Source organism: Pseudomonas sp. NFACC43, assembly GCF_900119645.1.
Classification (GTDB): Bacteria; Pseudomonadota; Gammaproteobacteria; order Pseudomonadales; family Pseudomonadaceae; genus Aquipseudomonas.
Genome location: NZ_FPKK01000016.1, coordinates 57,672 through 105,826 on the forward strand (window position 1 = coordinate 57,672; position 48,155 = coordinate 105,826).

Annotated in this window: 45 protein-coding genes (1 of these 45 only partly in view); 22 read left to right on the plus strand and 23 right to left on the minus strand. The window is 60.1% G+C overall.

What is annotated here, in order from left to right; all coding sequences use genetic code 11:
• Window positions 1-245: the 3' portion of a 2-amino-4-hydroxy-6-hydroxymethyldihydropteridine diphosphokinase gene (gene folK / locus BT179_RS22675; RefSeq protein WP_072389736.1), read on the plus strand. It extends 274 nt beyond the left edge of the window; only the last 245 of its 519 coding nucleotides appear in the window; its start codon lies off the left edge, out of view; it ends in the stop codon at window positions 243-245.
• Between the two features lie 148 nt (window positions 246-393).
• On the opposite strand, the gene BT179_RS22680 is transcribed toward folK, so the two are convergent.
• The 11 genes from BT179_RS22680 to BT179_RS22730 all read right to left on the minus strand — a co-directional run bounded on the left by BT179_RS22680 (window position 394) and on the right by BT179_RS22730 (window position 14,598).
• The gene (locus BT179_RS22680; RefSeq protein ID WP_072431957.1) at window positions 394-1,620 is read right to left on the minus strand and encodes a multifunctional CCA addition/repair protein; all 1,227 of its coding nucleotides are present in this window, start codon (window positions 1,618-1,620) and stop codon (window positions 394-396) included.
• 64 nt (window positions 1,621-1,684) lie between these two features.
• Window positions 1,685-3,250: a SpoVR family protein gene (locus BT179_RS22685; protein ID WP_072431958.1), complete on the minus strand. Its 1,566-nt coding sequence runs from the start codon at window positions 3,248-3,250 to the stop codon at window positions 1,685-1,687.
• Window positions 3,247-4,518, minus strand: a complete 1,272-nt coding sequence (locus BT179_RS22690; protein WP_072389725.1) for a YeaH/YhbH family protein — start codon at window positions 4,516-4,518, stop codon at window positions 3,247-3,249. Before BT179_RS22690 ends, BT179_RS22685 begins: the two co-directional genes overlap by 4 nt.
• Window positions 4,519-4,631: 113 nt before the next feature.
• Window positions 4,632-6,554 (minus strand): PrkA family serine protein kinase, encoded by a 1,923-nt coding sequence (locus BT179_RS22695; RefSeq protein ID WP_072389720.1) that lies wholly within the window; start codon window positions 6,552-6,554, stop codon window positions 4,632-4,634.
• A 299-nt stretch (window positions 6,555-6,853) separates the two neighbouring features.
• Window positions 6,854-7,183, minus strand: coding sequence for a thiosulfate sulfurtransferase GlpE (gene glpE / locus BT179_RS22700; protein WP_072431959.1), 330 nt, complete (start codon window positions 7,181-7,183; stop codon window positions 6,854-6,856).
• 33 nt (window positions 7,184-7,216) lie between these two features.
• Window positions 7,217-8,092, minus strand: a complete 876-nt coding sequence (locus BT179_RS22705; protein WP_072431960.1) for a symmetrical bis(5'-nucleosyl)-tetraphosphatase — start codon at window positions 8,090-8,092, stop codon at window positions 7,217-7,219.
• Window positions 8,092-8,472 (minus strand): Co2+/Mg2+ efflux protein ApaG, encoded by a 381-nt coding sequence (apaG, locus tag BT179_RS22710; protein WP_072389711.1) that lies wholly within the window; start codon window positions 8,470-8,472, stop codon window positions 8,092-8,094. Before apaG ends, BT179_RS22705 begins: the two co-directional genes overlap by 1 nt.
• A 259-nt stretch (window positions 8,473-8,731) precedes the next feature.
• A complete protein-coding gene (gene rsmA / locus BT179_RS22715; RefSeq protein WP_072389708.1) occupies window positions 8,732-9,550 on the minus strand; it encodes a 16S rRNA (adenine(1518)-N(6)/adenine(1519)-N(6))-dimethyltransferase RsmA in 819 nt (272 codons plus the stop codon).
• The gene (pdxA, locus tag BT179_RS22720; RefSeq protein WP_072389705.1) at window positions 9,547-10,536 is read right to left on the minus strand and encodes a 4-hydroxythreonine-4-phosphate dehydrogenase PdxA; all 990 of its coding nucleotides are present in this window, start codon (window positions 10,534-10,536) and stop codon (window positions 9,547-9,549) included. The genes rsmA and pdxA overlap by 4 nt, the downstream gene beginning before the upstream one ends.
• Window positions 10,533-11,849, minus strand: coding sequence for a peptidylprolyl isomerase SurA (surA, locus tag BT179_RS22725; protein ID WP_143007929.1), 1,317 nt, complete (start codon window positions 11,847-11,849; stop codon window positions 10,533-10,535). Before surA ends, pdxA begins: the two co-directional genes overlap by 4 nt.
• On the minus strand, window positions 11,830-14,598 hold the full coding sequence (locus BT179_RS22730; protein WP_072431962.1) for an LPS-assembly protein LptD: 2,769 nt from the start codon (window positions 14,596-14,598) through the stop codon (window positions 11,830-11,832). Before BT179_RS22730 ends, surA begins: the two co-directional genes overlap by 20 nt.
• Before the next feature lie 130 nt (window positions 14,599-14,728).
• On the opposite strand from BT179_RS22730, the gene BT179_RS22735 reads away from it, so the two are divergent.
• Genes BT179_RS22735 through BT179_RS22745 form a run of 3 tightly spaced genes read left to right on the plus strand, consistent with a single transcriptional unit; the run spans window position 14,729 to window position 17,191 of the window.
• The gene (locus BT179_RS22735; protein ID WP_072389695.1) at window positions 14,729-15,754 is read left to right on the plus strand and encodes an aminoglycoside phosphotransferase family protein; all 1,026 of its coding nucleotides are present in this window, start codon (window positions 14,729-14,731) and stop codon (window positions 15,752-15,754) included.
• Window positions 15,751-16,422: an N-acetylmuramate alpha-1-phosphate uridylyltransferase MurU gene (gene murU, locus BT179_RS22740; RefSeq protein ID WP_072389692.1), complete on the plus strand. Its 672-nt coding sequence runs from the start codon at window positions 15,751-15,753 to the stop codon at window positions 16,420-16,422. Before BT179_RS22735 ends, murU begins: the two co-directional genes overlap by 4 nt.
• A gap of 1 nt (window position 16,423) precedes the next feature.
• A complete protein-coding gene (locus BT179_RS22745; protein ID WP_072389689.1) occupies window positions 16,424-17,191 on the plus strand; it encodes a TerB family tellurite resistance protein in 768 nt (255 codons plus the stop codon).
• A gap of 15 nt (window positions 17,192-17,206) precedes the next feature.
• On the opposite strand, the gene BT179_RS22750 is transcribed toward BT179_RS22745, so the two are convergent.
• Window positions 17,207-18,199: an alpha/beta hydrolase family protein gene (locus BT179_RS22750; protein WP_072431963.1), complete on the minus strand. Its 993-nt coding sequence runs from the start codon at window positions 18,197-18,199 to the stop codon at window positions 17,207-17,209.
• A 74-nt stretch (window positions 18,200-18,273) separates the two neighbouring features.
• Here BT179_RS22750 and BT179_RS22755 point away from each other — a divergent pair, with 74 nt between their 5' ends.
• The 10 genes from BT179_RS22755 to trpE all read left to right on the plus strand — a co-directional run bounded on the left by BT179_RS22755 (window position 18,274) and on the right by trpE (window position 30,733).
• Complete coding sequence (locus BT179_RS22755; protein WP_072431964.1) at window positions 18,274-20,670, plus strand: PAS domain-containing sensor histidine kinase; 2,397 nt, start codon at window positions 18,274-18,276, stop codon at window positions 20,668-20,670.
• A 115-nt stretch (window positions 20,671-20,785) separates the two neighbouring features.
• A complete protein-coding gene (locus BT179_RS22760; RefSeq protein ID WP_072389670.1) occupies window positions 20,786-21,415 on the plus strand; it encodes a response regulator in 630 nt (209 codons plus the stop codon).
• Window positions 21,416-21,756: 341 nt separating this feature from the next.
• Entirely contained in the window at window positions 21,757-22,881 is a 1,125-nt protein-coding gene (locus BT179_RS22770; RefSeq protein WP_072389664.1) for an ABC transporter ATP-binding protein, read from the plus strand.
• 49 nt (window positions 22,882-22,930) lie between these two features.
• Window positions 22,931-23,974 carry an ABC transporter substrate-binding protein gene (locus tag BT179_RS22775; RefSeq protein ID WP_072431965.1) on the plus strand — a complete coding sequence of 348 codons (1,044 nt, stop codon included), beginning with the start codon at window positions 22,931-22,933 and terminating at the stop codon, window positions 23,972-23,974.
• Window positions 23,975-24,176: 202 nt separating this feature from the next.
• On the plus strand, window positions 24,177-25,424 hold the full coding sequence (locus BT179_RS22780; RefSeq protein WP_072389660.1) for an ABC transporter permease: 1,248 nt from the start codon (window positions 24,177-24,179) through the stop codon (window positions 25,422-25,424).
• Window positions 25,425-25,436: 12 nt separating this feature from the next.
• Window positions 25,437-26,261 (plus strand): ABC transporter permease, encoded by an 825-nt coding sequence (locus tag BT179_RS22785; protein WP_072389658.1) that lies wholly within the window; start codon window positions 25,437-25,439, stop codon window positions 26,259-26,261.
• Between the two features lie 202 nt (window positions 26,262-26,463).
• On the plus strand, window positions 26,464-27,612 hold the full coding sequence (locus tag BT179_RS22790; RefSeq protein ID WP_072431966.1) for an iron-containing alcohol dehydrogenase: 1,149 nt from the start codon (window positions 26,464-26,466) through the stop codon (window positions 27,610-27,612).
• A gap of 78 nt (window positions 27,613-27,690) precedes the next feature.
• Window positions 27,691-28,365, plus strand: a complete 675-nt coding sequence (gene rpe, locus BT179_RS22795; RefSeq protein ID WP_053156412.1) for a ribulose-phosphate 3-epimerase — start codon at window positions 27,691-27,693, stop codon at window positions 28,363-28,365.
• Entirely contained in the window at window positions 28,362-29,180 is an 819-nt protein-coding gene (locus BT179_RS22800; protein WP_072389653.1) for a phosphoglycolate phosphatase, read from the plus strand. The genes rpe and BT179_RS22800 overlap by 4 nt, the downstream gene beginning before the upstream one ends.
• 71 nt (window positions 29,181-29,251) lie before the next feature.
• Window positions 29,252-30,733, plus strand: a complete 1,482-nt coding sequence (gene trpE, locus BT179_RS22805; RefSeq protein ID WP_072431967.1) for an anthranilate synthase component I — start codon at window positions 29,252-29,254, stop codon at window positions 30,731-30,733.
• Window positions 30,734-30,796: 63 nt separating this feature from the next.
• Here trpE and estP read toward each other — a convergent pair whose 3' ends face one another.
• Window positions 30,797-32,701: an esterase EstP gene (gene estP, locus BT179_RS22810; RefSeq protein WP_072431968.1), complete on the minus strand. Its 1,905-nt coding sequence runs from the start codon at window positions 32,699-32,701 to the stop codon at window positions 30,797-30,799.
• A 409-nt stretch (window positions 32,702-33,110) separates the two neighbouring features.
• Here estP and BT179_RS22815 point away from each other — a divergent pair, with 409 nt between their 5' ends.
• From BT179_RS22815 to BT179_RS22830, 4 genes are read left to right on the plus strand one after another with little or no spacing between them, the layout of a single operon-like run.
• Entirely contained in the window at window positions 33,111-33,704 is a 594-nt protein-coding gene (locus BT179_RS22815; protein WP_072431969.1) for an aminodeoxychorismate/anthranilate synthase component II, read from the plus strand.
• 9 nt (window positions 33,705-33,713) lie between these two features.
• Window positions 33,714-34,763: an anthranilate phosphoribosyltransferase gene (gene trpD, locus BT179_RS22820; protein WP_072389643.1), complete on the plus strand. Its 1,050-nt coding sequence runs from the start codon at window positions 33,714-33,716 to the stop codon at window positions 34,761-34,763.
• Window positions 34,760-35,596 (plus strand): indole-3-glycerol phosphate synthase TrpC, encoded by an 837-nt coding sequence (gene trpC, locus BT179_RS22825; protein ID WP_072389641.1) that lies wholly within the window; start codon window positions 34,760-34,762, stop codon window positions 35,594-35,596. The genes trpD and trpC overlap by 4 nt, the downstream gene beginning before the upstream one ends.
• A gap of 4 nt (window positions 35,597-35,600) precedes the next feature.
• The gene (locus BT179_RS22830; protein WP_072431970.1) at window positions 35,601-36,296 is read left to right on the plus strand and encodes a lipoate--protein ligase family protein; all 696 of its coding nucleotides are present in this window, start codon (window positions 35,601-35,603) and stop codon (window positions 36,294-36,296) included.
• On the opposite strand, the gene crp is transcribed toward BT179_RS22830, so the two are convergent.
• Window positions 36,293-36,937 (minus strand): cAMP-activated global transcriptional regulator CRP, encoded by a 645-nt coding sequence (gene crp / locus BT179_RS22835; RefSeq protein ID WP_072389637.1) that lies wholly within the window; start codon window positions 36,935-36,937, stop codon window positions 36,293-36,295. The two genes, BT179_RS22830 and crp, sit on opposite strands and share 4 nt — an antisense overlap.
• Window positions 36,938-37,182: 245 nt before the next feature.
• Here crp and BT179_RS22840 point away from each other — a divergent pair, with 245 nt between their 5' ends.
• Window positions 37,183-37,605 carry an OsmC family protein gene (locus BT179_RS22840; protein ID WP_042730268.1) on the plus strand — a complete coding sequence of 141 codons (423 nt, stop codon included), beginning with the start codon at window positions 37,183-37,185 and terminating at the stop codon, window positions 37,603-37,605.
• Window positions 37,606-37,714: 109 nt separating this feature from the next.
• On the opposite strand, the gene coq7 is transcribed toward BT179_RS22840, so the two are convergent.
• From coq7 to hemJ, 6 genes are all read right to left on the minus strand, one after another.
• Window positions 37,715-38,362 (minus strand): 2-polyprenyl-3-methyl-6-methoxy-1,4-benzoquinone monooxygenase, encoded by a 648-nt coding sequence (coq7, locus tag BT179_RS22845; protein ID WP_072431971.1) that lies wholly within the window; start codon window positions 38,360-38,362, stop codon window positions 37,715-37,717.
• Between the two features lie 73 nt (window positions 38,363-38,435).
• Window positions 38,436-38,774 carry a histidine triad nucleotide-binding protein gene (locus BT179_RS22850; RefSeq protein WP_072389633.1) on the minus strand — a complete coding sequence of 113 codons (339 nt, stop codon included), beginning with the start codon at window positions 38,772-38,774 and terminating at the stop codon, window positions 38,436-38,438.
• Between the two features lie 79 nt (window positions 38,775-38,853).
• Window positions 38,854-39,642 (minus strand): SDR family NAD(P)-dependent oxidoreductase, encoded by a 789-nt coding sequence (locus tag BT179_RS22855; protein WP_072389631.1) that lies wholly within the window; start codon window positions 39,640-39,642, stop codon window positions 38,854-38,856.
• A gap of 62 nt (window positions 39,643-39,704) precedes the next feature.
• Window positions 39,705-40,649 (minus strand): DUF805 domain-containing protein, encoded by a 945-nt coding sequence (locus BT179_RS22860; RefSeq protein WP_072431972.1) that lies wholly within the window; start codon window positions 40,647-40,649, stop codon window positions 39,705-39,707.
• A gap of 54 nt (window positions 40,650-40,703) precedes the next feature.
• Window positions 40,704-41,672 (minus strand): NAD(P)H-dependent flavin oxidoreductase, encoded by a 969-nt coding sequence (locus tag BT179_RS22865; RefSeq protein ID WP_072431973.1) that lies wholly within the window; start codon window positions 41,670-41,672, stop codon window positions 40,704-40,706.
• A 36-nt stretch (window positions 41,673-41,708) separates the two neighbouring features.
• Window positions 41,709-42,140 carry a protoporphyrinogen oxidase HemJ gene (gene hemJ, locus BT179_RS22870; RefSeq protein WP_072389625.1) on the minus strand — a complete coding sequence of 144 codons (432 nt, stop codon included), beginning with the start codon at window positions 42,138-42,140 and terminating at the stop codon, window positions 41,709-41,711.
• 132 nt (window positions 42,141-42,272) lie between these two features.
• On the opposite strand from hemJ, the gene argC reads away from it, so the two are divergent.
• Both argC and erpA read left to right on the plus strand, forming a co-directional pair.
• Window positions 42,273-43,307, plus strand: coding sequence for an N-acetyl-gamma-glutamyl-phosphate reductase (gene argC / locus BT179_RS22875; RefSeq protein WP_072431974.1), 1,035 nt, complete (start codon window positions 42,273-42,275; stop codon window positions 43,305-43,307).
• A gap of 158 nt (window positions 43,308-43,465) precedes the next feature.
• Window positions 43,466-43,816 carry an iron-sulfur cluster insertion protein ErpA gene (gene erpA / locus BT179_RS22880; protein WP_053156455.1) on the plus strand — a complete coding sequence of 117 codons (351 nt, stop codon included), beginning with the start codon at window positions 43,466-43,468 and terminating at the stop codon, window positions 43,814-43,816.
• A 76-nt stretch (window positions 43,817-43,892) separates the two neighbouring features.
• On the opposite strand, the gene BT179_RS22885 is transcribed toward erpA, so the two are convergent.
• A complete protein-coding gene (locus tag BT179_RS22885; RefSeq protein WP_072431975.1) occupies window positions 43,893-44,984 on the minus strand; it encodes an anhydro-N-acetylmuramic acid kinase in 1,092 nt (363 codons plus the stop codon).
• Between the two features lie 3 nt (window positions 44,985-44,987).
• Window positions 44,988-46,403, minus strand: coding sequence for a peptidoglycan DD-metalloendopeptidase family protein (locus BT179_RS22890; protein WP_072431976.1), 1,416 nt, complete (start codon window positions 46,401-46,403; stop codon window positions 44,988-44,990).
• A gap of 210 nt (window positions 46,404-46,613) precedes the next feature.
• On the opposite strand from BT179_RS22890, the gene tyrS reads away from it, so the two are divergent.
• Window positions 46,614-47,813, plus strand: coding sequence for a tyrosine--tRNA ligase (tyrS, locus tag BT179_RS22895; RefSeq protein WP_072389616.1), 1,200 nt, complete (start codon window positions 46,614-46,616; stop codon window positions 47,811-47,813).
• A 122-nt stretch (window positions 47,814-47,935) separates the two neighbouring features.
• On the opposite strand, the gene BT179_RS26875 is transcribed toward tyrS, so the two are convergent.
• Window positions 47,936-48,155, minus strand: a 220-nt coding sequence (locus BT179_RS26875; RefSeq protein ID WP_256343849.1) for a hypothetical protein, incomplete at its 5' end; no start/stop codon positions are given.

The window sequence follows — 48,155 nt, forward strand, 5'->3', positions numbered from 1 at the left end:
ATATCGACGTGTTGTTGTATGGCGAGCAGGTGGGCAACTTCGACGGGCTGATCCTGCCGCGCGCGGAAATCCTCAAGAACGCCTTCGTCTTGTGGCCTTTATCGCTGATGGCGCCGGATCGGATACATCCGGGCGTAGGCAAGAGCTTCGCCGCTCTGTGGGAGGAAGCCCAGATCGATCAGGTACTGGCACCGGTGGCTTTCGAATGGCGAGGCCAGCAGCTTACGCCGTCGACCATGCTGTGAAGCGAACGTCGTTATCGTCCGCACGCTCCCACACCGATCTTCTCGGATGATATCGGTCAGGTGTTCAAGCGAGATCCACCGTGGGGAGCGCGCCTGATTGCGATAGATGGCTTATGCAGGGCCAATCCAACTTGCCATCACGCTTCCTTCAGCTCGCCGCTTCCTTGTAGGCTTTCAATGCCTTGAGACGCTCGCGCTTGATCGCCTCACCCAGCTCCGGCCCCTTGAAGCCTTTTTCCAGCAATGGTTGCACCGCCACTCCACGGGCAGCGGCTGCTGCGCCCCGCAGGTAATCCGCCTGTGGATAACTTCTGTCTTCCAGCCCTTTGCGCCCCCGCGCATCCATTTCACAGGCGGCAATGAATTCCTCGAAGCGTTGTGGTCGGCGGTAAACGTCGAAACTCTGCAACAGCTCGAGCAAGGTGGACGCTTTCAATTCAAGCGCGCGATGGCCATGGGTATGGTATTGCCCAACCAGCAGCGCCAGTTCCTGGCAATCGCGTGGCGCCTTGAAGCGCTCGTTGAGCGCTTTGATCGGCTTCAGCCCCTTGTGTTCATGGGCGATGTGTCTTGGCCATTCGTGTTCGGGCGTAAGTCCTTTTCCCAGGTCGTGTAACAGGCATGCCCAGCGGACCGTCAGTGGTTGTCGGTGCCGAGCGGCCTGCTCCAGCACGCTCAACGTGTGCGCGCCGGTATCGATTTCCGGATGATGGGCCTCAGGCTGCGGTACGCCAAACAGCGCGTCCACCTCGGGCATCAGGACCCTGAGGGCCGTGCAGTCGCGCAACACCTGGATGAATACCTGAGGCTGATGTTCCATGAGCGCGCGGGAAATTTCCTTCCAACTACGCTCGGCCGTCAATGCCTCCAACTCTCCGGATTCGCTTAGCTGGCGCATCAGCTCGAGAGTTTCGTCCGCCACTTTGAAGCCCAGCGGGGCATAGCGTGCGGCAAAGCGGGCCACTCGCAGGACTCGGAGAGGGTCCTCGGCGAATGCGGGGGAAACGTGACGGAGCACCCGAGCTTCGAGGTCGCGCTGGCCGTGGTAGGGGTCGAACACATGGCCGTTATCGTCCTCGGCCATGGCGTTGATAGTCAGGTCCCGGCGAATCAGGTCTTGCTCGAGCGTCACGTCCGGGCTGGCGTGGAACACGAAGCCGCCATAGCCGCGGCCGTTTTTGCGTTCGGTGCGGGCGAGGGCGTATTCCTCTCCCGTTTTCGGATCCAGGAAGACTGGGAAGTCAGCCCCCACGGGACGAAATCCCTTGGCGAGCATTTCCTCGGCGGTGGCTCCCACCACGACCCGGTCGATGTCCGTGACGGGAATGCCCAGCAAGCGATCGCGCACCGCGCCGCCGACTTTATAGATCTGCATAAAAAACCTCCGTTGACCCGACAGGATAACCCTTGCGCCCGGTCTTCGGAGGTGGAAAACGAAATCAAAGATGAATGACAGCCAGGTCCAGGCGGCCGTAGTCCCCCTCGGTTTGCTCGCTCCTGGGTGGTACGTGGTGGGTTTTCATTACCTGGTCACCCTGCAGGGTTTCCAGGTGGATGTCGAAGCCCCATAGGCGGTGCAGGTGCTTGAGCACTTCATCGGTCGAATCGCCCAGCGGTTTACGGTTGTGTGCCTGATGGCGCAGGGTCAGCGAGCGGTCTCCTCGACGGTCGATGCTGTAGATCTGCACGTTGGGTTCGCGATTACCCAGGTTGTACTGCGCAGCCAGGGTCTCACGGATGATCCGATAGCCACTTTCATCGTGGATGGCGGGCACCACCAGGTCATCCTTCTGATCATCATCGAGGATGCTGAACAGCTTCATGTCGCGGATCACCTTGGGCGAGAGGTATTGCAGGATGAAGCTCTCGTCCTTGAAGCTGCTCATGGCGAACTTCAGGGTGGACAGCCAGTCCGAACCGGCAATTTCAGGGAACCAGCGACGGTCCTCTTCGGTGGGGTTCTCGCACATGCGGCGGATATCGCGGTACATGGCAAAGCCCAGTGCGTAAGGGTTGATGCCGCTGTAGTAGGGGCTGTCGAAACCAGGCTGGAACACCACGCTCGTATGAGAAGTCAGGAATTCCATCATGAAGCCGTCGGTAACCAGCCCTTCGTCGTACAGGTCGTTCATCAGGGTGTAGTGCCAGAACGTGGCCCAGCCTTCGTTCATGACCTGCGTCTGGCGCTGTGGATAGAAATACTGGGCAATCTTGCGCACGATGCGCACGATTTCCCGTTGCCACGGTTCCAGCAGCGGTGCGTGCTTTTCGATGAAGTAGAGAATGTTTTCCTGGGGTTCGGCCGGGAAGCGTGCGTTGTCCTTCTCGCTGTACTTGTCGGCGCCCTTGGGAATGGTCCGCCACAGGTCGTTGATCTGCTTCTGCAGGTGTTCTTCGCGGTCCTTCTGGCGTCGACGTTCTTCTTCGGCAGAGATCGGATATGGCCTTTTGTAGCGGTCCACCCCGTAGTTCATCAAGGCATGGCAGGAGTCCAGGAGGTCCTCCACCGCGTCGATGCCATGGCGTTCCTCGCATTGCATGATGTACTGCTTGGCGAACACCAGGTAATCGATGATCGAGCTGGCATCGGTCCACGTGCGGAACAGGTAATTGCCCTTGAAGAAGCTGTTATGGCCATAGCAGGCGTGTGCCACCACCAGCGCCTGCATGCAGATAGTGTTTTCTTCCATCAGGTAGGCGATGCATGGATCGGAGTTGATCACGATCTCGTAGGCCAGCCCCATCTGGCCACGAGTGTAGGATTTCTCGGTGCTCAGAAAATGCTTGCCGTAGGACCAGTGGTGATAACCCAGCGGCATGCCGACTGACGCGTAGGCGTCCATCATCTGTTCGGCGGTGATCACCTCGATCTGGTTGGGGTAGGTGTCGAGGGCATAACGATCCGCGATACGGCTGATTTCGCGGTCGTAGGCCTGGATCAGCTCGAACGTCCATTCGGAGCCGGTGGAGATTGGCTGGCGTTTCTGCTCTTTTTTGGCGGTCATGTCACTAACCTGCGCTGGAAGAGTTCACGGAAGACCGGGTAGATATCCCCGGCCGAGACCAATTGCTGTTGGGCAAATGTGTCGGAAAAGGCTTCGGCGATGCGTTCGTATTCGTACCACAGGGCCTGGTGCTCCCGCGGGGTGATTTCCACATAGGTGTAGTACTGGACGAACGGCATGATCTGGTTGATCAGGATGTCACGGCAGATCGGCGAGTCGTCGTTCCAGTTGTCACCGTCGGACGCCTGGGCTGCGTAGATGTTCCATTCATTGGCCGGGTAGCGTTCGGCCATGATCTCCTGCATCAGCTTCAGGGCGCTGGAGACGATGGTGCCGCCGGTCTCCCTGGAATAGAAGAACTCCTCTTCATCCACTTCCCTGGCGCTGGTGTGGTGGCGGATGAACACTACATCGATCTTGTCGTAGTTCCGTTTGAGAAACAGGTACAGGAGGATGAAGAAGCGCTTGGCGATGTCCTTGGTGGCCTGGGTCATGGAGCCGGAGACGTCCATCAGGCAGAACATCACTGCCTTCGAGCTGGGATTGGGCTGCTTGACCAAGAGGTTGTATTTCAGGTCAAAGGTGTCGAGGAACGGTACGCGGTGAATGCGCGCGCTGAGTTTCTCGATTTCCGCCTCCAGTTCTTGAATATCGCCGAAGTTGTCGGGTTCTTCGCGTTTCAAGCGGGCCAGTTCTTCCTTCACCTCCCGCAGTTTCGTCCTGCTGCTGCCGGACAGCGCGATGCGCCGGGCGTGGGCCGAACGCAGGGTGCGGATGATGTTGATCCGCGATGGATTGCCCTCGTTGCTGATACCGGCGCGCACGGTCTTGAAGGTGTCCGTGCCGGTCAGGTTGCGTTTGACGAGATTCGGCAGCTCCAGGTCCTCGAACATGAATTCGAGGAATTCTTCCTGAGTGATCTGGAAGACGAACTCGTCCATGCCTTCGCCCGAGTTTCCGGCCTTGCCGGGGCCTCGGCCGCCGCCTCCACCCGGTGGACGGGGGATATGCTCGCCGCTGGTAAATTCCTTGTTGCCAGGGTGCACGACAGTCTGCTTGCCGCCGCGCCCATGATGAAGCACCGGCTCGTCGATATCGCGGCCGGGAATGCTGATCTGTTCACCGTGCTCCATGTCGGTAATGGAGCGGCGGCTGACCGCCTCTTCGACGGCCTTCTTGATATGGTCACGGTAACGTCGCAGAAACCGCTGGCGGTTCACCGTGCTCTTGTTCTTGCCATTGAGGCGTCGGTCGATCACGTAGCTCATGAGGAGCCCTCCGGGCAGCTTCAAGTTCTCAGCTTCAGGCTGCAAGCCGGGAGCGCAAGGGCGTAGAGCGCCCCTGCAGCTCGTGGCTTGAAGCCTGCCGCTGCTTCACTGCTTCACTGCGATTTCCGGACCCGCAGATACCACTCGGAGAGCAGTCGTACCTGTTTGTCTGTGTAGCCACGTTCAACCATGCGTGTGACGAAGTCGTTGTGTTTTTGCTGGTCCTCCTTGCTGGCCTTGGCATTGAAGCTGATGACCGGCAACAGATCCTCGGTGTTGGAGAACATTTTCTTCTCGATGACCACTCGCAGCTTTTCATAGCTGAGCCAGGTCGGATTCTTGCCGTTGTTGTTGGCCCGGGCGCGTAACACGAAGTTGACGATTTCGTTGCGGAAATCCTTCGGATTGCTGATGCCTGCGGGTTTCTCGATCTTTTCCAACTCCTCGTTGAGCGCAACGCGATTAAGGATTTCACCGGTTTCCGGATCGCGATATTCCTGGTCCTGGATCCAGAAGTCTGCGTACAGCACGTAGCGGTCGAAGATGTTCTGGCCGTATTCGCTGTAGGACTCCAGGTAAGCGGTCTGGATTTCCTTGCCAATGAATTCGATATAACGCGGCGCCAGGTATTCCTTGAGAAAACGCAGATAGCGTTCACGGGTTTCGGCCTGGAATTGCTCCTGCTCGATCTGCTGTTCCAGCACGTACAGCAGGTGTACCGGGTTGGCGGCAATCTCGTGGGGGTCGAAGTTGAAGACCTTGGACAGGATCTTGAACGCGAAGCGTGTGGACAGCCCGTTCATCCCTTCGTCGACACCGGCGTTGTCACGGTATTCCTGGATCGACTTGGCCTTCGGATCGGTGTCCTTGAGGTTTTCACCGTCGTACACCCGCATCTTGGAATAGATGTTGGAGTTCTCCGGCTCCTTGAGGCGCGACAGCACGGTGAACTGCGCCAGCATCTTCAGTGTGTCCGGAGCGCAATGGGCCTTGGACAGGGAGCTGTTGAACAGGAGCTTGTCGTAGATCTTCACCTCATCGGTGACACGCAGGCAGTACGGCACCTTGACGATGTAAATCCGGTCGATGAAGGCTTCGTTGTTCTTGTTGTTGCGGAAGGTATGCCATTCCGACTCGTTGGAGTGGGCAAGCAGGATGCCGCTGAACGGAATCGCTCCAAGGCCCTCGGTGCTGTTGTAGTTGCCTTCCTGGGTGGCGGTCAGCAAGGGGTGCAGCACTTTGATCGGCGCCTTGAACATCTCGACGAATTCCATCAGGCCCTGGTTGGCCCGGCACAATGCACCCGAGTAGCTGTAGGCGTCGGCGTCGTTCTGTGGGAATTCTTCCAGCTTGCGGATATCGACCTTGCCCACCAGTGCCGAAATGTCCTGGTTGTTTTCATCTCCGGGTTCGGTCTTGGCCACCGCGATCTGGTTGAGGATCGATGGGTAGAGCTTGACCACCCGGAACTGGCTGATATCGCCACCGAACTCGGCCAGGCGCTTGGTCGCCCATGGCGACATGATGGTGTTGAGGTACCGACGTGGGATGCCGAAATCCTCCTCGAGAATCGCGCCGTCCTCGGTGGCGTTGAATAGCCCCAGGGGCGATTCGAACACTGGCGAGCCCTTGATGGCATAGAAGGGCACTTTTTCGATCAGTTGCTTGAGTTTCTCGGCCAGGGACGATTTACCGCCACCCACCGGGCCGAGCAGATAGAGAATCTGCTTCTTCTCTTCCAGGCCTTGGGCGGCATGGCGGAAATAGGACACGATCTGGTCGATGCATTCTTCCATCCCGTGGAAGTCTTCGAAGGCCGGATAGCGGCGAATCACCTTGTTGGAAAAGATCCGCGAGAGCCTCGAATTGGTCGAGGTGTCCAGCAGTTCCGGTTCTCCGATGGCCAGCAACAGACGCTCCGCAGCCGATGCATAGGCGCTGCGGTCCTGCTTGCAGAGTTCGAGGTATTCCTGCAGCGAGTATTCCTCCTGCCGCGTGGACTCGAAACGTTGCTGGAAGTGGCTAAAAATACTCATGACGTCACCTCGCTCGATACGTGGAGCCGGTGTCGGATCAATCAGTCGATGCTGGCCAGCCGCTGGGAACCCAGCTGCCGTTTACCCCCCAGAATGCTTCCAGAATGCAGGCTTCTGAAAGCTTACTCCCGATGACCCGCGCGCCGGTGTACCGGCTCTCCCCTGTTTTGGATGGCCTGAGGCTAAGAATAGTTCGGAATCGGAGAGGCACAGGATGAATGCGTAATAAGTTATGGCAGACCGTTCGTCCGCCATCGCTCAAGCCCGCGGATTACGCGGGCTTGAGCGAACATAAAAAATTATTCGGAAGTGCTTTGCGACGTTTCCGCAGGATAGATCGTACGCCACAGCTCGAAACCTCCGTCCAGGCTGTAGACATCGCTGAAGCCCTGGCCGACCAGATAGGCGGCTGCGCTCTGGCTGGAATTGCCGTGATAGCAGACCACCACGAGCGGCGCATCGAGATCGGCATGGGTGATGAAGTCATGCAGTGAGTGATTGTCCAGGTGCAGGGAGCCTTTGATATGGAGAGCGGCAAAGGTCGCCGCATCGCGGACGTCGACCACGACGGCACCTTGTTCGCGCAGGGCTTGGGCTTGTTCTGGGTGGATGCGTTTGAATTCGGTCATGTAGGACTCCTGTGGCCTTGAACGCGGCGCCGCTCAGACGGCAGTGCCGACCGGCAATGGCGCCGTGGCCGGATGATGGGATTTGGCGTGGCCCCGCTCGTCGCAATCGCAACGCAGTCGCTCGCCCGTGTCGATATTCATCAAGGTCATTGCGCTGCCCCACACGCAACCAGTATCGAGGGCGAACACGCCTGGCTCGTCGCATTGTCCCTCGAGCGATGCCCAGTGACCGAAAATGATCTTAAGGTTACGGGTCTTGCGCTCTTTGTGTTTGAACCAGGGGGCGTAGCCGGGCGGCGCGGTCTCGATGCCTTCCTTGCTCTTGAGATCGAGCTTGCCGTCTTGTGTGCAGAAGCGCATGCGGGTGAAATAGTTGGTAATGACCCGGAGGCGGGCGGTGCCGGAGAGATCGTTGTTCCACTTGACCGGGTCATTGCCGTACATACCGTCCAGGAAAGGGATGAACAGGTTGTCGTCGCGCAACGCGTGTTCCACTTCGCCCGCGCATTTGAGTGCCTTGCGCAGGGACCACTGGGGCGGGATGCCGGCATGCACCAGCGCCAGGTTGCGCTGCTCGTCGTAGTGCATGAGTTTTTGCTGACGCAGCCACTCCAGCAGTTCCACGCAGTCAGGGGCGTCGAGAATTTCCTTCAGGGTATCGGATTTTTTCAGGCGCTCGATGTTCTGCCAGGCGGCCAGCAGGTGCAGGTCATGATTGCCCAGCACGCAGACCAGCGACTGGCGAATGCCATGGAGAAAGCGCAAGGTTTCCAGTGATTGCGGGCCGCGGTTGACCAGGTCCCCGACCAGCCAGAGGGTGTCACGCCCTGGGTCGAAGGCCACGCGCTCCAGCAGGCACTTGAGCGGTTCGAGGCAGCCTTGCAGATCGCCAACCGCATAGGTAGCCATCAGTGCAGCGCTCCGGGCACCGCCAGGCGGAAGGGCTTGATGATCGCGTCGAAGCGTTGGCCGTCCTCGGCCAGCATCTGATAGGAGCCTTGCATGGTGCCCACCCTGGTGGTCATCACGGTGCCGCTGGTATAGCTGTGGGTTTTACCGGCGTCGATCAGCGGTTGCTGGCCCACCACGCCTTCGCCGCGCACTTCTTCCACTTGTCCATCGCCGTCGGTAATGATCCAGTGCCTGGATAGCAGCCGGGCTGGCAGCGAGCCATTGTTGCGCACCGTAATGCTGTAGGCGAAGGCGAAGCGGTTGTGCTCGGGTTGCGATTGTTCCGCGAGAAAACGGGTGGTGACGCTGACGTCGACCTGGTAACGAGGATCGGACATGCAAAAAGGCCTTGGGCTTCGTATGGAAAATGCCTGCGCGCCGCTCACGCTGCGTTGAAAACAGGCTCGGGATGCTCGTTTGGGACGTCGAAGTCGAAAGGGACTTCCATGCCTCATGCCTGTTTTGCCTTATCGCCACTCGGTGAATCCCGGGTGAACCCTGGGAAAGGTGGGGCGCGGGCGCGGCTGACGGAGTCAGTCTAGGCCAAATATCGGGTGGTAAACCAGAGGGCATCCACCCGATGAAGTCCTTGGCCCGTCAGTTGGCGTCGGCTTTCGCTGCGGCCTGTTCGCTGAGCTTGTCGGCCAGGCGCACGAACGCCGCCAGGTCCAGCTGTTCGGGGCGCAGGCTGCCGTCGACGCCGGCAGCTTCGATATCGGCGCTGCCGAGCAATAGCTTCAGGGTGTTGCGCAGCGTCTTGCGGCGCTGGTTGAAGGCTTCGCGTACCACGCGCTCGAGCAGGCGATGATCCTTGGCCGGATGCGGCAGGACCGCGTGAGGAACCAGGCGGACAATGGCCGAATCGACTTTCGGTGGCGGATTGAAGGCCCCGGGGCCGACGTTGAACAGGTGTTCGACCCGGCAATGGTACTGGACCATGATCGACAGGCGACCCCAATCACCGCCGCCAGGACCGGCGGCAAGGCGTTCGACCACTTCTTTCTGCAGCATGAAGTGCATGTCGCGGATCAGGCCGGCATTGTTCAGCAGGTGGAAAATCAAGGGTGTGGAGATGTTGTACGGCAGGTTCCCCACGACACGCAGGCTGTTCGGCGCGGCGTTGAGGCTATTGAAGTCGAACTTCAGCGCGTCGCCCTGGTGCAGGTTGAAATTGCTCTTGCCGGCAAATTGCTGGTTGAGAATCGGAACCAGGTCCTTGTCCAGTTCCACCACGTCCAGCTGCGCGCCGCTGCCAAGCAGGCCTTCGGTCAAGGCGCCCTGGCCTGGGCCGATTTCCAGCATGCGGTCGTCGGGCTTGGCATTGATGGAGCGCAGGATGCGATCGATCACGCCGGCGTCATGCAGGAAGTTCTGGCCGAAGCGCTTGCGCGCGCGGTGTTGGTATTGCTCGGTCATAAATGGGTCTCGGCCATCTGGTAGGCGGTTTCCAGTGCGACTTGCAGGCTGCCGGTGTCGATCCGGCCGCTGCCGGCCAGGTCCAGGGCTGTACCGTGGTCCACGGAGGTGCGGATGATCGGCAGGCCCAGGGTCACGTTGACCGCAGCGCCGAAGCCCTTGTACTTCAGCACGGGCAGCCCCTGATCGTGGTACATCGCCAGCACCGCATCGCAGTGCTCCAGATATTTGGGGGTAAACAGAGTGTCGGCGGGCAGCGGGCCATGCAGGTCAATGCCTTCGCTGCGCAAGCGCTCCAATGTGGGTTCGATGATATCGATTTCTTCACGGCCCAGATGCCCGCCTTCACCGGCATGGGGGTTGAGTCCGCACACCAGGATGCGAGGATGAGCGATACCGAATTTCTCTTGCAGGTCTGCATGGAGGATTCTTGTGACACGCTCCAGGCGTTCCGGGGTGATGGCGTCGGCCACGTCCCGCAGGGGCAGGTGCGTGGTCACCAGGGCGACGCGCAGGCCACGGGTGGCGAGCATCATCACCACCTGTGGAGTATGGGTCAGGTCAGCGAGGAACTCGGTGTGTCCGGAAAAGGCGATACCTGATTCGTTGATCACGCCCTTGTGCACAGGTGCGGTGATCATGCCGGCAAACGTTCCGTCCAGGCAGCCTTGGGCGGCGCGGGTCAGGGTCTGCAGGACGAACCCGGCGTTGGCCTTGTCCAGTTGCCCGGTGACGACCGGGGCGCCCAACGGCGTATCCCAGACATACAGGCTGCCAGCCGGTGCTGGCGTGTCCGGCCAGGCGTTCGGCAGGACCTCGAGCAGCTTGATGGCCACGCCTAGCTGCGCGGCCCGTTCGAGGAGCAGGTCGCGGCTGGTAATGGCAATCAGCGGATGAGGCTGGGGATGCGCAGCGAGCAGCAGGCACAGGTCGGGACCGATGCCGGCAGGCTCGCCGGGCGTCAGCGCGAAACGCTTGGGTTTCACTGCGCTGCCTGGTCTGCACCAGGAAGTTTGATCTCGACGTAGGCTTCATCGCGGATCTGACGTAGCCAGGTCTGCAGTTCTTCGTCGTATTTGCGGTTACGCAATACCGTCATCGCCTGCTGTTCGCGAGCCTGGGTAGTGCTGTCGGTGGCGCGACGGCCAAGGACTTCCAGCACATGCCAGCCATAAGGGCTCTTGAATGGCTTGGACAGCTGGCCTTGCGGCGTTTCGGCCATGACCTGGCGGAACTCCGGCACCAGTGCGTTTGGATCGACCCAGTTCAGATCGCCACCGTTGAGGGCGGAACCCGGGTCTTCCGAAAAGCTCTTCGCCAGTTCGGCGAAGTCCTCGCCCGCTTCGATGCGGTCGTAGAGCTTCTCGGCCAGGCGCTGGGTCTCGGCTTCGCTGCGGATTTCACTTGGCTTGATCAGGATGTGGCGAACGTGCACTTCGTCGCGGACTTGGGTGCCGCCGCCGCGTTTCTCCAGCAGCTTCAGGATGATGAAGCCACCAGGGGTGCGAGCAGGCTGGGTGATATCGCCCACGGCCATGGCGCTCAGTTCGCGGTCGAACGGCGGTGGCAGTTGAGCGGCCTTGCGCCAGCCCATGTCACCACCTTCCAGGGCGTTTTCGCTACCGGAGCGGGCGACGGCCATCTGGCCGAAGTCTGCTCCTTGCTTGAGCTGCTGGTAGACATCCATGGCCTGGCGATAGGCGCTCTGGATCGCCTCGGAGTTGGCGCTTTCAGGTGTGGGAATCAGAATATTGGCCAGGTGCAGCTCTTCGGAGAGCTGCATCTTGCCCAGGTCGGAAGCGAGGAAGTTCTTCACTTCCTGCTCCGAAACCTGGATACGTTCGGCCACCCGGCGCTGACGTACGCGGCTGATGATCATCTCGCGACGGATCTGGTCCCGGGCATCCTCGTAGGAAAGGCCGTCACGAGCCAGGGCCGCACGGAACTGGTCGATGGTCATGTTGTTGCGCTGGGCAATGGTGCCGACTGCCTGGTTCAGCTCTTCATCGGTGATGCGAATGCCAGAGCGTTCGCCGATCTGCAGTTGCAGGTTCTCGACGATCAGGCGCTCGAGCACCTGCTGGTCCAGCACGCCCGGTGGCGGCAGGCCGCCGCCGCGCTTGGCGATGGTTTGCTGCACTTCATGGACGCGCTGGTCCAGCTGGCTCTGCATGACCACATCGTTATCGACAATGGCCACCACTTTATCGATGGACTGTACCGCGGCGTTGGCCGCGGTACCCAGGAACAGCGCGCCCAGCATCAGCGGGCGCAGACAATCAGAAAGCTTGGTCTTCACGTTCACGATAACCTTGGATGCCTTTGTCGAGGAAGCTCTCTACCTTGGCGCCGGTGAGGCCGCCGAGTCCCTTCAGGACAATTTGTAGGAAGACGCCGTGGTCGCCTTTTTCGTTTTCCGGGGCGGCTTGACTGAATTCTTCATAGTCGACCCAGTAACGGTTGATCAGGCGCAGTTTCCAGCAGCAATTGTCGTATTCGAAACCACCGAAGGCTTCCAGGGTACGGTTGCGGTTGTAGTCATATTGCCAGCGGCTGATGAGGTTCCATTGCGGCACGACAGGCCAGATGACGGAGAAGTCGTGCTGCTTGATCTTGTAGTAGTCCTTCACGTAGCCAGGTGTGCCCGGCGTACCGTAGTCGCCACCCCCCACTTGCCACTGACCGGTGGCCTCGTCGTAACGGACCTGGTCGTTGCGATAACGATAACCGGCGTTGATGACCTTGTTCGGGTTGTCTTCCGGCTGGTAGTGGAACATCGCACTACCCGAGCGCGGGCTGTGGGTGTCCGGGTCCCAGTTGTAGGTGGCGGTGGTGCGCCAGTCGCGGTTCCAGCGGTATTCGTATTCCAGCGCATACGGGGATACGTCCGACTTGGCGTCTTCGCGGGTCTCGAAATCAATGCCCGGCAACTGAACCTTGCGGTCCTTGAAGTAGAACGCTTGGCCAACGCTGACACGCTGGCGCTCGAAACCGTTTTCTTCGATCCAGCGGCTGGTCACGCCCAGGGACAGCTTGTTCTCGTCACCGACTCGGTCAGAGCCGGTAAAACGGTTGTCCCGGAACAGCGAGGAGTAGCTGAAGGTGGATTCGCTGGTATCGAAAACAGGAATGCCGTCCTGATCTTTTTCCGGTACATAGAGGTAAAACAGGCGAGGCTCCAATGTCTGGCGATAGTCGGAGCCAAACCATTGGGTGTCCCGGTCGAAGTACAAGCCGCTGTCGATGCTGGCGATTGGAACAGCACGGTTTGGCGTGCTGTCGTATCCATTCCCCACGACAGACCTTCCGGTGCTGTCCAGATCAAGGTCGTACTGGGTGTATTGGAACTTGAGCGCTGGCTTGATGTAGCCGTAGCTCGCTCCCATGGGCAGGCTTACGACCGGTGCGAGATTCATGCGGTTGCCATTTGCCCGGGCCAGCCCACTGATATTGGTATCCAGCCATGGCGTGGTGAAGCCTTCTTCGTCGCGGTATAGGCCATCCCTCAAGTCACGATCGAAGCGCACCAGTTCCGTCTCGTAAGCGAAGTTCAGCCCATACGGATGTTGCGGCAGGGAGCCGTTGAAAGTGATCTGAGGCAGGCGGCTATATGGTGTGATCTTCGAAATCGTCGCCATTTGATAAGCCTGGGCATTCAGCCGCGCCGTGAAGTTATCCCCACGGTAGCTGACCGCACCCTGCTGATTCACGTAGTCCCGGGATTCGACACCGATCTGGTCGGTCTGCAGATCCTGGAAGTAATACGGATCGCTGATCTTGGTGTAGTCGACTTCCGTCAGCACGCGCGAATCGAGGCCGCCCTTGTGCTGCCAGTTGTACATGTAGCGGGTCTTGCTGTAATCGGACTGCTTGGCGCGCTCGTCTTCTTCATCGTTGAGGTACGCGGCACCGAACTGACCTTCGCTGGACTTGGTCAGGTAACGGAATTCGCCTTCCATCAACAGGCCACGCTTGCTCATGTAGCGCGGGTACAACGTGGCATCGTAGTTCGGCGCCAGGTTGAAGTAGTACGGAGTGACCAACAGGAAGCCAGTATCGCTGCCGCTGCCGATGGTGGGTGGCAGGAAGCCGGACTGGCGTCGGTCGTCGATCGGGAAATAGATGTAGGGGGTGTACAGGACCGGGAAGTCCTTGACCCGCAGCGTTACGTTGGTCGCGGTACCGAAGCCGGTCGCCGGGTTCAGGGTGATGTTGTTGCCCTTCAGCGTCCAGGCGTTGCTGTTCGGTTCACAGGTTGTGTACGTACCGTCCTTGAGACGGATGATCGCGTTTTCGGCGCGCTTGGCGTACAGGGCGTTACCGCGGATACGCGACTTGTGCATCACGTATTCGGCGTTGTCGACCTTGGCTTCGCCGGTGTCCAGCTGGACATCGGCGTGGTCGCCGACGATCAGCGCGCCGTTGTCGCGAACCCGCACGTTACCGCTCAGCTCACCGCGGTTCTCCGCCTGGTACAGGCTGGCTTCGTCGGCCTCGACCTGCATGCTGCCCTGGCGCATGACCACGTCGCCGGCCAGGGTCGCCACCTGTTGTTCCTGCTCGTAGCGGGAAGCCTTGGCACCGAGGAAGGTCGGGGCATCGCTCTTGGCCGTCTTGTCGTCCATGCCGGGACGCGTCGGCTCGATATAGGCGCCCGAGCAGTAAGGACCGGTTTCGGCCAGTTGCGCAGGTGTGAGGTTCTCCCGTGGAACCCAGTCCAGGTGGCTGTAGTCTTCACTGCGGGACTTCAGGCCGCGGCCCTTGGCCTCGGTGACCAGCATCGGCTTGTCGCCGGCTTCTTCGACCGAGGTGCTCCCGGCCGGGGCTTCGCTGCTGTCGGAAACCGCACTGCCGTCGTGCACTGGACGTGGCGGCAAGGCTGCGGCCGGCGTCTTGGGCGAACAGTCCCAGGCACCCGTTGCGGAGACGGAGCAGTCATACTGCTGCGCCGCGACGACGAATGAAGAGGCCAGGGGTTGCAGGGCCAGCAGACTGCCGGTAACCAGCAACGGGAATTTTTTACGAAACGCGGGGGATTTCAATGCCATCTTATTAGTCCGGGCTTCCTGCGTGCCATCTGCCCGCGGTGTGGGCCGCACGCCTCTCGATGGTCTGAAAAAGATGCTGGATAATAAAGCATGACCCGCTTGACGGCTAGCGCCGTCGGAGACCCTTGCAATGCCCGACCAAGATGTACGCCTGCAACACCTGAAAGTTTGGCTCGATGAGCAACTCCCGATCCTTTTTGCCGCACAGGGTTGGGGCACCGTGCCCCCGGCCACATTGACCGCGGCCAGCAGCGACGCGAGTTTCCGTCGCTATTTCCGCTGGGAAGGCGAGGGCCGCAGCCTGATCGTGATGGATGCGCCGCCCCCCCAGGAAAACTGCAAACCCTTCGTGGACATTGCGTTTTTGCTGGCGAAATCCGGAATCAACGTGCCGAAAATTTATGCCGAAGACCTCGCGCGAGGCTTTCTTTTGCTCAATGACCTGGGCAACCGGACCTATCTGGACGTGATCGATGGCGAAAATGCCGACGATTTATTCCGTGACGCCCTGCAAGCCCTGCTGGCTTTTCAGCAATTGCCGATGGTGGCGCCACTGCCCTCCTACGACGTTGCACTGCTGCGTCGCGAACTCGAGTTGTTCCCCGAGTGGTACGTCAAGCGTGAACTGGGGATCGAGTTCGATCCGGCACAGCAGCAGCTCTGGCAGCAGGCCAGCGAGCTGCTGATCGACAGCGCCCTGGCCCAGCCGAAAGTGTTGGTACACCGCGACTATATGCCACGCAACCTGATGCTCAGCGAACCGAACCCGGGCGTGCTGGACTTCCAGGATGCGGTCTACGGTCCGGTGACCTACGACGTGACCTGCCTGTTCAAGGATGCGTTCCTGAGCTGGCCCGAGGAGCGCGTGCGCGGTTGGCTGGAAGACTACTGGCGCCAGGCTGCGGCACTTGGCATTGCGGTCCAGCCGGATATCGAGGATTTCCTGCGGGCCAGCGACCTGATGGGGGTTCAGCGCCATCTGAAGGTCATCGGGATCTTTGCTCGCATCTGCCATCGCGACGGCAAGCCTCGCTACCTGGGCGATGTGCCGCGCTTCTTTGCCTATATAGATGCAGTGGTCGCCCGCCGACCCGAACTGGCGCCGTTGGGTGAACTGCTTTCGAGCCTGCGACAACCGGCCGGGGCGATGGCATGAAGGCGATGATCCTGGCGGCGGGCAAGGGGGAACGCATGCGCCCGCTGACCCTGACCACCCCCAAACCGTTGGTTCGTGTCGGCGGTGTCCCCTTGATCGAATACCATCTGCGGGCGCTGGCCAGCGCCGGCTTCACCGACATCGTGATCAATCACGCCTGGCTCGGTCAGCAGATCGAGGACCACCTGGGCGACGGTTCGCGTTTTGGCGTGCGGATTCGTTATTCGCCAGAGGGTGAGCCGCTGGAGACCGGTGGTGGCATCTTCCGGGCGTTACCGCTGCTGGGGGACGAGCCGTTCGTGGTGGTCAATGGCGATATATGGACCGATTTCGATTTCAGCGCCTTGCGCCGGCCGCTTCAAGGCTTGGCGCATCTGGTGCTGGTGGACAACCCCGAGCATCATCCGGGTGGTGATTTTGTCCTGCTCCACGGAAAGATTCACGATGACGGCGCGGCTGCCGACAAACTGACTTATAGCGGCATTGCTGTCCTGCATCCCTTGCTGTTCAAGGGGTGCTCGGATGGCGCGTTCAAGCTCGCCCCGCTGTTCCGGCAGGCCATGGCCCTGGGGCAGGTCAGCGGCGAGCGCCTGCAAGGGCAGTGGGTCGATGTCGGAACTCATGAACGTTTGGCGCAAGTCGAAACCTTGATAGAAGCGAGCCGTTGATATGTGGTGGCCAGGGACTCTGATCGGAGCCGGAGCGGGCTTTGCCATAGCCAGCATTCCGGGGGCCATGCTGGGGGCATTGCTGGGGCAGGCGCTGGACAGGCGTCTGAACCTGCACGGCTGGGCGCAGTTGCGCGAGCGCCTGGGCGGGCGTCCGGCGTTACGCAACGATGAACTGTTGTTTGTCCTGCTGGGGCGTCTGGCGAAGATTGATGGCCGAGTGGTCGATGGCCATATTCAGCAGGCGCGCCAGGAAATGCGTGCGCTGGACTTGAGCGAATCGGCCCAGCGCCGAGCCATCGCCGCGTTCAATCGAGGCAAGTCCGGGAACGACCGTCTGCGTGGCTACCTGCGTCGCCTCGCTGCCCAGCCCCATGCGGCTGAAGGCGTGCTGCGAGCCTGCTGGCGAATGGTCTGGGCTGACGGTCGCGCAGGGACGAGCGAGCGCGAGTTGCTGGTTCAATGGGGCAAATGGCTGGGTTGGACACCGCAACAGGTCCAGGCACTGGCGGTTGATTACGAACCGCAGAAACCAGCCTTGCCCGGCAGTGGCGTGAGCTACCAGGAAGCGTTGCGCCTGCTGGGGGTTTCGCCCACCAGCGAGCCGTCCCAGATCAAGCGGGCTTACCGTCGTCTGCTGAGCCGACATCATCCAGACAAGATTGCCGGCAGCGGTGGGACGCCCTTGCAGGTGCGCGAAGCCACCGACAAGACCCGAGACCTGCATAACGCCTATCGGCTGATCAGGGAGCGACGGGACTTCCGCTAGGCTCCCTGACGGGGCTCAGTCGGGATTCTGTGGATTGAGCCAACCCCGAACGCGACGAAACAGCTGCTCTTGCTGTGCCGATGCATTGGGCAAGGCCTTGAGAGACACCTGACTGAACGTCGAGCCTTTCAAGCGTTTGCTCGCCTGCAAGCGTTCCAGCGCCGCGTTGCGGTCCAAGGGCTTGTCCAGATAGAAGAAGTCGGCTGTGGCCAGTTTCAGCGTCGGCGTCAGTTCGGCCAGCCCGGGTTTGGCGGTCACCGGCGTCTGCGCGGCAACCATCACGAAACGTTCTATCTGCGAAGGCTGTTTTTCGCTGAGGTAGCGCGCTGCCCAATAAGCTCCGGTGCCGTGGCCCAGTAGCACGATACTGCGAGCGCTCTGCTGCTCGGCATAGGCCAGCGCCGCATCGATGCGGGCGAAGATGCGTTCGGCGTCGACCTTGTCGTGCTCGTCGCCCGTATCGGTCATGACCGGGTCGACAGCGTCCGCCTCGCCACCCGCCACCTGTTCGATCGGGGCCGCCGTGGCGGCGTCCGGTGCGGCGGCGGCCGTATCGGCTGGTTTGGTCTCGGCTGGTGTTTCCACCGCCCGTGGTGCGATGACATCGCTTTGCAAGTCTGGCAGCGTGATACTCAGGCTGCTCCATTCGACATCCGGCAATTTCTTGCGCAAAGGGCCAATGACTTGAGGCCAGTCAGCTGTTTCGCCAGCGCCGGGGACTATGATGACTGCACCCTTGGGTTCGCTGGTGTTGGCTGGTTTCCAGAGAGCCAGGAAGGTGTCGTTGCCGGTTTGAAGCTGCTGCTGTTCCTGTGGTGGGACTTTTCGTCCAAGAGCCGCCGCTTCTTCCTGGCTACGCTCCAGCAACGGTTGGCGTTCGAGGGGTTTTTCCCCGGCGGGTTGATCCGCTGCGGCGGGCGCCGTTTCGTCAGCCTGTGCAGAAAACGCACTCGGCAGGATCAGCGACAGGCACAATGCTGGCAATGCCAGGCGGTAAACAAAGGACATTGGAGATTCCATGACCAGAAGTATTTCCGGCAGCCTAATGGGTTGGTCAGTATTTGTCAGTGCATGAGATTTCAATGATGCGTTTTTGCTGCCTGTGGGTTATCGGCTGTTTGTGGCTCCCCTTGATGGCGTGGGCTGCGCCCGCGCCATCGACGCATGGCGCGCAATTGACCCAGGAACAGCGTCAATGGCTGGCGCAACATCCGCAGTTGCGTGTCGGGCTGGTGCTGCAGGCGCCCTATGCGCAGTACGACCGGCGCCTGCAGCGTCTGTCCGGGACCAACGTCGAGCTGATGCAGTGGCTGGGCAAGGCGATGAACGTCGAACTGACCTGGCGAAACTTCCAGGACCTGGCGCAACTGGAGGCGGCAGTGCGCGACGGCCAGGTGGATATTGCCCCGGGCCTGACCCAGACGCCCGGTGGGCTCAGGCTCTGGCAGTTTTCCGACCCCTACATGCGCGTGCCGCAACTGATCGTTGGCGAACAGAAGGGAGCCGAAGGGGTGGAGCTGGAAAAGCTAGATGCCCAGGCCCGGGTCGCCGTACGCATGCCCAGTGCCACGGCTGACTATCTTCGTGGCAACTACCCGATGCTGAATCTGCAAGGCGTGCCGATGGAGCGCCAGGCCTTGCAGCTGCTGTTGAGCCAGCAGGCCCGTTACGCAGTGGTCGACGAGGCCGAGCTGGGGCGGTTGATGGTGGAGCCGGAATTCGCCGGGCTGGTGGTGGTGGGGGATATCGGCCTGCCGCAACTGCTACGGGTCGCCACGCGCCGGGATTGGCCGCAACTGGCCGGCATCGTCGACAACGTGCTGCAGGCCATTCCGGCCAGGGACCTGGAGCAGTTGCACAGTCGCTGGCTCAAGCCCAAGTATCCACGCCTGACCGAGACCCCGGGTTTCTGGCAGAACCTGACGCTGTTGATGCTGGTCATGTTGCTGAGCAGTGTGGCCATCGTGTTCTGGCAGCGTCGCCAACAACGGCAACTGGAACGCCGCCTGCGTAGCGCGCGCGAAGACATCGCCCAGCGTGCCGCCAGCGAAGAAGCCTTGCGCCTGACACAGTTTTCCATCGACCAAAGCACGGTGGGCATCCTCTGGGTCAACTGGGACAGCCACGTGCGTTATGCCAACCGCGCGGCTGAAACCATGCTCGGCTATGCGCCAGGGGCGATCATCGACCGGCCCTTGATCGATTTCGAGCCGGGCCTGCATATGGACCGCTGGCTCAATCTGTGGAAACGCGCCAGGTCCAGCGAGGAGGGGGCGCAGAGTTTCGAAACCGAATGCGTGCGGGCCGATGGCAGTATCCTGCCGGCGGACGTTTCCTTGAGCTTCCTGCGCTTTCGCGACGCCGAGTACCTGGTGGTCTACCTCACCGACGTCACCGAGCGCCGGCGTGCGCTGGCGGCGTTGCGTGAAAGCGAAGCACGCCTGCAAGGTATCGCCGCCAACGTGCCGGGCCTGGTCTTTCGCCTGGAGCGAGCGCCCGTGACCGGGCAGATCGATTTCGCCTACATCAGTGAAGGCAGCGAAAGCCTGGTGGGTTACTCCCCCGCGACCCTTGCGCGCAGTGACACCGGCTTGCGCAGCCTGGTGCACCCGCAGGACAAGGCCGATTATCACCGCACCCAGGACCAGGCCCTGGACAGTGACAGTGACTGGTCGTGGCAGGGCCGTATCCTGACCCGCGAAGGCCGTGAGCGCTGGGCCGAGATCAAGGCCATCACCCGTCGTCTCGAGGACGGCGCCTATGTCTGGGACGGCATCGTCTGGGACATCACCGAAAGCAAGCGCATCGAGTTGGAGCTGGCCAGTTCCCGGGAGCAACTGCGCGAATTGTCGGCGCACCTGGAAAGTGTGCGGGAGGAGGAGAAGGCCCGGATCGCCCGTGAAGTCCACGATGAACTGGGCCAGATGCTGACGGTATTGAAGCTCGAGACGTCCATGTGCGAGCTGGCCTATGCGCAGCTCGACCCCGGCCTGCAGGAGCGCCTCAACAGCATGAAGCGCCTGATTGCCCAGTTGTTCCAGCTGGTGCGGGATGTGGCGACGGCGCTGCGTCCGCCCATTCTAGACGCCGGCATTGCCTCTGCCATCGAATGGCAGGCGCGGCGCTTCGAAGCGCGAACCCAGATCCCTTGCCTGGTGCAGGTGCCGGACAACCTGCCGCCCCTGAGCGATGCCAAGGCCATCGGACTGTTCCGGATTCTCCAGGAAGCGCTGACCAACGTGATGCGCCATGCCCAGGCGCATACCGTGGAACTGACCCTGGCTCGGGAAGGCGATGAATTGTGCCTGACCATCAGCGATGACGGTGTAGGATTCATTGTCACTGCCGGACGAACGACCTCCTTTGGCCTGGTTGGCATGCGGGAGCGGGTGTTGATCATGGGGGGGCGGTTATCCCTGGAGAGTGAGCCGGGGGAGGGGACGACCCTGTCGGTGCGAGTGCCGTTGAATGAAACTTGATGGTTTCGGCCTGGCAGGCCTTTTGTGAGCCGGCTCGCTCCCGAATCGACGAGATGTACGCATGACCTCGCGGGAGCGAGCCTACTGGCGGTGAATCCTGAATCTGGAGAAGAACGTGATCCGTGTACTGGTAGCCGAAGACCACACCATTGTCCGTGAAGGCATCAAGCAATTGATCGGCCTGGCAAAGGACCTGGTGGTGGCCGGAGAGGCGAGCAACGGCGAGCAGTTGCTCGAGACCTTGCGGCATGTGCCCTGTGAGGTGGTACTGCTGGACATCTCCATGCCTGGGGTCAACGGCCTGGAGGCGATTCCGCGGATTCGCGCGTTGAACAATCCGCCGGCCATCCTGGTCCTGTCGATGCACGACGAGGCGCAAATGGCCGCCCGGGCCCTGAAGATCGGGGCTGCCGGCTACGCCACCAAGGACAGCGACCCGGCCTTGCTGCTCATGGCGATTCGCAAGGTGGCGGCGGGCGGGCGCTACATCGACCCGGATCTGGCCGACCGCATGGTTTTCGAAGTCGGCCTGACCAACACCCGGCCGCTGCACTCGCTGCTGTCCGAACGGGAATTCTCGGTGTTCGAGCGCCTGGCCCAGGGGGCCAACGTCAACGACATCGCCCAGCAACTGGCCCTGAGCAGCAAGACCATCAGTACCCACAAGGCGCGATTGATGCAGAAGCTCAACGTCACTTCATTGGCCGAGCTGGTGAAGTATGCGATGGAGCACAAGTTGCTCTGAGCTTCAGCACGTCCTCTGTGGGAGCTTGCTCGCGATGACGGCGGCACATTCAGGACTGATGTCGGCTGACACTTCCCTATCGCGATCAAGCTCGCTCCCACAGGTTTTTTCCTCGGCATATCCATTTGCGACACACCCCAACAGCGCTTTTTGCCCCTGCCTGCCGCTCGCCGCTTGAAACGTGCCGCTGCCCTTATCCAATCCCGCCATCCTTGTAGGGCGATCCCTACCCCGACTCTTCCATCCGGCTGAGGCGATTCTCTCCTGCGCCCCGATTTGCGTGGGATCGAGGCTCCACTAGGCTTGATTTACAAGCAGTCATCAATACAAAAGGTGCGGGTATGAGCCAGGTCGATTCAAGCGCGGGGACCAGTGATGTACTGGTCAGCTTTCGTGGTGTGCAGAAGAGCTACGATGGCGAGAACCTGATCGTCAAGGATCTCAACCTGGACATTCGCAAAGGCGAGTTCCTGACCCTGCTCGGACCGTCCGGCTCGGGCAAGACCACCAGCCTGATGATGCTCGCCGGGTTCGAAACACCGACCGCCGGCGAGATCCAGCTGGCCGGGCGCGCCATCAACAATGTGCCGCCCCATAAGCGCGACATCGGCATGGTGTTCCAGAACTATGCGCTGTTCCCCCACATGACCGTCGCCGAGAACCTGGCGTTCCCGTTGACCGTGCGTGGCTTGAACAAAAGCGACGTGAGCGATCGGGTCAAGCGGGTCTTGAGCATGGTCCAGCTGGATACGTTCGCCCAGCGTTACCCGGCGCAATTGTCCGGTGGCCAGCAGCAGCGGGTGGCCTTGGCCCGGGCCCTGGTGTTCGAGCCGCAGCTGGTGCTGATGGACGAACCCCTCGGTGCGCTGGACAAGCAATTGCGTGAGCACATGCAGATGGAAATCAAGCATCTGCACCAGCGTCTGGGCGTGACTGTGGTCTACGTGACCCATGACCAGGGCGAGGCCTTGACCATGTCCGACCGCGTGGCGGTATTCCACCAGGGCGAGATCCAGCAGATCGCGCCACCGCGCACCCTTTATGAAGAACCGAAAAATACCTTTGTCGCCAACTTCATCGGCGAAAACAACCGCCTCAGTGGCCGCTTGCACAGCCAGACCGGCGATCGTTGCCTGGTAGAGCTGGGGCGCGGGGAGAAGGTCGAGGCGCTGGCGGTGAATGTCGGCAAGCCCGGCGAACCGGTGACCCTGTCGATTCGCCCGGAGCGAGTGAGCCTCAACGGCGCAAGCGAACAATGTGTCAACCGCTTCTCAGGGAGGGTGGCGGAATTCATCTATCTGGGCGACCACGTCCGGGTTCGCCTGGAGGTCTGCGGCAAGAACGACTTCTTCGTGAAGCAACCGATCGCCGAGCTCGATCCCGAGCTGGCGGTTGGAGACGTGGTTCCGCTTGGCTGGCAGGTCGAGCACGTACGTGCGCTCGATCCTCTTCTAGAGGCGAATTGATCGCCCCCTGCTTTACCAACACCAACCCTGCACGTGGAGAGAACAATAAATGTTGAGATCCCTGAAGTTCACCGCCCTGACTCTGGGCATGATGGGTGCGGCAAACGCGATGGCGGCGGGCCCGGACCTGACCGTGGTGTCTTTTGGCGGGGCGAACAAGGCGGCTCAGGTCAAAGCCTTTTACGCACCGTGGGAAGCGGCTGGCAACGGCAAGATCGTGGCTGGCGAATACAACGGCGAGATGGCCAAGGTCAAGGCCATGGTCGATACCAAGAGCGTCTCGTGGGACCTGGTGGAAGTCGAGTCTCCAGAGCTGTCCCGTGGTTGCGACGAAGACATGTTCGAGCAACTGGACCCGGCGCTGTTCGGCAAGGCCGAAGATTACGTCAAGGGCGCCATCCAGCCTTGCGGCGTAGGTTTCTTTGTCTGGTCGACGGTACTGGCCTACAACGCCGACAAGCTGAAAACCGCGCCAACCAGCTGGGCGGATTTCTGGGATACCAAGCAGTTCCCGGGCAAGCGCGGTCTGCGCAAGGGCGCCAAATACACCCTGGAATTCGCTTTGATGGCCGACGGTGTAGCGCCCAAGGACGTCTACAAGGTGCTGGCCGGCAAAGATGGCCAGGATCGGGCGTTCAAGAAGCTCGACGAACTCAAGCCGAACATCCAGTGGTGGGAAGCCGGCGCCCAGCCGCCGCAATACCTGGCCTCCGGTGACGTGGTCATGAGCTCGGCCTACAACGGCCGGATCGCTGCGGTACAGAAAGAAAGCAACCTGAAAGTGGTGTGGAACGGCGGCATCTATGACTTCGACGCCTGGGCCATCCCGCGTGGCCTGGACAAGGCTCGGGCTGAAGCGGCGAAGAAGTTCATCGCGTTCTCGGTGGCACCGCAGCAGCAGAAGACTTACTCCGAAAACATCGCCTACGGCCCTGCCAATACCCAGGCCGTACCGTTGCTGGCCAAGGATGTCCTGAAAGACATGCCGACCACCCCGGAAAACATCGCCAACCAGGTGCAGATCGATGTCAGCTTCTGGGCTGATAACGGCGAGCAACTGGAGCAGCGTTTCAACTCCTGGGCGGCCAAGTAACCCGACTGTCTGAGGCTGAATGAGATCCATGTGGGATCGTGCTTGCTCGCGATAGCGTTTTGTCAGACACATTGATGTTGAATGTGCTGTAGCCATCGCGAGCGAGCTCACTCCCGCAGGTTCTTGCTCCAACCGGGTGTTTCAACAGAACAGAGGCGGTCCGTCGCCCCTGTAACGATCAAGAAGATTTGCGGAGTACGCCATGGCCATCGCCGTTCCACTGAACGCAGGCACCAGTCCCACCTTGAAGCAGCGGCTCAAGCACGCCGAGCGGGTCAATCGCTGGAAGGCCCAGGCCTTGATCGCGCCGCTGGTTCTGTTTCTGCTCCTGGTGTTCCTGGTACCGATCGTGGCGCTGTTGTTCAAAAGCGTCAGCAACCCGGAGGTGGTGGGCGCCATGCCGCGTACCGTGGCTGCGGTCGCGGCGTGGGATGGACGTGGTCTGCCTGGAGAACCGGTGTACAAGGCCGCCAGTGAAGACCTGGCCGAAGCCCGCAAGAATCAGACCCTGGGCGATTTGTCCAAGCGCCTGAACATGGAACTGGCCGGCTATCGCAGCCTGCTGACCAAGACCGCCCGGGCGTTGCCGTTCGCCACGGAGCCGGCTTCTTATAAAGAGGCGTTGGAAAACCTCGACGAGCGCTGGGGCGATCCGGCGTACTGGCAGGTGATCCGCCGCAACACCAGTGAAGTGACCCCTTATTATCTGCTGGCGGCCGTCGATCACCGCATCGACGACCTTGGTGAACTGGCGCCGGCCACGCCCGACCAGGCGATCTATCTCGATATCTTCGCCCGCACGTTCTGGATGGGCCTGGTGATCACTGCGATCTGCCTGGTGCTGGCCTATCCCCTTGCTTACCTGCTGGCGAACCTGCCATCGCGCCAGAGCAACCTGCTGATGATCCTCGTGCTCCTGCCGTTCTGGACTTCGATCCTGGTGCGAGTGGCGGCGTGGATCGTGCTGTTGCAATCGGGTGGCCTGATCAACAGTGCCCTGCTGGCCATGGGCATTATCGATAAGCCCCTGGAGCTGGTGTTCAACCGCACCGGTGTCTACATCTCCATGGTCCACATCCTGCTGCCGTTCATGATCCTGCCCATCTACAGCGTGATGAAAGGCATCTCGCCAACCTACATGCGGGCGGCGATTTCCCTGGGCTGCCATCCGTTCGCCAGTTTCTGGCGGGTGTATTTCCCGCAGACCTATGCCGGTGTCGGTGCTGGTTGCCTGCTGGTGTTCATCCTCGCCATCGGCTACTACATCACCCCGGCGTTGCTGGGCAGCCCGAACGACCAGATGGTCAGCTACTTCGTTGCGTTCTATACCAACACCAGCATCAACTGGGGCATGGCCACGGCGCTCGGTGGGCTGCTGTTGCTGGCGACCATCGTGCTTTATCTGATTTACAGCTGGCTGGTGGGCGCCAGTCGCCTGCGCCTGAGCTAAGGGGAGATCGAAATGCTGAGTCCTTACATGTCCCCCGTCGAACGGGTGTGGTTCTACTGCTTGCGCACGCTCTGCGGACTGATCCTTCTGTTCCTGATCCTGCCCGTGCTGGTGATCGTTCCGTTGTCGTTCAACTCCGGCAGTTTCCTGGTGTATCCGTTGCAGGGCTTTTCGCTGCAGTGGTACCACGATTTCTTCGCCTCGGCCGAATGGATGCGGGCACTGAAGAACAGCATCATCGTGGCGCCGGCCGCGACACTGCTGGCCATGGTCTTCGGCACGCTGGCAGCCATTGGCCTGACCCGCGGGGACTTCCCGGGCAAGTCGCTGGTAATGGCCCTGGTGATTTCGCCCATGGTGGTGCCGGTGGTGATCATCGGTGTCGCCAGCTATCTGTTTTTCGCACCGTTGGGGATGGGGAACAGTTTCTTCTCGCTGATCGTGGTTCACGCGGTGCTGGGCGTACCGTTCGTCATCATTACCGTCTCGGCGACCTTGCAGGGGTTCAACCATAACCTGGTGCGGGCGGCAGCCAGTCTTGGGGCTTCGCCTTTGACGGCGTTTCGTCGGGTGACGCTGCCGTTGATCGCCCCAGGCGTTATCTCCGGTGCGCTGTTCGCTTTCGCGACGTCGTTCGATGAAGTGGTGGTGACCCTGTTCCTGGCCGGCCCCGAGCAAGCGACACTGCCGCGGCAGATGTTCAGCGGCATCCGCGAAAACCTCAGCCCTACCATTGCCGCGGCGGCGACGCTGCTGATTGCCTTCTCGGTGATCCTGCTGCTGACCCTGGAATGGCTGCGCGGGCGTAGCGAGAAGCTGCGCACGACCCAGGTCTGAAGGTCAGCGTTGTTTAAATGTGGGAGCGAGCTTGCTCGCGATAGCGGTGGAACATTCAATATCGATGCTGAATGTCAGTGCGCTATCGCGAGCAAGCTCGCTCCCACAGCGACCCGAGGCGTATTCATGAGCTGAATGGCAGACAACCCTCAATACCGAGCTATCCTTGTGCCAGCCCACATTCGAACAAGAGGCCGCGCACATGAGTCTTTCCTCATTCAAGATCGCCCACAAACTGATCACCGGTGCCGCTGCCATCGAGCAACTGGCGGCCGAGCTGACACGGCTGGATGTCGACAACCCGTTGATCGTCACCGACGCCGCACTGGTCAAGTCCGGTACCGTGGAGCTGGCGCTGCAGCATCTGGGCGGGCGGGACTACGAGATTTTCGATCGGGTGCTGCCGGACCCGGAAATCGCCATTGTCAAAGACTGCATGCAGGCCTATCGCGACGGCGGCCATGACGGCTTGATCGGGCTGGGCGGCGGCAGCGCCATCGACATCGCCAAGTGCGTGGGAGTCTATGCCGGTTATCACGGCGAACTGGAGGACATGTTCGGCGTCGACCAGGTACCGCGCAAAGGCCCGCCCATGATCGCCATCCCCACCACGGCCGGTACCGGTTCGGAAGTCACCAACGTGGCGATCCTCTCCGACAAGGCCGCGCAATTGAAGAAAGGGATCGTCAGCGACTATCTGCTGCCGGACGTGGCGCTGGTCAGCCCGCAGATGACCCTCACGTGCCCGCGCAGCGTGACCGCTTCCAGTGGTGTCGATGCGCTGGTCCACGCCATCGAGTCGTATCTGTCCCTCAACGCCTCGCCGATCACCGATGCCCTGGCCATCGGAGCTATCAAGCTGATCACCCGGGCGTTGCCCAAGGCCTTCTGTCATCCTTCCCACCTGCAAGCCCGTGAAGACATGGCTACCGCCAGCCTGATGGCCGGCATGGCGTTCGGCAATGCCGGGGTCGGAGCGGTGCATGCGCTGGCCTATCCCTTGGGCGGCCGTTTCCATGTGTCCCATGGCGTCGCCAATGCCTTGCTGCTGCCGTATGTCATGGCATGGAACAAGGTGGCCTGCGTCGAGCGGATGCGGGACATCGCCCAGGCCATGGGCATCAGGACCGAACACCTGAGCGATCTCGAAGCTGCCGACGAAGCCGTGGAGGCGATGATCGCCTTGTGCGCCGCCGTGGAGATCCCCCAGGGACTCAGCGGATTGGGCGTGACCGAGGATGTGATCCCCTCGATGGCGGCGGAGGCCGCGGGCATCGAGCGGCTGATGCGAAACAACCCGCGCAGGTTGAGCGCCGCCGATATCGAGAAGATCTACCTGGCGGCGTATTGATCGTCGGCCACGGTGGGCGCGCCAAATCTTGAGGTATACAATGCGCGCCATCGTGGTTTCGCTCAAAACAGGTGCGTCATGCAGCCCTTCGCTATTGCTCCGTCGATTCTTTCTGCCGACTTCGCCCGCCTGGGCGAGGAAGTGGACAACGTGCTGGCCGCCGGGGCCGACATCGTTCACTTCGATGTCATGGATAACCACTATGTGCCTAACCTGACCATCGGTCCGATGGTCTGTTCGGCGCTGCGCAAGTACGGCATCACCGCGCCCATCGACGCGCACCTGATGGTCAGCCCGGTGGATCGCATCGTGGGCGACTTCATCGAGGCCGGCGCTACCTACATCACTTTCCACCCTGAAGCCACCCTGCATATCGACCGCTCCTTGCAGTTGATCCGTGAAGGTGGCTGCAAGGCCGGCCTGGTGTTCAACCCGGCCACGCCCCTGGACGTGCTCAAATACGTGATGGACAAGGTCGACATGATCCTGCTCATGAGCGTCAACCCAGGCTTCGGCGGGCAGAAGTTCATCCCGGCCACCCTCGACAAGCTGCGCGAAGCCCGCGCACTGATCGATGCCTCGGGCCGTGACATCCGCCTGGAAATCGATGGCGGCGTGAATGTGGGCAACATCCGCGAAATCGCCGCGGCCGGTGCCGACACCTTTGTCGCAGGATCGGCGATCTTCAATGCGCCGGACTACAAAGAGGTGATTGAAAAGATGCGTGCCGAACTGGCCCTGGCACGCCCATGAGCGGCTTCGAGCAGTTGTTTCCCGGCAGCTTGCCGCGTCTGGTGATGTTCGACCTCGATGGCACGCTGGTCGACTCGGTTCCAGACCTGGCGGCAGCCGTGGACCATATGCTGCTCAAACTGGGGCGCGCGCCAGCCGGTATCGACGCCGTGCGCCAGTGGGTCGGTAATGGCGCCCCCATGCTGGTGCGCCGGGCCCTGGCCAATCACATCGACGCCCAGGGTGTCGATGACGCCGAGGCTGAGCAGGCGCTGGAGCTGTTCAATGAAGCCTACGAGGGGAACCACGAATTGACGGTGGTCTATCCCGGCGTGCGCTCCACTCTCAAGTGGCTGCAAAAGCAGGGCGTCGAAATGGCGCTGATTACCAACAAGCCGGAACGCTTCGTTGCGCCGTTACTGGATCAGATGAAGATCGGCCGCTATTTCCGCTGGATCATTGGCGGCGATACGCTGCCGCAGAAAAAGCCTGATCCGGCCGCGCTGTTTTTCGTCATGAAGATGGCCAATATCCCGGCTTCCCAATCGCTCTTCGTCGGTGATTCGCGCAGCGATGTGCTGGCAGCGAAAGCGGCGGGGGTCAAATGCGTGGCGCTGAGCTATGGCTACAATCATGGACGGCCCATCTCCGAAGAGTTCCCCGCCCTGGTGATCGACGATTTGCGACTGCTAATTCCCGGTTGCCTGGACCCGGCCGCTGAGATAACGTTGCCCGACGCTGTTCAATCCTCTTCTGGGAACGCCATCGTGGTGGTCACTCGCAAACTCTGGATGAAAGTCATGAAGGCCCTGGCCCGTTGGCGTTGGCGCGCCTGACGTGATCCTGGCCGGTTATCCGGCGTGTTTGCATACCTGACTTCCAGCTCCTCTTGCCACGAGGCACCCTCATGATTCGCGAAGAATTCCTGCGCCTGGCTGCTGCCGGCTATAACCGCATTCCCCTTGCCTGCGAAACCCTGGCTGACTTCGACACGCCGCTGTCGATCTACCTCAAGCTGGCCGACCAGCCCAATTCCTACCTGCTCGAATCGGTACAGGGCGGGGAGAAGTGGGGCCGTTATTCCATCATCGGCCTGCCATGCCGCACAGTGCTGCGGGTGCACGACCATCGCATCAGCGTGACCCATGACGGCATCGAGATCGAAAGCCTCGAAGTCGAGGACCCGCTGGCCTTCGTCGAAACCTTCAAGGCCCGTTACAACGTACCCACCATCCCAGGGCTGCCGCGTTTCAACGGTGGCCTGGTGGGGTACTTTGGCTACGACTGCGTGCGTTACGTGGAAAAGCGCTTGGGCACCTGCCCGAACCCGGATCCATTGGGCGTGCCGGACATCCTGCTGATGGTGTCCGATGCGGTAGTGGTCTTCGATAACCTCGCAGGTAAAATGCACGCTATCGTGCTGGCCGACCCGGCCCAGGAAGATGCCTACGAGCAAGGCCTGCAAAGCTTGCAGGCGTTGTTGGAAAAACTTCGCCAGCCGATCACGCCACGCCCTGGCCTGGACTTCAGCAAGCAGGCCGCGGCCGACCCGGTATTCCGCTCCAGCTTTACCCAGGACGATTATGAAAAAGCGGTCGATACCATCAAGGAATACATCCTGGCTGGCGACTGCATGCAGGTGGTGCCGTCGCAACGAATGTCCATCGACTTCAAGGCAGCGCCTATCGATCTGTATAGAGCCCTGCGTTGCTTCAATCCGACGCCCTACATGTACTTCTTCAATTTTGGCGATTTCCATGTCGTGGGCAGTTCGCCGGAAGTATTGGTGCGGGTCGAGGACAACCTGATCACGGTTCGACCGATTGCCGGCACGCGTCCTCGTGGTGCCACGGAAGAGGCTGACCGCACCCTGGAAGAGGACCTGCTGTCGGACGCCAAGGAGATCGCCGAGCACCTGATGCTGATCGACCTGGGGCGTAACGACACCGGGCGGGTCTCGGAAGTCGGTTCGGTGAGGCTCACCGAGAAAATGGTGATCGAGCGCTATTCCAACGTCATGCACATCGTGTCCAACGTCACGGGGCAGTTGAAGGCCGGGTTGACGGCAATGGATGCCCTGCGAGCGATCCTGCCCGCAGGCACCTTGTCGGGCGCGCCGAAGATTCGGGCGATGGAAATCATCGATGAGCTGGAGCCGGTCAAGCGGGGGGTGTACGGCGGAGCCGTCGGCTATTTCGCCTGGAACGGCAACATGGACACTGCCATTGCCATTCGCACGGCAGTCATCAAGAACGGCGAACTGCATGTACAGGCCGGAGGAGGTATCGTTGCCGATTCGGTACCGGCGCTGGAATGGGAAGAAACGCTGAACAAGCGTCGGGCGATGTTCCGCGCGGTGGCGTTGGCCGAGCAGGCCCCGAACGACTGAAACCCTTCATGCCTATGGTGAGCAGACAAGCTTGCTCACCATAGGCATCTGCGGTTCATCGAATCAGAAGTCCAGGCTGACCCCGAGACTTATCCCTTGCTGGGTGAAGTCGTTATCCTTGCGCAACGTATAACCCCCTCTCAACGCCAGCTCGCTGGTCAACTTGTGGCTGACCCCCAGGCTCAGGCGATTCAGGTGGCTCTGTGGCGTATAGCCTTCCAGCGTGAAGTCATTGGCTGGCAGGCTGTTGAGGGCGATATTGACCTTTTGCATGTCGTCTTCATACTCGCGCTCGTGGGCGTATTCGCCATACACCTGGGTCTGACGGGTAAAGTTGTATTTACCTTGCAGACCGATGCCCAGGCGTTTCGAGTCGCGGGTCTGGTCGTCGAAGGTCAGGGCCGTGGAGCGGCTGCCCTGTTCCGAATAGCCGTCGACTTCCACCCTCGCATAATCGGCACTGACGAAGGGTGACAGGTGCCAGGCGCTGCCCGGCTGGGCGATGTCGTAGCCTACGCGGGTACTGAATGCCCAGAGATGCCCGTCGGTGTCGCCTTTCTCCTGGGCTTCGTTGACGCCCAGTTGGAATTTGCGCTCCAGGTTGTCGTAGTCGAGCTTGCCACCGGTCAGCGCCGCATCGGCCCACCAGCGGCTCTGCTGGAACTGGGCGAAAGCGGTGGCCAGGTAGCTGTTGAGCTTGTAGTCCGAATCGTTGTCACCAGCCTCCATGTCCTGGCGGTAGAGCCCAGCGGCGATGCCCACGCGCCAGGCCTCGTTGAGGCGATAGCTGCCACCTACGTTGAGGCTGTAGCCGCTGCCGTCGGCGCTGGCACCGCTGCCCTGGCTGTCCACGTCGAGATGCTGTCCACCGCCGTTGACGATGGCTCGCCATTGACCGACCGCTTGCCAATCTTCCCAATCCGACTGCCATTGGCTGCGCAGCTCGTCCTGGTGGGCCCGTAGAGTCGAATGGGCCATTTCCGGCAGCAGCGTCAGTTCCCACGGTGCCGCGAGTAGGGAGAAGGCGTAGTCGGCGATCAGCTTCTGCCCGGCCTCGGTGGGGTGGACGGAGTCGTTGTAGATCAGTTTGCTGGGGTCGGGTGTTGCGCTGTTGATGCCGTAGGTGGGGTTTTCCGTGCAGCCATTGCCGCTGAAGCAGGTTGCCGTGAGATTCTCGCCGGTGGCGAGGCCGAAACGCGCGGGATCGGCGAAGCTTTCTCGAAGCAGCAAAGGAATGTTCAGCGGAATGACCTCGGCGTCGATACCTTGCAGTCGCGCGACGAGCTGTTGGTTGAAGTCGTTGCTCAGTTGCGACACGGCGCCCTGCAAAGGTGTGCCGTTGAGGGCGGGGGTCAGTCCCAAGTCCGGCAGCAGCCAGACCATCACATAGCGGGCGCCCGCTGTTTGCAGCACCTGGACGCTGTTGGCCAGGCGGTCCGCCGCAGCCTGGGCCTGAGCCGTGGTCAACACCAGACCCTGGAGAAAGTCGTTGCCGCCACCGGAGAGGTAATACAGCGCATTCGGATCGGCGCGCCGCCCGTTGGCCAGGTATCCGGGACGGCTGCGTTCTCCAGTGTCGGAAACACTGGTGATCGAATCGAGGATCTGGTCGGTGCGGTAACCGCCCACTGCCCAGTTGTTGCCGTCCGCCAAGCCCTCGTTGGCACGCACCGCGGAGGTGGAGGCGGCGGTTTCATCGGCGGAGAAGCCCAGGCGCCCGCCCAGCAGTTGGGTGGAATTGGCGGAATACGCCTCGCCACTGCCATCCTGGTAGAGTGGGCCGGTGCGGTTGGTGAAACGCTGGGTTGACCCTGCCGGTCCATCCGGGTCGGTGAACTGGCCTGCGTCGTTGAGGCTGTCGCCAAAGACAATGAAGCTGGAGTAAGGGTTTGGAGCGGCACTCGCCTGGGCGCAGGCCATCGCGAGCACACAACTGGCAACCGGTACGAACAGCGTTTTCCTGATCATGAGAAGGTCCTTTTCGATCTTATTTTTGTTAGAAAACGAAACGACAGTACCAAAAACTCTTGGCGCTCGACCATCCATCAGTGGCATTGCGTTTGTTTCAAAGCCCTTCGGGGTTGGTCATATTGCGCGCTCTGTTCAGCTAGGCTACTGTGCCGGAACGTATGAACGAGACTTCCCCTGTGTCGATTGTCAGCAAGCTTCCGGATCAAATGATCAAGGCACACGCCCGTTGGCGTTGGCGCGCCTGAATATTCCCTGCCGGCTGTGCCGGACCTGTACCGATTTGCCTTCTTTACCTGCTTGAAAGCCGCTTCGCTGGTGCATCACATGCCCGCCAAGCGCAACACCGCGCGGGTTTCTCTTGAAGGCTTTAATTAAAAGTCAGTGAATTCAAAAGGTTGCTTACGCCATGTTGCTGATGATCGATAACTACGACTCCTTTACCTACAACGTTGTGCAATACCTGGGCGAGCTGGGCTCCGAGGTGCGAGTCGTGCGCAACGACGAACTGACCATCGCCGAAATCGAAGCGCTCAAACCCGAACGGATCGTGGTATCCCCCGGCCCGTGCACGCCGACCGAAGCGGGTGTATCCATCGAAGCCATCAATTATTTCGCCGGCAAGCTGCCCATCCTGGGGGTCTGCCTGGGCCATCAGTCCATCGGCCAAGCCTTCGGTGGCGACGTGGTGCGTGCCCGGCAAGTCATGCACGGTAAGACTAGCCCGGTATTCCACGAGGACAAGGGTGTATTCGAAGGGTTGAACCGGCCGCTCACCGTCACCCGCTACCACTCCCTGATCGTCAAGCGCGAAACGCTGCCCGACTGTCTGGAAGTGACCGCCTGGACCCAGCTCGAAGACGGTTCGGTGGACGAAATCATGGGGCTGCGCCACAAGACATTGAATATAGAGGGTGTGCAATTTCATCCCGAGTCTATTCTCACCGAACAGGGTCACGAGCTGTTCGCCAACTTCCTCAAACAAACCGGCGGCACGCGCTAAGGACTTTTCATGGATATCAAGACAGCCCTGAGCCGTATCGTCGGTCATCTCGACCTGAGCACCGACGAGATGCGTGATGTGATGCGCGAAATCATGACCGGCCAATGCACCGACGCACAGATTGGCGCGTTCATGATGGCCATGCGCATGAAGAGCGAGAGCATCGATGAAATCGTCGGCGCGGTCTCGGTCATGCGCGAGCTGGCGGACAAGGTCGAGCTCAAGACCTTGGATGGCGTGGTGGATGTGGTTGGCACCGGCGGCGACGGCGCCAATATCTTCAACGTATCCACTGCCTCGGCGTTCGTCGTCGCGGCCGCCGGCTGCACCGTGGCCAAGCACGGCAATCGTGCGGTCTCGGGCAAGAGCGGAAGTGCCGATCTGTTGGAGGCGGCCGGTATCTACTTGAACCTCACGCCGGTCCAGGTGGCACGCTGCATCGATAATGTCGGTATTGGCTTCATGTTCGCCCAGACTCATCACAGCGCCATGAAACATGCTGCCGCACCACGTCGTGACCTGGGCCTGCGCACCCTGTTCAACATGCTTGGCCCGCTTACGAATCCGGCCGGCGTGAAACACCAGGTGGTCGGAGTGTTCAGCCAGGCGCTGTGCCGGCCGTTGGCGGAGGTTCTGCAGCGTCTGGGCAGCAAGCACGTATTGGTGGTCCATTCCAAGGACGGCCTCGATGAGTTCAGCCTGGCGGCGCCTACTTATGTGGCTGAACTAAAGAATGATCAGATCAGCGAATACTGGGTCGAACCTGAAGACCTGGGCATGAAGAGCCAGAGCTTGCACGGTCTGGCGGTGGATGGGCCGGCGCAGTCGCTGGAACTGATTCGCGATGCCCTGGGACGTCGCAAGACCGAGAATGGCCAGAAGGCCGCCGAAATGATCGTGCTCAACGCTGGCGCTGCTCTATACGCCGCCGACCACGCCAGTACGCTCAAGCAGGGGGTGGAGTTGGCCCATGATGCCTTGCACACTGGCCTGGCTCGGGAAAAGCTCGAAGAGTTGGGTGCATTTACCGCTGTATTCAAAGTGGAGAACGAAGGATGAGCGTGCCAACGGTTCTGGAAAAAATCCTGGCTCGCAAGGCTGAGGAAGTGGCCGAGCGCAGTGCCCGGGTCAGTCTGGCCGAGCTGGAAAACCTGGCACGTTCGGCTGATGCTCCCCGTGGCTTCGCCAAGGCACTGATAGACCAGGCGAAGAAAAAGCAGCCGGCGGTGATTGCCGAAATCAAGAAGGCGTCCCCCAGCAAGGGCGTGATCCGTGAACACTTCGTCCCGGCCGACATCGCCAAAAGCTACGAGAAGGGTGGGGCGACCTGCCTCTCGGTGCTCACCGATATCGATTTTTTCCAAGGCGCCGACGACTACCTCAAGCAGGCGCGTGCTGCGTGCAATCTGCCAGTCATCCGCAAGGATTTCATGATCGATCCGTACCAGATCGTCGAGGCTCGAGCGTTGGGCGCCGATTGCGTGCTGTTGATCGTCTCCGCCCTGGACGACGTGAAAATGGCCGAACTGGCGGCTGTCGCCAAGGGTGTGGGGCTGGATGTACTGGTAGAGGTGCATGACGGCGAGGAATTGGAGCGGGCCTTGAAAACCCTGGATACCAGGCTGGTGGGCGTGAACAATCGAAACCTGCATACCTTCGAAGTCAGCCTGGAAACGACCCTGGACCTGCTGCCCCGCATTCCCCGTGATCGGCTGGTCATTACCGAGAGCGGTATTCTCAACCGGGCCGACGTCGAGCTGATGGAAGTCAACGACGTGTACTCGTTCCTGGTAGGTGAGGCATTCATGCGGGCCGAAAGCCCGGGTACGGAGTTGCAACGCCTGTTCTTTCCAGAGCGGGGCGTTCCGGTGAGCGGCTCGACGCTTGATTGAGCCGATGGCTCCGGTGATCGCCCTGACCGTTGAAGCCGGTCTCCAAGCCGAGCAGGACTTGTTGGCCAGTGTCTGTGCCGGCGATGCCGAGTTCGGCCTGCTGTTCTGGCGGCCCAGCGACCGCGCGTTGGTCATGCCGCGCCGTCTGGCCCGCTTGTCGGGATTCGAGTACGCCTGTGAGGTCTCGGCTGCCAGTGGCTGGCCGGTGCTGCTGCGCGAAACCGGGGGCGAACCGGTGCCGCAGTCGGCCGCTACCGTCAATATCGCCCTGGTTTATGCACCTCCACGTAGCGAGGGCGATCATGGCCGGATCGAAACTGCCTATCGTCGGTTGTGTGATCCCATTTGCCAGTTGTTGGACGAACTGGGCGGAGTGGCATCGCTAGGGGAGGTGGACGGGGCGTTTTGCGACGGTCGGTTCAACGTCAATCTCGACGGCCGTAAAATGGTTGGCACCGCTCAACGCTGGCGCCAGAGCAAGGGCGGACAGCGCCCCGTAGGCCTGGTACACGGGGCGTTGCTAGTGGACAACGAGCGCGAATCGATGGTTGCCGCGGTCAACCGCTTCAATGAAGCCTGCGGCCTGGAACAACGGGTACGGGCTGAGAGCCACATCGCCCTGCATGAAAAATTTCCCGACCCTCATGCGCTGGAGCGGCTTGACGCGCTTTATCGGAATCTGGCGGACGAGCTGTTCTAGCGCGTACCGAACACCACCATTGTCTTGCCTTTCACGCTTACCAGGTTGCGCTCTTCAAGGTCCTTGAGTACGCGACCGACCATTTCCCTCGAACACCCTACAATTCGACCGATCTCTTGCCGGGTTACCTTTATCTGCATGCCGTCCGGGTGCGTCATCGCATCGGGTTGCTTGCACAGATCCAGCAGGCAGCGGGCGACCCGACCGGTCACGTCAAAGAAGGCGAGGTCACCCACTTTGCGAGTGGTATTGCGCAAGCGCTGGGCGATCTGACCGCCGAGGACATAAAGAATGTCCGGATCCTGGAGGGACAACTCCCGGAATTTGCTGTAGCTGATTTCCGCAACTTCGCATTCGATCTTGGTCCGCACCCAGGCGCTGCGTTCCTGCTCCTTGCCCGCCTGTTCGAATAATCCCAGCTCACCGAAGAAGTCCCCTGAGTTGAGATAGGCGATGATCATTTCTCGCCCATCCTCATCCTCGATCAGGATAGTGACCGACCCCTTGATAATGAAAAACAGCGTATCGGAACGATCACCGGCACAGATGATGTTGTGTTTGGCCGGGTAGCGGCGACGCTGGCAATGCATCAAGAGTTTGTCGAGATTCTTGATCTTGGACGTGGGAGTAATGGCAACCATGGTTGTATCCCGAAAGACGGCGCAGTGTGTGTTGGTTTGGTTTTTTATGGATACGAATAGCTATCGCTAAAAGCTGGCGATACGCCAGCGAATGGTCGCCAGCTTAACAGAGCTCTCTAAATTGATTCGAGAATTTACCTAGTGCCCTGTTTCGCAGGGGCTTTGCCGGCATCGCACGTTGGAGACTGTCGTGGGGAGCGCTGTGCTAAGCTGGCGACCCTTTTTTAGACAGTGGAGTCTTGGCGATGAAGGCACGCATCCAATGGGCTGGCGAAGCCATGTTCCTCGGTGAGTCGGGCAGCGGCCACGTGGTCGTGATGGATGGTCCGCCCGATGCCGGTGGTCGAAACCTGGGTGTCCGGCCCATGGAAATGCTCCTGCTGGGCGTGGGTGGTTGCAGTAACTTCGATGTGGTCAGCATTCTCAAGAAGTCTCGCCAGGCTGTCGAAAGTTGCGAGGCCTTTCTGGAGGCGGAACGTGCCACTGAAGATCCGAAGGTGTTCACCAAGATCCACATGCATTTCGTGGTCAAGGGGCGTGCCCTGAAGGAAGCCCAGGTCAAGCGAGCCATCGAGCTGTCCGCCGAAAAATACTGCTCGGCGTCCATCATGTTGGGCGCAGCGGGCGTTGAGATCACCCACGACTATGAAATCATCGAGTTGGGTTGAGGCGGTACGCAACATGCCGTGTTCAGGCTCCTGATAAAAAAGGCGACTGCCCTGTCCGGGTAGTCGCCTTTTTTTGATGGCCTGCCTGGTCTGAAAAGGGACGCTGTGATCAGATCCGATAAGTACTCTTGGTCATGACCTTGGCCAGCAGGCTCATGCCGAACTTTACCGGTGCCGGGAATCGGAAACCGCCGGCCTCGAGGGCGCTTTCGGCATGGTGTTCTTCATCCTCGCGCATCTGCTCCAGGATCGCCCGGGACTTTCCATCCTCGGCGGGCAGTTGTTCGAGATGCTCGTTCAGATGTTTGCACACCTGATGTTCTGTCGCCGCAACGAAACCGAGGCTGACCTTGTCACTGATCAGTCCGGCTACTGCGCCTATTCCAAATGACATGCCGTAGAACAGTGGATTCAACACGCTGGTATGGCTGCCCAACTGGCGAATGCGCTGTTCGCACCAGACCAGATGATCGATTTCTTCCTCGGCCGCATGCTCCATCGCCTCGCGCACCTGGGGCAATTTCGCTGTCAGGGCCTGGCCTTGGTACAACGCCTGGGCACAGACCTCTCCCGTGTGATTGATGCGCATCAACCCGGCAACGTGGCGGGCCTGCTCGTCACTCAGTTGCGCGTCCGGCTGCACGATCGCCGGTGATGGGCGGTATGGCTGGCCACTGAAGGGCAGCAGCGTGCGCATCGCGGTATCGGCTTGCAGCAGCAGCCGGTCTATCGGCGAGTAGTGACGTTGGGTGGTCATGCTTACCTCCGGAAGAATCATGGCGACCAGTTTAACCCAACCGGTCGCTCAGGATTTGCGTTGAGTCAGGGTATCAACCCGGTGGCCAGTTCATCTGGCGCTGTCCCAGCACATGCATATGGATGTGATAGACGGTCTGCCCACCGAGTTCATTGCAATTCATCACAACGCGGAAACCTTCCTCGCACCCCAGTTCAAGCGCCAGGCGCTGGGCAGTGAACAGAATGTGCCCGGCCAGTCCTTTGTCTTCTTCGGTCAGGTCATTGAGAGTGCGGATCGGTTTCTTTGGAATGACCAGGAAATGCACCGGTGCCTGGGGGGCGATGTCATGGAAGGCCAGGACCTGGTCATCCTCGTAAATGATCTTGGCCGGGATTTCCCGGTTGATGATCTTGGAAAACAGAGTATCCAAAGTCGTTTCTCCCTTGGGGTCGTGGAACGCGAGTGTACCGAAGGTTCGGCTGGCGGGGCCGGCTTCACTTCAAATTTCATCAGCGGGGGCAGTAGGCCTTGTTGATCATGCCTGCGAGTGTCCTGACCAGCCAACGTGGTCCCAGCCGTGGCAACCTGGCCAGCCAGCGATTGCGTCGCCCCGGAATGATGATGGCCCGGTTCTTGTCCAGGGCGCGTACGGTATACAGCGCAACCTCCTCGGGGCTCATCAGTAGCTGACTGTCGATGAGTTTCCGTTCGTCCAGTTGTGCTCGGGCAAAAAAGTCGGTCCGGGTCGGCCCGGGGCACAGCACCGAGACCTTGATGGCGCATTTCTTCAGTTCGACCCGTAGGGCTTCTGAGAAGTGCAGGACATAGGCTTTGCTGGCGTAATAAGTGCTCATCCAAGGGCCGGGTTGGAACGCCGCGATAGACGCAACATTGAGGATCTGTCCGCCGCCATGCAGGGCCATGCTATTGCCAACGGCATGACAAAGGCGTGTCAGGGCGAGGATGTTGACTTCGATCAGGTCTTGTTCGGTCATCCAGTCCTGACCCAGGAATGGGCCGCAGGTGCCTATGCCGGCGCAGTTGACCAGCAGATCGATCTGCCGTTCACCTTCTTCCAGCTCCAGCAGAAACCCTGACAATCTCAGTGGCTCCCCCAGATCGCACGCGCGGAACAGGACCTCCACCCCGAACCGCTGAGTCAGTTCTATTGCGATACTTTCCAGCCGATCACGCTGGCGCGCTACCAGTATCAGGTTGCGGCCTCGCCGGGCCAGGGCTTCGGCCATGGCCAGGCCGATGCCGCTGGAGGCACCGGTGATCAGAGCGTAACGGGTCATGCAGTTCTCCATCGCAACGGCCCGCTACCAGTGGACTGAGCTGTCACCGGCGCGAAGCGCGCTTATTGTTCCTCCTCATAGTCTACAGAAGGCTCGGCGGGTTCGGCGGCAGGTTCTGCAGCAGCGTCATCGGTGTACTCGCTGCTTTCATAGCTGCTGAGCGAACTGCTGCCGTATTGGTCCTCGATAGCGCCGAAGACACCAGCCAGCGCAGCGAAGAAAATCAGCACGATCATCACCAGCCAGAGCGACGCCAGGACCTTGACTGCAGTGGAGTTGCGCGGCGGCGGTGGACCGTAGCGATTGGGCCCGTCGTTGCCCGGTGCGATGATGAGCACGAATGGGAAGATGCTGCCCACGAATGGGACAAGAGTGAGCAGCCACAGCCAACCGGACCAGCCCAGGTCATGCAGGCGCTGGACGTTGAACTGAATGCTGACAAAGGCAAAGCCGAGGAAAACGATCAACGCCAGCAGGCCACCAACCACCATGGCCGCTGTTGAGGTAGACGTGAAGAACCATGCTCCGCCAATTGCAAAACCAACGCCGATGACCAGCATCATGACGAGGGTCAGGGACATGGTCCAGGCGAGGTATCGCAGCCGTCCGATGCGACCATCGAAGCTGAACGGCTTGAGCGGGCCGAACTCGGCAACGGCCTCTCCAACCTGTGCCCGTGGTGGCGCATAGGGAGAGGCAGGTTCGATGAGTGGCTCCTGGGAGTGCATCTGCTGGGGCGAATGCTGAACCTCGCTGAGGTTCAGTTGCAGAGAAGGCTCTGCTTCGATGCGCGCATCGATTCCGCTTTTGTTGAGGGCTTCCAGGTATTTCTGCGCCTCGGTCTGGGATAGGTTGCTCTTGAGGGCCACCTTGTGTCCGCCGAAGAGTCGCTCAATGGCGCTGACGTCGCTCTTGAACAATTCAGCGAGATTGAGCTTGGCTGTGGTCGTATCGACGCCCGGCAGCAGGGCTCCGTCGAATACGATGTTGAAACGGGGTTCGCTCATTGCCGGGCATCCTTGTCATTCAAGTTTTAGTGTTTGTGTCGTGATCAGTTTGTTTCAGCGGGGCCACTGGCCGCCAAGCTGTACCACCCGGGCCTGTGCCTGGCGATATTCTTCATCCAGGCGCTTGACCAATTGATCGACGCTTGGCAAGTCATGAATCTCACCCACGCCCTGGCCAGCGGACCATACGGTTTTCCAGGCCTTGGCTTCATCGTTGAGCGGTTTGAGCTTCGAGCCGAAATCCACCTCGCCCTTGCGTTGCAGTGCGGCCAGATCGAAACCGGCCTTCTCCAGGCTTTGCCGCATGAAGCTTGCGGGTACGCCGGAAACTGCGGGAGTATGCACGATGTCTGCAGCCCGGGATGTGAGCAACATCTCCTTATAGGCGTCAGGCGCATGACTTTCAGTCGTACCGATAAAACGTGTTCCGAAGTAGGTCAGATCCGCGCCCAGCAATTGAGCGGCCAGAATCTCATGACCATGGTTCAGGCACCCCGCAAGCAGCAGGGTCTTGTCGAAGAACTGCCGGATTTCGGCGACCAGCGCAAACGGGCTCCAGGTTCCGGCGTGCCCTCCGGCCCCCGCAGCCACGGCGATCAGTCCATCGACACCGGCTTCGGCTGCTTTCTCGGCATGACGACGTGTGGTCACGTCATGAAATACCAGGCCTCCATAGCCATGGACCGCGTCCACCAGCTCTTTCACCGCACCGAGACTGGTGATGACGATCGGCACCTGGTGTTCGATGCAGATCGCCAGGTCGGCCTCGAGCCTCGGGTTGCTCTGATGGACGATCAGGTTGACCGCGTAAGGGGCAGGGGTCTCCATCCTTGTCAGGCCCGCTTCTATTTCCTCCAGCCAGGCCTTGAAGCCACTGCTCTCACGCTGATTCAGCGCGGGGAAGCTGCCGACGATACCGTTGCGACAGCAGGCCAGTACCAGCTGTGGGTTGGAGATCAGGAACATTGGCGCCGCCACTACAGGCAGGTGCAGGCGTTGTTCAAGCAGAGCGGGTAGCGACATCTGGAAGTACCCCGGATAAGAAGCATCGATTGGAAGTTAGAACGGCCGAACCACGACCAGAATTACGATAGCCAGCAATATCAGAACCGGCACTTCATTGAACCAGCGATAAAAGACATGGCTGCGGGTGTTTTCGCCACGGGCGAAACGCTTCAGCTGGGCGCCGCACATATGGTGATAGCCAATCAGCAATACCACCAGTGTCAGCTTGGCATGCATCCAGCCGCCTTGGGTGAAATAGGCGCTGGCGTTGAGGCTGAGCAGCCAGATGCCGAACACCAGGGTCGCGATCATCGCGGGTCCCATGATGCCGCGATACAACTTGCGCTCCATGACGCTGAAGCGCTCCTTGCTGATGTTGTCTTCGCTCTGGGCGTGATAGACAAACAGGCGAGGCAGGTAGAACAGGCCGGCGAACCAGCAGACCATGCTGACGATATGAAGCGCTTTGAGCCAAAGATAGAGCATTTTCTCGATTCCCAGATTCACGGTAGCCCGATAGTAGAGGTTAGAGCCGCCACACGTCACCTTGGCGGTTGTCGCCACGCCGCGCCGCCCCTATCATCGACGGTTTTCCAGTGGTTCGTTGAGGGCAGGTTTATGGTCAAGGTCGGTATCGTCGGCGGCACGGGTTACACCGGTGTCGAACTGCTGCGTCTGTTGGCACAACATCCGCAGGCTGAGGTGGTGGTCATCACCTCCCGATCCGAGGCGGGCCTGGCCGTGGCCGATATGTACCCGAACCTGCGAGGTCATTACGATGGCCTGGCATTCAGCGTTCCCGACATCAAGACGCTGGGCGCCTGCGATGTGGTGTTCTTCGCCACGCCCCATGGCGTCGCCCATGCCCTGGCGGGCGAATTGCTGGCCGCCGGAACCAAGGTTATCGACCTGTCAGCTGACTTCCGCTTGCAGAATGCGGATGAATGGACCAAGTGGTACGGCCAGCCTCACGGCGCGCCAGAGTTGCTGGACGAGGCGGTCTACGGACTACCGGAAGTCAATCGCGAAAAAATCAGGCAAGCACGGCTGATCGCGGTCCCGGGATGTTATCCGACTGCGACGCAATTGGGTTTCCTGCCGTTGCTCGAAGCCGGTCTGGCGGACGCTTCGCGTCTGATCGCTGACTGTAAGTCCGGTATCAGTGGCGCAGGTCGTGGTGCCAGCGTCGGCTCGTTGTATAGCGAGACGTCGGAGAGCTTCAAGGCGTATGCCGTGAAAGGGCACCGTCACCTGCCGGAAATTCGCCAAGGGTTGCGCCGGGCTGCAGGCAAGGAGGTCGGCCTTACATTCGTGCCGCATCTGACGCCCATGATCCGTGGTATTCATTCCACGCTCTATGCCACTGTGACCGATCGCTCCGTGGACCTGCAGGCATTGTTCGAAAAGCGCTATGCCGACGAACCGTTCGTCGATGTGATGCCAGCTGGCAGTCACCCAGAAACTCGTAGCGTGCGGGGGGCTAACGTCTGCCGGATCGCCGTGCATCGTCCACAGGATGGCGATCTGGTCGTGGTGTTGTCGGTCATCGATAACTTGGTCAAGGGGGCTTCGGGGCAGGCAGTGCAGAACATGAACATTCTGTTTGGGCTGGATGAGCGACTGGGCCTTTCCCATGCGGGCATGTTGCCCTGATAAGTGGTTGTCATGTGCGGCAAGCCTGGTACTCGGGCTGTCCGCTTCGACACCTGTGGCTGCCGCTGCTCTTCAAATAGTTGACCAGTTTTCTAGGAGAAGCGGATAATGCCTGCCATCACGCATTATGGCGGCGTCAACGCCGGGAGATATTCAGCATGAGCGTCGAAACCTTCACACCCACGGCTTTGCAGTTCACCCACGGTGCTGCGCACAAGGTGAAAAGCCTGGTCGACGAAGAGGGGAATGATCGTTTGAAGCTGCGCGTGTTCGTGACGGGCGGTGGCTGTTCAGGTTTTCAGTATGGCTTCACGTTCGATGAAGAAGTGGCTGAAGATGACACAGTCGTTGAGCGCGAAGGCGTCAGCCTGGTGGTCGACCCGATGAGCTTCCAATACCTGGCCGGTGCCGAGGTGGATTATCAGGAAGGTCTGGAAGGCTCGCGTTTTGTGATCAAGAATCCGAACGCCACTACTACCTGTGGCTGCGGGTCATCCTTCTCGATCTGATTGTCGCGACACCTACAGCAAAAAGCCGCAGAGCCTTCAAGGCACTGCGGCTTTTTGCTGTTGGGATCAGGCTGGTTCAGGCGGGGTAGATAGCGCCGAGCACTCGAAGGCCTCGGGCGCCTGTGACACTGGGGCGATTCGCTGGAATGTATTCAAGGCAGCAATGAGCGAGCCATGCGAAAGCCATCGCTTCGACCCAGTCCGGGTCTACCCCGTAGACTGCTGTGCTGCTGACTTCGGTGCTCGGCATGAGGTCGGCCAGGCGCTTCATAAGGGCTGTGTTGTGAGCTCCACCGCCACATACCAGCAGTTCACGGGTATCCGCCTGGGCATTTTGCAGTGACTCGACGATAGTCAGGGCTGTCAGTTCAAGCAGCGTGGCCTGCACATTCTCGGCGGCGAGAGTGGGTAGTTGCGAGAGGTGTCGAGTCAGCCAGGGCAGGTTGAATACCTCCCGGCCGGTACTTTTCGGTCCCTTGGTGACAAAGAAAGGATCGCTGAGCATTGCCTTGAGTAGGGCGGGCTCCACTGTCCCGCTGGCGGCCCATCGTCCATCACGGTCGAATTGCTCATTGCGCTGTTGATGAATCCAGGCATCAAGCAACACGTTGCCAGGCCCGCAATCGAAGCCTGCGACCGGTTTTCCTGGTTCTATCAAGCTGAGGTTGCTGAAGCCGCCGACATTCAGTACGGCACGGTTGCCGTCACGTTTCTCGAATAGAGCCTCGTGGAAAGCCGGGACCAGCGGCGCGCCTTGACCTCCCGCGGCTACATCGCGACTGCGGAAGTCGCTGACGATGGTAATTCCGGTCAGCTCGCTCAGCAGAGCGGGATTGCCGATCTGTACGGTAAAGCCGCGGGCCGGTTCATGACGAATGGTCTGGCCATGGCTGCCGATTGCTCTTACATTTTCCGGCTTGAGGTTTTGGCTTTCGAGCAGGGCATGGATGCCTTGGGCGGCGAGCTGTACCCAGTTCTGCTGAGCGATGGCCGAGCGGGCTATCTCATCGGGGCCGCTGGCGCACAGGCCCAACAACTCGCTGCGCATGGAATCGGGCATGGGAATGTAGTGCGTGGCGATCAATCTGATCGCCGGAGTCAATTCAACCAATGCGATATCCAGGCCATCCAGGCTCGTCCCGGACATCACACCGATATAAAGCACCATGGCTTAACGCTTGCTCGAAGCCAGCATCGTGGCCTTTTCCTGGTCCATGCGAGCCATCAAGGGCTGGCTTTGCGCCAGGAAGCGTGCGCGTTCGGATTTTGCGATCGGATCAGCCATAGGCAGCTTCTGGCCAAGCGGATCGACGTGAACGCCGTTGACCTGGAACTCATAGTGCAGGTGTGGTCCGGTCGACAACCCCGTGGTGCCGATATAGCCGATGACCTGGCCCTGCTTGACACTGCCGCCGGTCTTCACGCCTTTGGCAAAACCTTGCATGTGACCATACAGCGTACGGTAGGTATTGCCGTGCTGGATGATGACTGTGTTGCCGTAACCGCCGCGGCGGCCGGCCAGCAAGACCTTGCCATCGCCGGCAGCCTTGATTGGGGTGCCTCGGGGGGCGGCGTAGTCGACACCTTTATGGGCGCGAATCTTGTTCAGGATAGGGTGTTTGCGGCCTGCGGAAAATTTCGAGCTGATGCGGGCGAAGTCAACCGGCGTGCGGATGAACGCCTTGCGCATGCTGTTGCCGTCGGCAGTGTAGTAACTGCTGTTGCCTTGTTTGTTGGTGTAGCGCACCGCAGTGTAAGTCTTGCCGCGATTGGTGAAGCGCGCGGAGAGAATCGGGCCGTTGCCGACGGCCTTTCCGTTGACCACTTTCTGCTCGTAGATCACGTCGAATTCGTCGCCCTGGCGAATATCCTGGGCGAAATCGATGTCGTAGCCGAATACGTTGGCCATGTCCATCGTCAGGCTATGTGAAAGGCCTGCACGTGCGGCCGATTGTGATAGAGAGCTATTGATCACACCGTGGACGTAGGCCGAGCGTACGGTAGGCTTGGCGGTAATGCGATTGAAGGCATAACCCTTGTCACTCTTTGTCAGGGTAATGCTTTCCAGGTCGCTCAGCTTGGTGTGCAAGCTGGCCAGCTCTCCAGTCGGATTGAGTTCGAACTCGAGTTTCTGGCCCCGTTGCAATTGAGTGAACTGCTTGGCTTGCTTGTCGCTGGCCAGAATCTCGTGGACCGAGGTAGCGGGCAGGCCGACCTTCTCAAAAAGTGTGGAAAGGGTATCGCCTTTGGCCACGATCACCTCACGATGGCCAGGCTCCTTCTTTTCTTCCACGACCGGGGGCTCGACCTGAGCGGTCTCGGCGGTGTCTTCAGGACTGTCTTCAATCTGTGCGAAAGGGGAAGCGCTCTGTTCGTTTGTGGCCTGGACGGCTTCGGCAGCGTCTTGATCTTGTGTCAGTTGTTCGGCAGGGCTTTCCAGTTCGAGACTCAGAGTCGTCTTTTTGGCTTCAACGTCGCTGGAAGGAAATACCAGGAGCGCCAGGCTAAGGAGGGCGGCGATTCCACTTGCGGCCAGCAAGTGGGTCTTTGGGTAAAGCGGTGGCGCTTTAGACGGTTCTGTGGTCATGAGTAATTTGACTTTTGAAAAGATGAATTGGAAAAGATGAATGACATGATGAAGATGAAATAACTGTATAAAATATAACCAAATCCCCTTCGAAGCAAGTCCGCAGGCGTTCTGCTCGTGGATTGGTTGTCGTGCGCCGGTCAAACTTTGTATTTGGTGTGCGATCTTGTATGGTTGGGGCCCTTTGAATCTGAGCCTTGCGGGTCTGTTATGAAGTCGGTTGAAGAGCAGCTAGCGCTGATCAAACGTGGTGCGGAAGAACTGTTGGTCGAGTCCGAGCTGATCGAAAAGCTCAAGCGTGGGCAACCGTTGCGCATCAAGGCTGGTTTCGACCCGACAGCCCCTGACCTGCATCTAGGGCACACTGTACTGATCAACAAGCTGCGTCAGTTTCAGGAACTGGGGCATCAGGTTATCTTCCTTATAGGTGATTTCACCGGGATGATTGGCGACCCGAGTGGGAAGAGTGCCACGCGTCCACCGCTGACTCGCGAGCAGGTGCTCGAGAATGCCGAGACCTATAAGGCTCAGGTTTTCAAGATTCTGGATCCGGCCAGGACCGAGGTCGCATTCAACTCTACCTGGATGGACCAGATGGGGCCTGCGGACTTCATTCGCCTGACCTCTCAGTACACGGTTGCGCGCATGCTCGAGCGCGACGATTTTGACAAGCGCTACACAACCAACCAGCCGATTGCTATCCATGAGTTTCTCTACCCGCTTGTGCAGGGCTATGACTCGGTTGCGTTGCGTGCTGATGTCGAGCTTGGCGGTACGGACCAGAAGTTCAACCTGCTGATGGGGCGAGAGCTGCAGCGTAGTTATGGCCAAGAGGCTCAGTGCATCCTAACCATGCCTTTGCTGGAAGGTTTGGATGGCGTGAAGAAGATGTCCAAGTCGCTGGGTAACTACGTCGGTATTCAGGAGGCGCCGGGCGTTATGTACGGCAAGCTGGTTTCCATTCCTGATGCATTAATGTGGCGTTACTTTGAATTGCTGAGCTTCCGCTCTATGGGCGAGATCGATGCATTCCGTTCTGATGTCGAGGCTGGGGCCAATCCGCGGGATATCAAGATCAAGTTGGCTGAGGAGATCGTTGCCCGTTTCCATGGTGAGGAGGCGGCTGCCAATGCTCATCGTGCGGCAGGCAATCGCATGAAGGATGGTGAGTTACCCGATGATTTGCCGGAAATCGAGCTGGCTGCCGGTGAGGATATGCCGATTGCTGCTGTCCTTAACAAAGCGGGGCTGGTCAAGAACGCGGCGGTGGCGCGAGATCTTCTGGGGTCGGGTGGGGTGCGCGTTGATGGGGAGGTCGTGGATCGCACCTTTATATATAAGCTGGGCGCCACGCATGTCTGTCAGGCCGGAAAGAAGGCTTTTGCACGCATTACGCTTAAATCCGAGTAAATCTGGAAATAGGTGTTGACGGCAGATTCTGAGTCTCTATAATTCGCCCCACTTCCGGCGCAGTCGAAACGGAAAACTTCTTGAGATTCAATAAGTTATGAAGTTTTCGGGTGTGCAGGGCTTCAAATCATCGAAGTCCGGAAGGGGTCGACAGGGTTGCAGTCAAGTCCCGTCGGCACTTCGATCTTCACGATCGAAGACGCTGGAAAAGAGGTGTTGACAGCAGCGGCTAACGCTGTAGAATTCGCCTCCCGCTGACGAGAGATCGAAAGCGCAAGTGGTTGAAGTTGCAAAGGAAACTTTGAAAACTTCTGAAAATAACCACTTGACAGATGTACGGGG

Excerpts from the sequence above, each read along its gene's own strand:
- BT179_RS22680 (WP_072431957.1), bottom strand. The coding sequence starts at position 1,620 with ATGCAGATCTATAAAGTCGGCGGCGCGGTGCGCGATCGCTTGCTGGGC.
- BT179_RS22685 (WP_072431958.1), bottom strand. The coding sequence starts at position 3,250 with ATGACCGCCAAAAAAGAGCAGAAACGCCAGCCAATCTCCACCGGCTCC.
- BT179_RS22690 (WP_072389725.1), bottom strand. The coding sequence starts at position 4,518 with ATGAGCTACGTGATCGACCGACGCCTCAATGGCAAGAACAAGAGCACG.
- BT179_RS22695 (WP_072389720.1), bottom strand. The coding sequence starts at position 6,554 with ATGAGTATTTTTAGCCACTTCCAGCAACGTTTCGAGTCCACGCGGCAG.
- glpE (WP_072431959.1), bottom strand. The coding sequence starts at position 7,183 with ATGACCGAATTCAAACGCATCCACCCAGAACAAGCCCAAGCCCTGCGC.
- BT179_RS22705 (WP_072431960.1), bottom strand. The coding sequence starts at position 8,092 with ATGGCTACCTATGCGGTTGGCGATCTGCAAGGCTGCCTCGAACCGCTC.
- apaG (WP_072389711.1), bottom strand. The coding sequence starts at position 8,472 with ATGTCCGATCCTCGTTACCAGGTCGACGTCAGCGTCACCACCCGTTTT.
- rsmA (WP_072389708.1), bottom strand. The coding sequence starts at position 9,550 with ATGACCGAGCAATACCAACACCGCGCGCGCAAGCGCTTCGGCCAGAAC.
- BT179_RS22730 (WP_072431962.1), bottom strand. The coding sequence starts at position 14,598 with ATGGCATTGAAATCCCCCGCGTTTCGTAAAAAATTCCCGTTGCTGGTT.
- BT179_RS22735 (WP_072389695.1), top strand. The coding sequence starts at position 14,729 with ATGCCCGACCAAGATGTACGCCTGCAACACCTGAAAGTTTGGCTCGAT.
- murU (WP_072389692.1), top strand. The coding sequence starts at position 15,751 with ATGAAGGCGATGATCCTGGCGGCGGGCAAGGGGGAACGCATGCGCCCG.
- BT179_RS22745 (WP_072389689.1), top strand. The coding sequence starts at position 16,424 with ATGTGGTGGCCAGGGACTCTGATCGGAGCCGGAGCGGGCTTTGCCATA.
- BT179_RS22750 (WP_072431963.1), bottom strand. The coding sequence starts at position 18,199 with ATGTCCTTTGTTTACCGCCTGGCATTGCCAGCATTGTGCCTGTCGCTG.
- BT179_RS22755 (WP_072431964.1), top strand. The coding sequence starts at position 18,274 with ATGATGCGTTTTTGCTGCCTGTGGGTTATCGGCTGTTTGTGGCTCCCC.
- BT179_RS22770 (WP_072389664.1), top strand. The coding sequence starts at position 21,757 with ATGAGCCAGGTCGATTCAAGCGCGGGGACCAGTGATGTACTGGTCAGC.
- BT179_RS22775 (WP_072431965.1), top strand. The coding sequence starts at position 22,931 with ATGTTGAGATCCCTGAAGTTCACCGCCCTGACTCTGGGCATGATGGGT.
- BT179_RS22780 (WP_072389660.1), top strand. The coding sequence starts at position 24,177 with ATGGCCATCGCCGTTCCACTGAACGCAGGCACCAGTCCCACCTTGAAG.
- BT179_RS22785 (WP_072389658.1), top strand. The coding sequence starts at position 25,437 with ATGCTGAGTCCTTACATGTCCCCCGTCGAACGGGTGTGGTTCTACTGC.
- BT179_RS22790 (WP_072431966.1), top strand. The coding sequence starts at position 26,464 with ATGAGTCTTTCCTCATTCAAGATCGCCCACAAACTGATCACCGGTGCC.
- rpe (WP_053156412.1), top strand. The coding sequence starts at position 27,691 with ATGCAGCCCTTCGCTATTGCTCCGTCGATTCTTTCTGCCGACTTCGCC.
- BT179_RS22800 (WP_072389653.1), top strand. The coding sequence starts at position 28,362 with ATGAGCGGCTTCGAGCAGTTGTTTCCCGGCAGCTTGCCGCGTCTGGTG.
- trpE (WP_072431967.1), top strand. The coding sequence starts at position 29,252 with ATGATTCGCGAAGAATTCCTGCGCCTGGCTGCTGCCGGCTATAACCGC.
- estP (WP_072431968.1), bottom strand. The coding sequence starts at position 32,701 with ATGATCAGGAAAACGCTGTTCGTACCGGTTGCCAGTTGTGTGCTCGCG.
- BT179_RS22815 (WP_072431969.1), top strand. The coding sequence starts at position 33,111 with ATGTTGCTGATGATCGATAACTACGACTCCTTTACCTACAACGTTGTG.
- trpD (WP_072389643.1), top strand. The coding sequence starts at position 33,714 with ATGGATATCAAGACAGCCCTGAGCCGTATCGTCGGTCATCTCGACCTG.
- trpC (WP_072389641.1), top strand. The coding sequence starts at position 34,760 with ATGAGCGTGCCAACGGTTCTGGAAAAAATCCTGGCTCGCAAGGCTGAG.
- BT179_RS22830 (WP_072431970.1), top strand. The coding sequence starts at position 35,601 with ATGGCTCCGGTGATCGCCCTGACCGTTGAAGCCGGTCTCCAAGCCGAG.
- crp (WP_072389637.1), bottom strand. The coding sequence starts at position 36,937 with ATGGTTGCCATTACTCCCACGTCCAAGATCAAGAATCTCGACAAACTC.
- BT179_RS22840 (WP_042730268.1), top strand. The coding sequence starts at position 37,183 with ATGAAGGCACGCATCCAATGGGCTGGCGAAGCCATGTTCCTCGGTGAG.
- coq7 (WP_072431971.1), bottom strand. The coding sequence starts at position 38,362 with ATGACCACCCAACGTCACTACTCGCCGATAGACCGGCTGCTGCTGCAA.
- BT179_RS22855 (WP_072389631.1), bottom strand. The coding sequence starts at position 39,642 with ATGACCCGTTACGCTCTGATCACCGGTGCCTCCAGCGGCATCGGCCTG.
- BT179_RS22860 (WP_072431972.1), bottom strand. The coding sequence starts at position 40,649 with ATGAGCGAACCCCGTTTCAACATCGTATTCGACGGAGCCCTGCTGCCG.
- BT179_RS22865 (WP_072431973.1), bottom strand. The coding sequence starts at position 41,672 with ATGTCGCTACCCGCTCTGCTTGAACAACGCCTGCACCTGCCTGTAGTG.
- hemJ (WP_072389625.1), bottom strand. The coding sequence starts at position 42,140 with ATGCTCTATCTTTGGCTCAAAGCGCTTCATATCGTCAGCATGGTCTGC.
- argC (WP_072431974.1), top strand. The coding sequence starts at position 42,273 with ATGGTCAAGGTCGGTATCGTCGGCGGCACGGGTTACACCGGTGTCGAA.
- erpA (WP_053156455.1), top strand. The coding sequence starts at position 43,466 with ATGAGCGTCGAAACCTTCACACCCACGGCTTTGCAGTTCACCCACGGT.
- BT179_RS22885 (WP_072431975.1), bottom strand. The coding sequence starts at position 44,984 with ATGGTGCTTTATATCGGTGTGATGTCCGGGACGAGCCTGGATGGCCTG.
- BT179_RS22890 (WP_072431976.1), bottom strand. The coding sequence starts at position 46,403 with ATGACCACAGAACCGTCTAAAGCGCCACCGCTTTACCCAAAGACCCAC.
- tyrS (WP_072389616.1), top strand. The coding sequence starts at position 46,614 with ATGAAGTCGGTTGAAGAGCAGCTAGCGCTGATCAAACGTGGTGCGGAA.